The 57,671-nt window shown below is 46.3% G+C and carries 56 protein-coding genes (2 of these 56 only partly in view); 13 read left to right on the forward strand and 43 right to left on the reverse strand.

Annotation, left to right across the window (positions count from 1 at the left end; translation table 11 throughout):
* A protein-coding gene (gene xylA, locus MNQ98_RS25855) for a xylose isomerase (protein ID WP_241930771.1) crosses the window boundary here: on the reverse strand, window positions 1-197 show its 5' end (the start). Its footprint begins 1,120 nt before the window's first position; 197 of the gene's 1,317 nt are visible here — the first part of the coding sequence; it begins with the start codon at window positions 195-197; the stop codon falls past the left edge of the window.
* A gap of 240 nt (window positions 198-437) precedes the next feature.
* Between xylA and MNQ98_RS25860 the strand changes: the two genes are divergently transcribed.
* Together MNQ98_RS25860 and MNQ98_RS25865 are read left to right on the forward strand one after the other, a co-directional pair.
* Window positions 438-1,610: an ROK family protein gene (locus MNQ98_RS25860; RefSeq protein ID WP_241930772.1), complete on the forward strand. Its 1,173-nt coding sequence runs from the start codon at window positions 438-440 to the stop codon at window positions 1,608-1,610.
* Window positions 1,611-1,751: 141 nt separating this feature from the next.
* The gene (locus MNQ98_RS25865) at window positions 1,752-1,949 is read left to right on the forward strand and encodes a hypothetical protein (RefSeq protein ID WP_241930773.1); all 198 of its coding nucleotides are present in this window, start codon (window positions 1,752-1,754) and stop codon (window positions 1,947-1,949) included.
* Between the two features lie 186 nt (window positions 1,950-2,135).
* Here MNQ98_RS25865 and MNQ98_RS25870 read toward each other — a convergent pair whose 3' ends face one another.
* The 7 genes from MNQ98_RS25870 to MNQ98_RS25895 form a co-directional block, all read right to left on the reverse strand.
* Window positions 2,136-2,378: a glutaredoxin family protein gene (locus tag MNQ98_RS25870; RefSeq protein WP_241930774.1), complete on the reverse strand. Its 243-nt coding sequence runs from the start codon at window positions 2,376-2,378 to the stop codon at window positions 2,136-2,138.
* A gap of 56 nt (window positions 2,379-2,434) precedes the next feature.
* On the reverse strand, window positions 2,435-3,376 hold the full coding sequence (gene trxB, locus MNQ98_RS25875; protein WP_241930775.1) for a thioredoxin-disulfide reductase: 942 nt from the start codon (window positions 3,374-3,376) through the stop codon (window positions 2,435-2,437).
* 132 nt (window positions 3,377-3,508) lie between these two features.
* Complete coding sequence (locus MNQ98_RS29970) at window positions 3,509-3,700, reverse strand: hypothetical protein (protein ID WP_481856681.1); 192 nt, start codon at window positions 3,698-3,700, stop codon at window positions 3,509-3,511.
* Window positions 3,672-4,223 carry a hypothetical protein gene (locus tag MNQ98_RS25880; RefSeq protein ID WP_241930776.1) on the reverse strand — a complete coding sequence of 184 codons (552 nt, stop codon included), beginning with the start codon at window positions 4,221-4,223 and terminating at the stop codon, window positions 3,672-3,674. Before MNQ98_RS25880 ends, MNQ98_RS29970 begins: the two co-directional genes overlap by 29 nt.
* 138 nt (window positions 4,224-4,361) lie before the next feature.
* Window positions 4,362-6,386, reverse strand: coding sequence for a heavy metal translocating P-type ATPase (locus MNQ98_RS25885; RefSeq protein ID WP_241930777.1), 2,025 nt, complete (start codon window positions 6,384-6,386; stop codon window positions 4,362-4,364).
* A gap of 322 nt (window positions 6,387-6,708) precedes the next feature.
* Window positions 6,709-7,887, reverse strand: coding sequence for a thioredoxin domain-containing protein (locus MNQ98_RS25890; RefSeq protein WP_241930778.1), 1,179 nt, complete (start codon window positions 7,885-7,887; stop codon window positions 6,709-6,711).
* A 189-nt stretch (window positions 7,888-8,076) separates the two neighbouring features.
* On the reverse strand, window positions 8,077-9,369 hold the full coding sequence (locus MNQ98_RS25895; protein WP_241930779.1) for a homocysteine synthase: 1,293 nt from the start codon (window positions 9,367-9,369) through the stop codon (window positions 8,077-8,079).
* Window positions 9,370-9,738: 369 nt separating this feature from the next.
* Between MNQ98_RS25895 and MNQ98_RS25900 the strand changes: the two genes are divergently transcribed.
* Window positions 9,739-9,942, forward strand: a complete 204-nt coding sequence (locus tag MNQ98_RS25900; RefSeq protein WP_241934044.1) for a DUF3949 domain-containing protein — start codon at window positions 9,739-9,741, stop codon at window positions 9,940-9,942.
* A gap of 47 nt (window positions 9,943-9,989) precedes the next feature.
* Here the strand turns inward: MNQ98_RS25900 and MNQ98_RS25905 are convergent, their stop codons facing one another.
* The 7 genes from MNQ98_RS25905 to MNQ98_RS25935 form a co-directional block, all read right to left on the reverse strand.
* Window positions 9,990-10,847 (reverse strand): ATP-binding cassette domain-containing protein, encoded by an 858-nt coding sequence (locus MNQ98_RS25905; RefSeq protein WP_241930780.1) that lies wholly within the window; start codon window positions 10,845-10,847, stop codon window positions 9,990-9,992.
* Window positions 10,840-11,685: a hypothetical protein gene (locus MNQ98_RS25910; protein ID WP_241930781.1), complete on the reverse strand. Its 846-nt coding sequence runs from the start codon at window positions 11,683-11,685 to the stop codon at window positions 10,840-10,842. Before MNQ98_RS25910 ends, MNQ98_RS25905 begins: the two co-directional genes overlap by 8 nt.
* Window positions 11,666-12,340, reverse strand: a complete 675-nt coding sequence (locus MNQ98_RS25915) for an RNA polymerase sigma factor (protein ID WP_241930782.1) — start codon at window positions 12,338-12,340, stop codon at window positions 11,666-11,668. Before MNQ98_RS25915 ends, MNQ98_RS25910 begins: the two co-directional genes overlap by 20 nt.
* Window positions 12,341-12,403: 63 nt before the next feature.
* Window positions 12,404-14,611: an ABC-2 family transporter permease gene (locus tag MNQ98_RS25920; RefSeq protein ID WP_241930783.1), complete on the reverse strand. Its 2,208-nt coding sequence runs from the start codon at window positions 14,609-14,611 to the stop codon at window positions 12,404-12,406.
* A complete protein-coding gene (locus MNQ98_RS25925) occupies window positions 14,604-15,473 on the reverse strand; it encodes an ABC transporter ATP-binding protein (RefSeq protein ID WP_241930784.1) in 870 nt (289 codons plus the stop codon). Before MNQ98_RS25925 ends, MNQ98_RS25920 begins: the two co-directional genes overlap by 8 nt.
* Before the next feature lie 524 nt (window positions 15,474-15,997).
* The gene (locus tag MNQ98_RS25930; RefSeq protein WP_241930785.1) at window positions 15,998-16,906 is read right to left on the reverse strand and encodes an aldo/keto reductase; all 909 of its coding nucleotides are present in this window, start codon (window positions 16,904-16,906) and stop codon (window positions 15,998-16,000) included.
* Between the two features lie 39 nt (window positions 16,907-16,945).
* Complete coding sequence (locus tag MNQ98_RS25935) at window positions 16,946-17,740, reverse strand: sulfite exporter TauE/SafE family protein (protein WP_241930786.1); 795 nt, start codon at window positions 17,738-17,740, stop codon at window positions 16,946-16,948.
* A 122-nt stretch (window positions 17,741-17,862) separates the two neighbouring features.
* Between MNQ98_RS25935 and MNQ98_RS25940 the strand changes: the two genes are divergently transcribed.
* Together MNQ98_RS25940 and ymzB are read left to right on the forward strand one after the other, a co-directional pair.
* Window positions 17,863-18,042, forward strand: coding sequence for a hypothetical protein (locus tag MNQ98_RS25940; protein WP_208917726.1), 180 nt, complete (start codon window positions 17,863-17,865; stop codon window positions 18,040-18,042).
* A gap of 399 nt (window positions 18,043-18,441) precedes the next feature.
* Complete coding sequence (ymzB, locus tag MNQ98_RS25945) at window positions 18,442-18,780, forward strand: protein YmzB (protein ID WP_241930787.1); 339 nt, start codon at window positions 18,442-18,444, stop codon at window positions 18,778-18,780.
* Between the two features lie 176 nt (window positions 18,781-18,956).
* Here ymzB and MNQ98_RS25950 read toward each other — a convergent pair whose 3' ends face one another.
* Window positions 18,957-20,384: a glycosyl hydrolase family 18 protein gene (locus tag MNQ98_RS25950; protein WP_241930788.1), complete on the reverse strand. Its 1,428-nt coding sequence runs from the start codon at window positions 20,382-20,384 to the stop codon at window positions 18,957-18,959.
* Window positions 20,385-20,680: 296 nt separating this feature from the next.
* Window positions 20,681-21,439, reverse strand: coding sequence for a YqcI/YcgG family protein (locus MNQ98_RS25955; protein ID WP_241930789.1), 759 nt, complete (start codon window positions 21,437-21,439; stop codon window positions 20,681-20,683).
* Window positions 21,440-21,655: 216 nt separating this feature from the next.
* On the opposite strand from MNQ98_RS25955, the gene rnjA reads away from it, so the two are divergent.
* A complete protein-coding gene (gene rnjA, locus MNQ98_RS25960; protein WP_241930790.1) occupies window positions 21,656-23,371 on the forward strand; it encodes a ribonuclease J1 in 1,716 nt (571 codons plus the stop codon).
* 98 nt (window positions 23,372-23,469) lie between these two features.
* Here the strand turns inward: rnjA and MNQ98_RS25965 are convergent, their stop codons facing one another.
* Both MNQ98_RS25965 and MNQ98_RS25970 read right to left on the reverse strand, forming a co-directional pair.
* A complete protein-coding gene (locus MNQ98_RS25965) occupies window positions 23,470-24,687 on the reverse strand; it encodes an MFS transporter (RefSeq protein WP_241930791.1) in 1,218 nt (405 codons plus the stop codon).
* Between the two features lie 120 nt (window positions 24,688-24,807).
* Entirely contained in the window at window positions 24,808-25,890 is a 1,083-nt protein-coding gene (locus tag MNQ98_RS25970; protein WP_241930792.1) for an ATP-binding protein, read from the reverse strand.
* A 302-nt stretch (window positions 25,891-26,192) separates the two neighbouring features.
* On the opposite strand from MNQ98_RS25970, the gene MNQ98_RS25975 reads away from it, so the two are divergent.
* Both MNQ98_RS25975 and MNQ98_RS25980 read left to right on the forward strand, forming a co-directional pair.
* Window positions 26,193-26,816: a hypothetical protein gene (locus MNQ98_RS25975; RefSeq protein WP_208917721.1), complete on the forward strand. Its 624-nt coding sequence runs from the start codon at window positions 26,193-26,195 to the stop codon at window positions 26,814-26,816.
* A 375-nt stretch (window positions 26,817-27,191) separates the two neighbouring features.
* The gene (locus MNQ98_RS25980) at window positions 27,192-27,596 is read left to right on the forward strand and encodes a GNAT family N-acetyltransferase (protein WP_241930793.1); all 405 of its coding nucleotides are present in this window, start codon (window positions 27,192-27,194) and stop codon (window positions 27,594-27,596) included.
* Between the two features lie 111 nt (window positions 27,597-27,707).
* Here MNQ98_RS25980 and MNQ98_RS25985 read toward each other — a convergent pair whose 3' ends face one another.
* The 9 genes from MNQ98_RS25985 to MNQ98_RS26025 all read right to left on the reverse strand — a co-directional run bounded on the left by MNQ98_RS25985 (window position 27,708) and on the right by MNQ98_RS26025 (window position 37,602).
* Window positions 27,708-28,352: a YqaA family protein gene (locus tag MNQ98_RS25985; RefSeq protein WP_241930794.1), complete on the reverse strand. Its 645-nt coding sequence runs from the start codon at window positions 28,350-28,352 to the stop codon at window positions 27,708-27,710.
* Window positions 28,353-28,585: 233 nt separating this feature from the next.
* Window positions 28,586-29,392, reverse strand: a complete 807-nt coding sequence (gene pdxK, locus MNQ98_RS25990; RefSeq protein ID WP_241930795.1) for a pyridoxine/pyridoxal/pyridoxamine kinase — start codon at window positions 29,390-29,392, stop codon at window positions 28,586-28,588.
* A 102-nt stretch (window positions 29,393-29,494) separates the two neighbouring features.
* On the reverse strand, window positions 29,495-30,247 hold the full coding sequence (gene map, locus MNQ98_RS25995) for a type I methionyl aminopeptidase (protein ID WP_241930796.1): 753 nt from the start codon (window positions 30,245-30,247) through the stop codon (window positions 29,495-29,497).
* Between the two features lie 308 nt (window positions 30,248-30,555).
* A complete protein-coding gene (locus MNQ98_RS26000; protein WP_241934045.1) occupies window positions 30,556-31,338 on the reverse strand; it encodes a TerC family protein in 783 nt (260 codons plus the stop codon).
* A 285-nt stretch (window positions 31,339-31,623) separates the two neighbouring features.
* A complete protein-coding gene (locus tag MNQ98_RS26005) occupies window positions 31,624-31,851 on the reverse strand; it encodes a helix-turn-helix domain-containing protein (protein WP_241934046.1) in 228 nt (75 codons plus the stop codon).
* Window positions 31,852-32,007: 156 nt separating this feature from the next.
* Entirely contained in the window at window positions 32,008-33,306 is a 1,299-nt protein-coding gene (melA, locus tag MNQ98_RS26010; protein WP_241930797.1) for an alpha-glucosidase/alpha-galactosidase, read from the reverse strand.
* Between the two features lie 203 nt (window positions 33,307-33,509).
* Window positions 33,510-34,916 carry a (Fe-S)-binding protein gene (locus MNQ98_RS26015; protein WP_481856795.1) on the reverse strand — a complete coding sequence of 469 codons (1,407 nt, stop codon included), beginning with the start codon at window positions 34,914-34,916 and terminating at the stop codon, window positions 33,510-33,512.
* Between the two features lie 14 nt (window positions 34,917-34,930).
* Window positions 34,931-36,361 carry an FAD-binding oxidoreductase gene (locus MNQ98_RS26020; protein WP_241930799.1) on the reverse strand — a complete coding sequence of 477 codons (1,431 nt, stop codon included), beginning with the start codon at window positions 36,359-36,361 and terminating at the stop codon, window positions 34,931-34,933.
* 50 nt (window positions 36,362-36,411) lie between these two features.
* The gene (locus MNQ98_RS26025) at window positions 36,412-37,602 is read right to left on the reverse strand and encodes an anhydro-N-acetylmuramic acid kinase (RefSeq protein WP_241930800.1); all 1,191 of its coding nucleotides are present in this window, start codon (window positions 37,600-37,602) and stop codon (window positions 36,412-36,414) included.
* Window positions 37,603-37,824: 222 nt separating this feature from the next.
* Here MNQ98_RS26025 and MNQ98_RS26030 point away from each other — a divergent pair, with 222 nt between their 5' ends.
* Window positions 37,825-38,775, forward strand: a complete 951-nt coding sequence (locus tag MNQ98_RS26030; protein ID WP_241930801.1) for a BadF/BadG/BcrA/BcrD ATPase family protein — start codon at window positions 37,825-37,827, stop codon at window positions 38,773-38,775.
* A gap of 416 nt (window positions 38,776-39,191) precedes the next feature.
* On the opposite strand, the gene MNQ98_RS26035 is transcribed toward MNQ98_RS26030, so the two are convergent.
* From MNQ98_RS26035 to MNQ98_RS26070, 8 genes are all read right to left on the reverse strand, one after another.
* On the reverse strand, window positions 39,192-40,157 hold the full coding sequence (locus MNQ98_RS26035; protein ID WP_241930802.1) for an MraY family glycosyltransferase: 966 nt from the start codon (window positions 40,155-40,157) through the stop codon (window positions 39,192-39,194).
* Window positions 40,158-40,605: 448 nt separating this feature from the next.
* Window positions 40,606-41,907, reverse strand: a complete 1,302-nt coding sequence (locus MNQ98_RS26040) for a pyrimidine-nucleoside phosphorylase (protein WP_241930803.1) — start codon at window positions 41,905-41,907, stop codon at window positions 40,606-40,608.
* 73 nt (window positions 41,908-41,980) lie between these two features.
* Entirely contained in the window at window positions 41,981-42,688 is a 708-nt protein-coding gene (gene deoD, locus MNQ98_RS26045; RefSeq protein WP_208917710.1) for a purine-nucleoside phosphorylase, read from the reverse strand.
* Window positions 42,689-42,712: 24 nt separating this feature from the next.
* Entirely contained in the window at window positions 42,713-43,891 is a 1,179-nt protein-coding gene (gene deoB / locus MNQ98_RS26050) for a phosphopentomutase (RefSeq protein ID WP_241930804.1), read from the reverse strand.
* Between the two features lie 62 nt (window positions 43,892-43,953).
* Window positions 43,954-45,132 (reverse strand): NupC/NupG family nucleoside CNT transporter, encoded by a 1,179-nt coding sequence (locus MNQ98_RS26055; protein ID WP_241930805.1) that lies wholly within the window; start codon window positions 45,130-45,132, stop codon window positions 43,954-43,956.
* A 115-nt stretch (window positions 45,133-45,247) separates the two neighbouring features.
* Window positions 45,248-45,643, reverse strand: coding sequence for a cytidine deaminase (locus MNQ98_RS26060; protein ID WP_241930806.1), 396 nt, complete (start codon window positions 45,641-45,643; stop codon window positions 45,248-45,250).
* A 32-nt stretch (window positions 45,644-45,675) separates the two neighbouring features.
* Window positions 45,676-46,341, reverse strand: coding sequence for a deoxyribose-phosphate aldolase (deoC, locus tag MNQ98_RS26065; protein ID WP_208917706.1), 666 nt, complete (start codon window positions 46,339-46,341; stop codon window positions 45,676-45,678).
* A 312-nt stretch (window positions 46,342-46,653) separates the two neighbouring features.
* Complete coding sequence (locus tag MNQ98_RS26070; protein ID WP_241930807.1) at window positions 46,654-47,589, reverse strand: DNA-binding transcriptional repressor DeoR; 936 nt, start codon at window positions 47,587-47,589, stop codon at window positions 46,654-46,656.
* 281 nt (window positions 47,590-47,870) lie between these two features.
* Between MNQ98_RS26070 and MNQ98_RS29665 the strand changes: the two genes are divergently transcribed.
* The 3 genes from MNQ98_RS29665 to MNQ98_RS26080 all read left to right on the forward strand — a co-directional run bounded on the left by MNQ98_RS29665 (window position 47,871) and on the right by MNQ98_RS26080 (window position 49,904).
* Window positions 47,871-48,005, forward strand: coding sequence for a hypothetical protein (locus MNQ98_RS29665; protein ID WP_277883698.1), 135 nt, complete (start codon window positions 47,871-47,873; stop codon window positions 48,003-48,005).
* Between the two features lie 107 nt (window positions 48,006-48,112).
* Window positions 48,113-49,624 carry an NHL repeat-containing protein gene (locus tag MNQ98_RS26075; protein WP_241930808.1) on the forward strand — a complete coding sequence of 504 codons (1,512 nt, stop codon included), beginning with the start codon at window positions 48,113-48,115 and terminating at the stop codon, window positions 49,622-49,624.
* A 19-nt stretch (window positions 49,625-49,643) separates the two neighbouring features.
* The gene (locus tag MNQ98_RS26080) at window positions 49,644-49,904 is read left to right on the forward strand and encodes a helix-turn-helix transcriptional regulator (protein WP_241930809.1); all 261 of its coding nucleotides are present in this window, start codon (window positions 49,644-49,646) and stop codon (window positions 49,902-49,904) included.
* A gap of 998 nt (window positions 49,905-50,902) precedes the next feature.
* Here the strand turns inward: MNQ98_RS26080 and rnhA are convergent.
* The 5 genes from rnhA to MNQ98_RS26105 form a co-directional block, all read right to left on the reverse strand.
* Complete coding sequence (gene rnhA / locus MNQ98_RS26085) at window positions 50,903-51,559, reverse strand: ribonuclease H (protein WP_241930810.1); 657 nt, start codon at window positions 51,557-51,559, stop codon at window positions 50,903-50,905.
* A 30-nt stretch (window positions 51,560-51,589) separates the two neighbouring features.
* A complete protein-coding gene (locus MNQ98_RS26090) occupies window positions 51,590-51,835 on the reverse strand; it encodes a hypothetical protein (RefSeq protein WP_241930811.1) in 246 nt (81 codons plus the stop codon).
* 90 nt (window positions 51,836-51,925) lie between these two features.
* Window positions 51,926-52,456 carry a DUF2179 domain-containing protein gene (locus MNQ98_RS26095; protein ID WP_208917701.1) on the reverse strand — a complete coding sequence of 177 codons (531 nt, stop codon included), beginning with the start codon at window positions 52,454-52,456 and terminating at the stop codon, window positions 51,926-51,928.
* Window positions 52,457-52,670: 214 nt separating this feature from the next.
* Window positions 52,671-53,231 (reverse strand): NADPH-dependent FMN reductase, encoded by a 561-nt coding sequence (locus MNQ98_RS26100; protein ID WP_241930812.1) that lies wholly within the window; start codon window positions 53,229-53,231, stop codon window positions 52,671-52,673.
* Window positions 53,232-53,538: 307 nt separating this feature from the next.
* Entirely contained in the window at window positions 53,539-54,150 is a 612-nt protein-coding gene (locus tag MNQ98_RS26105; RefSeq protein ID WP_241930813.1) for a TetR/AcrR family transcriptional regulator, read from the reverse strand.
* Window positions 54,151-54,441: 291 nt separating this feature from the next.
* Here MNQ98_RS26105 and MNQ98_RS26110 point away from each other — a divergent pair, with 291 nt between their 5' ends.
* The gene (locus MNQ98_RS26110) at window positions 54,442-55,971 is read left to right on the forward strand and encodes a DHA2 family efflux MFS transporter permease subunit (protein WP_241930814.1); all 1,530 of its coding nucleotides are present in this window, start codon (window positions 54,442-54,444) and stop codon (window positions 55,969-55,971) included.
* A 131-nt stretch (window positions 55,972-56,102) separates the two neighbouring features.
* Here MNQ98_RS26110 and MNQ98_RS26115 read toward each other — a convergent pair whose 3' ends face one another.
* Together MNQ98_RS26115 and MNQ98_RS26120 are read right to left on the reverse strand one after the other, a co-directional pair.
* On the reverse strand, window positions 56,103-57,311 hold the full coding sequence (locus MNQ98_RS26115) for an MFS transporter (RefSeq protein WP_241930815.1): 1,209 nt from the start codon (window positions 57,309-57,311) through the stop codon (window positions 56,103-56,105).
* Between the two features lie 90 nt (window positions 57,312-57,401).
* Window positions 57,402-57,671, reverse strand: the final stretch of a protein-coding gene (locus MNQ98_RS26120) for a TetR/AcrR family transcriptional regulator (protein WP_241930816.1). 300 nt of this gene lie beyond the right edge of the window; the window shows 270 of its 570 coding nt (coding positions 301-570); its start codon lies beyond the right edge, outside the window — the gene reads right to left on this strand; its stop codon occupies window positions 57,402-57,404.

A 57,671-nucleotide genomic window follows, 5' to 3' on the forward strand; every position in this document is an offset into this window, starting at 1 on the left:
CGAACAGCCGTGTCCGCGCCGAACGGATCAGAACCACCCGCAGTTAATGTATGCCAATAAGCCATGGCGAAACGGAGATGCTCTTCCATTGTTTTGCCGGCCACAACTTCATTCGGATTATAAAATTTAAACGCATATGGATTCGTTGATTTGCTTCCTTCAAATTCAATCTTGTTAATGTTGTTAAAATAGGCCATGAGATAAATCCTCCCTATTCCTGATTAATAAGTGTCTACCGCTTACAATGCTATCCTAGCACACGGCTATAACTTTGTCTATTGGTTAAACTAAGTGGATTGGACAGGTTCCAATTACATCCCTCATCAACCGCTTCTTATCTGCAAAAGTCATTCTTGACGTGTTGACATTTTTCGTTTATTCCGCCTAGACTATGAGCATATCTTACGATTGATTTAACTTCTAAAGGATGGGTTACCATGACAAATATCACCGGTGATCAAGCGCTGGTTAAAAAAATAAATACGTCTATTATACTGAATACAATCATCCGCAATGCCCCCCTCTCCCGCGCCAAAGTTTCGGAACTAACCGGACTTAATAAAGCAACCGTATCCAATCTGGTGCTGGAGCTGTGCGATAATCATCTTGTACAGGAGATCGGACCCGGCGAATCAAGTGGCGGCCGAAAACCGCGAATGCTGCTGTTTAACGGAGAAGCCGGTTATGCTGTGGGCGTGGAAATTCATCTTAATCAGATGATGGCGGTGCTAACCGATCTTGAAGGTCGGATTCTTGCAGAAGAAGAGTGTATGCTGGAACAGCACGATGTCTCATCTGTGCTAGTAATGATGGTTCACATGGTCAATGGATTGATGAAGCTCGCCCCTAATTCCCATTACGGTATCGTTGGTGTCGGAGTAGGTGTGCCTGGTATGGTGGACGGTGACGGCATGCTTCTTTTTGCGCCTAACCTCGGGTGGGAAATGGTTCCGCTTCAGCAGCTCCTTGAGGATGAAATCGGCGTGCCGGTCACCATCGACAATGAAGCTAACGCCGGAGCCCAAGGAGAACTTCGCTTCGGAGCGGGACGCGATGCAAGGCATCTGCTCTATATCAGTGCCGGAAGCGGTATCGGTTCGGGCATCATCATCAATGGGGAATTGTATAAAGGAGCTCGGGGATATGCCGGGGAAACCGGACATATGACAATCGAAGCAGACGGGAAGGAATGCTCATGCGGAAACCGGGGCTGCTGGGAGCTGTACGCCTCGGAGAAAGCCTATGATCTGACAAAATCTACTCTGCCTTCACACCGGACTTCCGAATTGGTCAAGCTTGCTGAGCAAGGCCATGCGGAAACGATTGACCATTTTTCCGAAATGGGACGCTATCTTGGCGTGGGTATCACGAATCTGGTCAACGGGTTCAACCCGCAATCGGTTGTAATCGGCGGCCCTCTGTCAGATGCACGTGACTGGATTGGAGATACCATGCAGAAGGTTGTCTCCGAGCGAACGCTGCCCTACCACCGTGAAGAAATGGAGATTCACTTTGCGGAGCTTGGCAGCCGTTCTACGGTCATCGGAGCCGCTTACTCTGCTGTTTCGCAGTTTCTCGGACCTGTACGTGTGTCAATGCCTGTAAAATGACGTAATTTCGCCTCATTTTTTAAGAAGTGACTAAGGTAAAAAACGTCAGTTTACTATATAATGAATTTCATATATGTGATATATATCACCATGAAATGCAGAATGCATACAGGAAAGATACAGATAGGAGAGGAACGTTTCATGACTTATGTCGATACATCAGATATTTCGGCGCAGATGTTTGTAACCGTGCTGCTGTTTCTCTTGGTCATTGCGCCATTGTTCAGTCTGGCCATTCTGCGCCTCTTTCAAGGTAAGAAAAAAGCAGGTCTGCTACTGATCGTTTCCGGAGTCGCCGTCTATGCAATTTTTCAGCTGATCATGATGATCTTTTTCTGACGGGAAAGAAACTACGAAAATATGATAACGGAATCAAGAAACATCAACTTTCAGGAATAGGCCAGATTACGGTCCTCTCCTAGTGATACTCGGTCGCTGCGAGAAACATAAGCTTTATAACAAAAGGGCTCTTCCCACTCAATCGGGAAGAGCCCTTATTATGTTCTAGCGTATAGCTGCCGCCTATTATGCTTCGGTTTGCGGTGCCAGCGCTTTGTTAAATTGCAGCTTGTTCATACCCATAATGCGATGCTCGCCGATGATCGTTAATGGAACAGCACGTATCCCCATATCCCATACTTGCTGTGCAAACTCGTCGTTTGTTTCGATATTTCGTTCTTCATACGTAATCCCTTGCTCGGACAAGAAGCTCTTTACCTGCTTGCAGTGAGGGCAGTTGTTTGATGTATAGACAATAACGTTTTCCATGAATGATTTCACCTCTGATAGTATTTATATTTATAATGCAGCCTATATCAACCAGTTTACATCACGATCGCGCTGTGTTCCAAGCTCTCAATGTACTTTTCTGTGTCCATTGCCGCCATACAGCCGCTGCCTGCCGCTGTAATCGCTTGTCTATAGCGGGTATCCTGCACGTCACCGCAAGCAAAGACGCCTGGAATATTCGTCTCGGATGTTCCTGGTGTAGTGACGATATAACCGTTTGAATCGGTTGTAATTGCACCGTCCAGGAAGCTAGTGTTCGGATGATGGCCGATTGCCACAAATACGCCGCTGGCTTCAATAACTTCTTCTTTACCTGTTTCGTTATTCTGAACCTTAATGCCTCTCACGCCCTGCTCATCCGCAATAACTTCAAGCGGTGTGCGGTTAAGCGCCCAATCGATTTTTTCGTTAGCACGAGCGCGGTCCTGCATAATTTTGGAGGCGCGCAACTCATCACGGCGGTGAACCAGCGTTACTTTGGAAGCAAAGCGGGTCAGGAAGTTCGCTTCTTCCAGCGCGGAATCCCCTCCGCCGACCACAATGATCTCTTTGTTGCGGAAAAAGAAACCATCACATGTGGCGCATGTACTTACACCACGGCCTACGTTATCCTGTTCTCCTGGAATGCCCAAATATTTTGCAGTAGCACCAGTCGAAAGAACCAGTGTTTCGGTAACAACTTCACCCATGCCTTCAACGTTCAGCTTAAAAGGACGCTCTCCGAATTCCACGCTGTTGACCCAGCCCGTACGGAATTCCGCACCGAAGCGTTCTGCTTGCTTACGCATATTGTCCATCAACTCAGGGCCTTGAATGCCATCTATAAACCCGGGAAAGTTCTCTACCTCTGTTGTGGTTGTAAGCTGTCCACCTGGCTGTGGTCCTTCAATAACTAGTGGGCTGAGGTTGGCGCGAGCCAAATAAATAGCAGCCGTGAGGCCTGCAGGTCCTGTACCAATAATAACGGATTTATACATCTATGATCTCCTCCTAATATGTAATATCGCATCTTATTTATAATAATTATAAATTAATATTTATTATGATTATTTTCTTGTTGCCTGTCAATACGTATTGCCACATATGTAATTGAAAATTGTGCAAATATTTTAAGTATCGCAAAAAGGATTGTTCTCCAGATTCATTTGCTTGAGCTTTGTCATTCGCTGTAAAAATGATGGTTTCTTCAACAGAACATTGTTTTTCATATATAAAGATTGCAGATTACCCAAAGATTCCATCTCCTGCGGCAGCTCCGTAATGGCTGTGTAGCTAATATGCAAGTGCTCCAGATTGGCCAAATTTCCGATTTCCGGTGGAAGCTGTGTAAGGGAAGTCTCCTCTTTCGGAATAATGGTGAATTGATCTGTAATTATATTTTGGCAAACGGAAAAAGAGCCCTGGTATAGACTCAGCTAGAGCAGCTGCCTCCTCTTCATCCAGATTCATGCCGGCCATTTCCTCATGCGCCACAACATATAAATAATCATTCTCCCGCTCATCCCAAAAGCATAAATCCTCGGGAAGGTTCGGATGCTGCCAGGTAAACAGACTATCCGCTGTTTCTTTCAATATCTCCCCCGCTTCTGGGCAGCACTTGTATATATAGTAGGTTCCTTTACTGTAAGCTATGGCGTTATCAGGATACAGTTCCCCCATATGACGTTTCTCAATGAAAAAGGGCTTTAACGCATATAGTACCTTTTCTTCACTTTCCGACATCCCATATCGGTTTGCAAATACAAAAAAACGGGACCGTTCCACAGCATAATCAATCAAACGCCTGTAAGCCTCTCCCCTAACATCACAATATAACGGTAACATTGGCTTCCCCCTCTTCGACATAAACAATCGTCTTAGATGATACATAGCCATCCTTTCAGTTGCAAATATCTTAATTTATCGTTCCATATTTAAAAAAGAGGCAGCTTCACCTGTTTCAGTGAAGTGCCTCTTCATCCATTATTTCGTACGAAGCAGACGGAGTCCGTTCAGAATGACCAATATCGTACTGCCTTCATGGCCGACCACGCCCAGCGGAAGTGCAACACCGGCCAGAAAATTCGTTACGATCAGTGTCAGGATGACCGTAATCGCAAACATCATATTTTGCTTCACAATACGCTGTGCTTTGCGAGCTACCTTGACGGTTCCGGCAATCTCCTCGATATTGTCGTTCATCAATACCGCATCGGCCACTTCCAGCGCAGTTCCACTGCCGGTTACACCCATACCGATGCCGACCGTAGCTGTTGCCAGTGCCGGAGCATCATTCACTCCGTCGCCGACCATGACGACATGACCGTGCTTTTCACGCAAGTTCTTCACATGCTCCACTTTATCTTCCGGCAGCAGATCAGAGAATACCATGTCGACGCCTGTTTGCTTAGCGATTACTTGAGCGGTTGCCTTCCGGTCGCCCGTCAGCATGGCTACCTTAATGCCCAGCTGTTGCAGACGTTTCACAGCGGCAGCTGCCTGCGGACGCACCGCGTCCTGCAGAGCAATCATTCCGACTACAGTATCACCTTCCAGCACGACGGATACCGTCTTACCTTCCGACTCTAATTTTGAACGAATGGCAATCCAGTCGGGGGCATTTCCGGGGGCCTCAGTAACGGATACTACACCCATTCCAGCTCCCGAGACACCGTCAACCACTTCATGCTGTTCGCGATCCAACACATCACTTTTTCCGATTTTCCACAACTTGCCCTCGACCTCGGCCTGCATTCCCCAACCAGTTAAAGACTGGGCGTTCTCAGCAGGATGAAGTTCAATGCCTTCCTCTGCAGCTTTGCGAACAATAGCTACAGCTAGAGGATGCTTGGACATGCTCTCCACAGAGGCGCAGATTGCAAGCAACTCCTTTCGCATCAGTTCATCACCCGCAATAAAATCGGTGACCTCTGGAGAACCGAGGGTCAATGTTCCTGTCTTATCGAACGCAACTACTGCGGTACGTGCCATATTCTCGATATGGGCGCCACCCTTAAACAGCACCCCTTTGCGGGCACGGTTCGAAATGGCGGACAGCATAGCCGGCATAATAGACGACACCAGTGCACATGGGGAGGCTACAACGAGAAATACCATCGCTTTATAAAATGAAGTGTCCCAATCCCATCCGAGAATTGGTGTGGTCAGTCCGATCAATGCTACGGTAACGAATACTACCACGCGGGCATATATCGATTCGAAGCGTTTAATGAACCGCTCAGATTCAGGAACTTCGTTTTCAGCTTCCTCCACCAATTTAATGATTTTGGCAAAAAGGGTCGCCCCTGCTGCCTGAGTTACTTCTATATAAAGAACACCTTCTTCATTCAGCGTACCGGCAAATACATCATCACCCACCGCTTTATCCACGGGAACGGACTCTCCCGTAATCGATGACTGGTTGACTGAAGAGCCGCCCCGGTATACCTTGCCATCTGCCGGAATCAGTTCACCCGGCTTTACAAGGATCAGATCACCTATCTCCAATTTTGCGATGGACACCGACACCATCTCTCCGGCTTCAATACGGAGCGCTGTCTCCGGCTGAAGCTCCATAAGAGAGGAGATATCCTTCCGGCTCCGTTCCATGGTGTAACTCTCCAGCGCACCACTTAATGCAAAGATAAAAATCAGCATCGCGCCTTCGTTCCAGTAACCGATTGATGCTGCCCCCAGAGCGGCAGCAATCATCAGCAAATTCACGTCCAAGTCTCGCTCTTTAATAAGTGTTTCTATTCCTTCTCTCGCCTTGATCCAACCACCGATCGTATAAGACACCACATATAAAGTAACAGATAGCCATTCCGACCACTGACCTACAATCCATGCGGCAACCATCAGAATACCACTGCCGAGCGCTGCTATCACCTCCGGATTAGACAGCAAGCTGCGAAGATCCCACTTACCCGGATGACGCGGTTCCCGAGGGCCAGTACCCTTCTCTACTGGCGATACCGATCCGACCCGCCCATTGTGTACCCATTCCATATCTAATCACCTTCCTAATTGAGAATGAAATCCATTATTACTACCCTTAAAATGGCACATGCTGCCCCGGCTAGGCCGGAGCAGCATGCTAATTGAGAATGAGAATCATTTTTGTCCCAGTACAATTTATTTTCCCTAGAGCAACTTTATATTTTTATCATACCCATAACCTGCCTATTTGTAAATATACTTTCGCCTAATTTTTTGCATCACGTTGTTATCAAGCAAGACGCTTAATCGTTACCGACTTGTCCCACCTGTCCATATCAAAAAGTCCGGGGGTCTACAGGAACCACCCGGACTCGCTTTTACTCTTATTTTCTCAAGCTTCCTCCGCAGCAGGTAAACGGTTCATCATCCATTCCAATCGAACGCCCGCAAGACGAACAGCTGCCATAGAAGTTGGTGCACAGCATACCCCTGTCAGACCCAAGCGGTATACCGTTCTCAGGTCGGATACGTTTACTTCCCCACTCGCCCTAATTCCAATATGCGGTTTCACACGCCGGATTCGCTGAATCGTTTCTTCCAGATTGTTTTGCAGCAAGGCTGGACTGGCCCACTCCGTAATTGGTTCCTGCAGCCCGACTCCTCTCCAAGCTCCTTCTAAAGAACCCTTCCCATCCATTAAATGCAGTTTCGGGACACTTTCTGTATCCATAACGATGACGTCCGCCAAGCGGGCAATGTCCGCTGCATCCGATGATGATATATCCGGGTGAAGCAGCGCTCCAATCTTTATATCAACAGAGGGCTTTAGATGGCACAGTGTCTGGCTCCCGACCTCTTCAATGAAATCAAGCGCTTCCGTAAAATCCGCTGAATCTAGCGGCCAAAGTGCCAACAGCTCCAGTTGGCAATCCAGTCCCTCTTCCTGACAACGTACGACCGCACGATACACCGATTCCAGCTGGATATCCTGAAGTTCCAGCCTTTCTTGAGAACTGCATTCTGCTCCAGTATCCCACGCAAGGCTAACTGCACACGTGTAGCCGCGGGCTGCTTGGAGAACACTGACCCATTCCTCCGTCCATAACGAAATCAGACGGAGTCGGTAATGCTGTTTCTCACTTTCTCCCCGACTTTCCATCCAGTCACGGTATACTTCACTCAACGGTCCACCTGAATGAAGCGCAGCTTCCCCTCTCATAAGGCCGATTCCCTGAGCGCCTCGGTCTATGCCGGCAGAAGCCTGCACCAAGCTAGCCGCACGGGACAGCACTTTCAGCCTCCTCTTTTCATCGCTCCAGCCGAGCAGGCGCTGAAGAGAAGACTGATCTTTGCCGAAGGCTTCCTTTTTTCGTACCGCTTCCTCTATGTCCTCGGGAGCAGCCAGCAGCAGCAAGGCTTCTTCGTGGGTAATCCCACCAGTCATCGCCAAATCACTCAACAAATCCACGTCGTTGATATTTCCAGTCGGACGCTCCCGGTCACCTCTGCTGAACATGTCATAAAAGCGCTTCCCCAATTCAGTGCCATTTCCTCGTTTCCCCTCGGTCATGATTATCGTTCTACCCCTTTTCACTTGAATTGGTGGTTCTTTCGCCTTCCCTAAAGATTATTATGAAGGATCAGGAAATATACAAACGTGCTTCGTTTTGAGGTCTGTAAATAAAGAAGGCACCTTCCTCAGTCTGTCTGAGAAAAATGCCCCTGTATGTCGATGGTATAAAATAATTGTATAGTGCTTCTACTGCTGGCTTGCAGCCAAAGCCTGTTCCAGATCATACAAAATATCGTCAATAGACTCTGTTCCGACGGATATGCGAAGAAGCTCCGGATTTACACCTGCAGCAACCTGTTCTTCCTCTGTGAGCTGCTGGTGTGTTGTGCTGGCTGGATGAATAATGAGCGATTTGGAATCTCCAACGTTGGCGAGATGGGAGAACAGCTTCACGTTCTCGATCACTTTACGTCCTGCTTCGATTCCGCCTTTAATGCCAAATGTCAAAATAGCCCCCTGCCCTTTTGGCAGATACTTCTGTGCCAGCTCATAGGATGAGTGGCTTGATAGACCAGCATAGCTAACCCACTCCACTGCATCGTGGTTTTCCAGGTATTGTGCCACCTTAAGCGCATTCTGGCTATGGCGTTCCACGCGCAGATGCAGCGTCTCAAGACCTTGCAGCAGCAACCAGGAGTTAAACGGAGAAATGGAAGCTCCAATATCACGGAGTAGCTGTACGCGGGCTTTAATAATATAAGCTATCGGACCAACCGCTTCGGTGTACACCACACCATGATAGCTTGGGTCTGGCTCAGTCAGACCCGGAAACTTACCGCTTGCCGCCCAATCGAATTTACCGCCATCTACAATGACACCGCCAATTGAAGTTCCGTGACCGCCGATAAATTTCGTAGCGGAATGCACTACGATATCAGCACCATACTCAATCGGACGAAGCAGATACGGGCTTGGGAAGGTGTTGTCAACAATGAGCGGGATGCCGTTCTCATGTGCAATCGCAGCTACCGCTTCCACATCCAACACATTGCCCTGCGGGTTGCCAATCGTTTCGGCAAATAAGGCTTTCGTCTTATCGTTAATGTATTTACGGAAGTTTTCCGGATTTGTGGAATCAACAAAATGAACTTTAATGCCCAGTTTCGCAAGTGTGTTGGAGAACAGATTATGTGTACCACCGTACAGGCTAGAAGAAGAAACAATCTCATCGCCTGCGCCCGCAATATTCAGAATTGAGAACGTGATGGCTGCTTGCCCGGAAGCTGTAGCCAACGCGCCCGCTCCGCCTTCCAGTGCTGCAATACGCTGTTCGAAGACGTCCGTTGTCGGGTTCATAATTCGGGTGTAGATATTGCCGAATTCTTTCAGCGAGAACAGATTGGCTGCATGCTCACTATCTCGAAATCCGTAGGATGTCGTCTGATAAAGCGGGACCGCACGGGACATCGTTGTCGGATCGATCTCCTGTCCTGCGTGTACGGCTAACGTTTCAATAGAAAACTTGCGTTCCTCTGACATAGGTATTTCCTCCCTTTGCTTCCGATGGAAATTTTATGATGCGAATAATTTCTCCCATTCTCTCATACTTTCCATCGTTTGAAAAGAGGTAATTCCTATTAAGTACATCGGAATTATTTCACCTCTGGTGACGTATCCTCAGGCATGCCCGGAAAACCACTTGCAATCACCTCCTGCACCGCATATTTACTAAGCTGCATCGGCGCTCTGAAGTCAAAATTTTATCGTCATAATAAATAATGAAACACGCGCCCTCTTTACCCGTATTAAATGAGTAAGATGCGTAAAATAATCCCAAAAAGGGAGTGTGAAACGTTGGACATCACCATTTGGATAATTGCCGGCGTTCTGTTTTTGCTTTTCCTTGTTATGATTCCTGTCCAATACAATTACATCAAGGCCTTGAATGAAGATCCTAGAAGAAAAGAAAAAAACCAGAATGAGTACTACGAAGGCATGTCATTTCAGGAAGAACAGCTTCATTTCAACTCACAAGGAGGCCTGTTCTGGCCATCATCTTTCGTCGCTTCACTCATTTATAAATTCAGACATAAGAAGAAAAAGCCGAATTAAGCGCAAAAAAACATCTCCTGAACCAGAACTAGGAGATGTTTTTTAATTTACGATCTATGAGTGAGGGCATCCATATGAACGAAGAATGTATCCTCCAGTGTCGGTTCCTTTTCAGAGAATTCCGGACCCGGAGGAATGCTGCCCATCAACCTCACCCGAATACCATGCGGCAGCATTCTGAAATGAATAATGTCCTGTTCTGGAATCTGTTCGAATTCCGTCAGGCTGACCTCTCCTTCCCAAACCCGTAAGGGAGCGGCCAGCTTCCAGGTCCGTGGAGGCCCGTTGTAACGAATCCGTCCCCGGTGTATCCAGATAACCGTGTCTGTCGCATCTTCCCACTCATTCAGCTCATGGGCGGCTACAACCACCATTCTGCCTTTGGCATAGCGTGTCAAATAAGTAATCAGAAACTTCCGTTCTTCTGCATCCATACCGTTCAACGGCTCATCCAAAAATAAGAAAGACGGTGAGGCCAAGAGAGCCTGTACAACTGCAATTCTGCGCTGCACCCCTTGGGACAGGTTTTTAACCTTGGTGCGGCGATGTACTTCCAGACGAAAGTCTCCCATGAGACGATCTATGGCCTCAGGAGAATATACCCCTTTCATTTCAGCCAAATAAGTCAGCAGCTTTCCAACTTTCATATCACCATACAATTCAATATCCGACGGAACATACCCGATCTGGCTGCGAACAAGTGGCAGGTGATCTGATGCCTTACGCCCTTTGTACAAAATTGTTCCCTCATCCGGAGCTTGAAGTGTCGTTAATATTTCCATCAACGTCGTTTTTCCTGCGCCGTTCGCGCCGACGATCAAGTTCAGCCCGGAATTAAGTCTGGCATTGCCTATCTCTAACCGGTATGTGCCAGCTTGGCGTGTAAGGTCCTCAATACTAATCATGAGCTGTTCCCCCGGGGAGAATATTATCTCTGCGGCTGTGTCCATATGATGAAATTAGCAGAGCAGCTCCAATAAGGAGAACTATCACATCTACGGGTATTTTAATGAAATGTGACACTCCATAGCCATTAACCTGTCCCTGAAGCACAATCCACATGCCATACACCAATATAGCGGACAGTATGGAAGCTGCCATGCCCTTTCGGAACATCATATACATCGCAGCACCACCAGTTAAGAGCAGAACGCCCATCCATTCAAGTACAAAGGGCCCAAACAAAAAATGAGACGACTCCGCATTCATGGCCCTTATTCCAAGAACCAGCGTACTGATCAGCGCCATACCGACCACCATACCAGTAACCATGAGAAGTCTGCTGTATAGTACAAGCGCTGGTGGATAAGGGGTAATGGTCTCTACAGCCCTCATTCCCCGATCCCATGTCCGACTGCTGAACAACATTGATGCGATTAGCAGAAGCGGTGTGATAAGCGGAAATATTCCTCCCGGAATGCCGCCGAAATTATCCAGCGGATACTCAGGATCGACCAGCAGAATCAGCATACTAAATACAGCCGCACTTGCGAGAAGGATCGACTTCTGATTGAGACGAAGCTGACTGCGCAGCAACTGCTTCAATGAGGGGGGATCCACCTGAGGGTTAAAATCCAGCTTAGGAGGCGCGGCCTCCAGCTTAAGCTGGTCAAATTCCCCCTGAAGAGAGGCAATCAGCTGTGCAGTTTCATTCGGGAACGGCGGCGGATAAACGGCACGGGTAAGCGGTCCTCTAAGCTCCTCTTCAAGCCTTCTTAATTCATTATCGGAAGGATGATCCATGGGAATACACCTCGCTTTCTTTTTGTTTGACTTGCCTGCCATCTTCAGTCCCGGATCTCCCCCGAGTACCGTCCGGCGGTCCGCCTGGACGGGCGGTAATTGCCGGAGCATAGGAATCTTTTACTGTCATCAGCTTTTTAAGCTTTCTCAGTCCATTGTATAAGTGTGTCTTCACTGTGCTCAGGGGGAGATCCAGCAGCTCCGATATTTCCTGCAGCTTCATGTCGTGAAAGAATCGCAAGGATATAATGTTCTGCTGGACATCCGGCAGAGTTTCCAGAGAAGCCGCGATTTCCGCTGACGTCTCCTGCCTCTCGAGCAGTTCTTCAGCACCCGCTGAAGGATCCGAACGCTCAGGAAACTCTTCACCAGCCAGGCCTTCTGACCGGTAAGCAGAGCTTTTCCAATAATCCTTGCACTGGTTCAGGGCAACACGGTAGAGCCAGGATCTGACATGCTCCAGAGCCCCATGCTGTCTGAGATGACGGATCAGCCGGATAAACGTCTCCTGGACGATATCCTGCGCCTTCTGACGGTCCTGCAACTGATTGGATGTATAACTAAGCAATGGACCGTGATAGCGGGTTACTAACATCTCAAATGCATCCTGGTCACCGGCTGCCATTCTCTCAGACAACTGTTGATCGGAAATCATGCCTCACTCCCCCTTTCCGTGTTAATATGCTTTCTTTTTCCCATATCATTAGATTAGCTACTTCTATTTATCCTGGCGATGACTGTGCATGACCCGATTCCATTCCTGCTTCCATTCTTTATAAGAAATTGGCTGCTCTTTAAGGAAAAAATCGTCACGTCTACCCGGCTGGCTGATTCCCTGATTATAAAAATGCTGCAGAAGCTCTTTAACCTCAGCTTCCTTTCCTCTATTCAGCGCTTTCGAAACCTGCCTCAGCATCTTACGGCCGAGACCTTTCGGATCATAATCCGTATCTTTCATCGTTAACATCTGAATGGATCTTGCCCAACCATAATAGTCCATCAACTCTTCGTCACTTACACCTTTCGCTTCCCGGTAATATAAATACCAGAACAGACTGCTGATTCTTCCGCGAACATCTTCCTCTACGTCTTCCCCTGAATACATTACGAGTCCTTCTTGACCACCAAAGAGCATGGCGTTCATCCATTCCCCCGGTAGGCCACTTCCTGAATCGTAAAAAGAAGTTCGTGAAGAAAGGATTAATCCATTGTCTACCTTGCCGCTTTCTTCTTGCAGGCTCTCTACACTCGTTCCAAAATACATAATCTGTGTAACGGCAGGCTTTAGCTCAGGAATCCATTGTGTAAAGTAATCATACTTTTCTTTTAATTCCGCCAGCTGTATCTGCGCATTCTCCCGGTTATAAGGCGTTGTTACTAACGTAACCGGTAAACCTTCCTTCTTCAGTTCAATCCAGCTTTCACTCCCGAGCAGAGTAAGGCCCATCACACCCTTACCTTCAAATCGCTGATATCCTACCTCTCGTTCAATCTCCGGCATTCCGGTATACAGTGGAACCGAATATCCCTCAACGGTAAGTTTCATTTCTGCGGGTGGAAAATACATGCCAGAATACCTGTTACCGGTATGAATCCGATTTGCCGGATCTTCAGTCTTCACATACACATCTTGATGTCCAGGAAGCGGATACCAAGCCATATATCTCGGAAGATAAACTTCACTTCCTACACTGAAAACAGGATACCTTTCTCTGTTATAGTCCGATAGGAAATCCTTTATATTCCCGGCATAAAACACTTCGATCTGGAGCTTATCAGCTGCTTCATTCGGAATCTCGACATTCAAACGTTCCCCTTTACGTTGGTACGGTGTGTCAATTCCCTGAACAAGGACCTTACTCAATTGAAAGTTTCGGTGAAGTGTAAGCGGAAATGAAGACTTCCCCGACCATTCTTCCGTTGGGACCTCCAGCTTGGCTTGGAATTGTAGCAAATTATCTGGTCTTCGCTTTAGGGTTATGTCATATTTAGAGATGTTTAGCCTTACGTCTTTCGAAAATTCCGTCGCAGATAATCGGATCGTGGAATCATTCAATTTCTCATTAATACTTGCATAACGTTCCTGCCAAATGGAGCCGTAAGGAACAAAGGCCGCAACACTCAGTACCGCAGCGCCTACGGCTGTCAGCCAGCACCATTTGATGTTCATCGTAGGCCGGGTACGGTTCAGCAGTAGAAGACTGACCACCAGCAACAGAAGCGTGAAAGCCAAGACGAACAGCCAGGAACTGAAGAGTTCTTCCCTGAACAATTCATATCCCCACGTCTCATCCCCAAGCGGATTGTTTGTTACAAAAAACTGGTTAAGATGAAAGGTTTTGAGCGGTAAAAGCCTAAGTTGTTCTATAAGAAAAATATCCATAAAAAAGGTGCCGAACATCCAAGCACAAAATCCGATCAGGTACACCACCCGATTCGCTATACAAACACCAAGCAGCATCGCAAGCGCAAAAGTGACCAGGTAAGATATCTCTGATTGAACCACAATATTCATGGTATGCCGCATGACGAGGCTACTATCTACTCCACCCCCTATCGAAATCACATAAAAGATGAAGGATGCCGACATTGTAAATAGCGACATATAAATGATCCCTACAATATATTTGGCGGACAATAGCATCCCAAAGGAAACCGGAAAACTGCGGTTCCATTCATAGGAAGGCCGCCTGATATCACGGCGAACTGTCAGGATACCAAGCAGCATCGCCGGTCCAAGCGATATGGTATGAGCGAAGGAATAATTCTGGTATAGCATGTTGTATATTTTTGGATTGGCATAATCTCCTGCCCCCAGAGCGAATAACAGAAATATAACGGCATAGATAACTGGGAACAGCACAAACAGAAGGTTACCGAAGACCAGTCGGAGTTCAAGCGCAAACTGCTTCAGCCATTTATTCATTCCGATCCCTCCGCAGCAGTGCCAAGTAACCATCCTCCAGGGTAGGTTCAACCGGAATCGCGTCATTCATCGGTGGACTGTCTCCTGTCATTCTACACACCGTCCCTTCCGGAACGGTGCGGGTTGATACGATGAGGGCCGGGTCAACCCTAGCAAATTGTGCAGGGCTCAATACCGCCTCCCATACGTATCCATCTCCGCATGCCTGAAGCTCAGCTAGATCCCCTGTCATCAGCAAACAGCCTTGATTCATCACGGCAACTCGGCGGCAGTTGCTCTCAATGTCGGCCACTATGTGTGTCGACAGCAGTACCGTCCGGTTTATACTGAACCGGGTTAGCAGATTACGGAACCGGACCCGCTCTTGCGGGTCCAGCCCCGCCGTAGGCTCATCCACGATGAGCACATCCGGGGAACCGAGCAGAGCCTGAGCAATGCCGATACGCTGCTTCATGCCTCCCGAGTAAGTGCGAACTTTTTTGTCCGCTTTTTCTTGCATATTGACCATTTCCAAAAGCTTTGAAATTTCCTTACGGCGGACCGCTTTATCTGTGATTCCTTTCATTACACCGACATAGTCTAGATAATCGCGCCCAGTCATCTGCGGATAAATGTGAAAAAACTGTGGGAGGTATCCAACCATTCTGCGGATTTCTTCCGGTCTCCCAAGCGAAATCCCATTTACCGTCACCTGTCCTGAAGTAGGCGCCAGCAATGTGGCCAATATACGCATCAGCGTCGTTTTACCTGCACCGTTCGGCCCGAGTAGACCCGTCATGCCTTTATCAAATGTAAGTGAAACGTCCAGAAGCGCCCATGCGCCCTTTCGGTAGGTTTTGGATAAATGCTCAATCGTAATCATGTACTATGCCCTTTCATAACTTCAAAAATAAAATAAGTCCGCGCGGTTCTTATTATGGAAACGAATCGAACAAAAAAAAGTTTGCATTTATATCTTTTACCAGAGATAAATTTTCAATCTATCTAGAACTAAAGATTCTTAGCCTGAGCATCACTACGAATGCGGATTATTCTTACGATCGCTGTTGCCCCCAGATTTCTTTTATATATTTATACAATCGTTGAAATCCGGGGGCAGTGTATGCTTCCGATGCGAGCTTTCCTGTGGAAAGCTTTCGGGCGACCACTCCGTTTCTCCAGAATAATTCCGCCTTCTCCGCCCGAAGTTCTACCATTTCTTTAGTTCAATCTATCTAGTTCCAAACATGCCCGGCGACCTGTAATCGGCGCCGGGCATGAATTGCTGCAGCATATTAAACATTAACAGCGTTCATCATTCATCTGCTTGATTATATACCAAATTGAGCACGATGTAGCCTAGAATACACACCTTCCTGAAGGAGCAATTCGTCGTGCTTGCCTTGCTCAGCGGTGCTGTTCATACCGATTCGCACGGCTGATAATCTGAATACTCTGAATCTCCTGAGGCGTCAGTCGCTCCGTTTCCCCTGCCGCAGCATTATGCCGCAGCTGCTCCACTGAGCTTGCTCCCGGGATAGCGCATGCCACTGCAGGATGCGAAAGAGCGTAACGGATCGCTGTATGAGACAGATCGTGAGAGGAAGTAAACTCCTTATTCACCTGTCTCGTTACATCGAGCAGCTCTTCTTTAGTATAGTCGAGGTAGCCTTCCTCCGCTTTCGCTTCGCTTCGATTACTCAAGATCCCTCTGGCTAGCGGTCCTCGGGCAATGACGGAAATTCCATGCTCTGCAAGCAATGGAAAGGCCTCCTCCTCCGGCCGCCGGTCCAAAATACTGTACTGCATCATGACGCTAACAATATTCGAACGCTTCACATATTCCCGGATGACATTTGGGCGAATCGATGATATTCCATAGTGACGGATCCACCCTTCTGTTTTCAATTCCTCAAAAGCTTCAATCGTCTCGTCGATCGGATCGTCCAATGTCCCACCATGCAGCTGATACAAATCGATATAGTCTGTGCCAATCCGGCGCATACTATCTTTCACTGCTGACTTGATATATTCCTTCGATGGATCCCAAGCCCAGCCCTCCTGGCCAGGTACACGGCGATTACCGACCTTGGTAGCGATGACTATATCTTCCCGGCGCCCCTTAATGGCTTTCCCGACCAGTTCCTCATTCATCCCGGCGTCATACAGATCGGCGGTATCCAGCAGATTGATCCCCTGCTCCAGTGCCTCGTGAATGAGACGAACAGCTTGTTTTTCCTCGCTACCTAAAGACATGCAGCCCAGCCCGATTTCACCTACATATAAATCCGATGAACCCACGCGGTTTTTCCTCATCCTTATCTCCTCCTTGTTCATTTATCCATTACCTAACAGCTATATCAAAATATCCATCCATATTTTCACGGCCGTTACTGCGATCAGAACGACCAGTGCGTAGCGAAGCATCCTGACGTTCAATCTCCGACTCAGATAGGCACCGAGCGGAGCGCCAAGCAGACTGCCAATTACCGCAAATACCGCCGGCCAGAGCGGTATGCCCCCTGCCGCTATTTTACCGATTACACCGCCAACTGCTGACAGAAACACAATAGCAAGTGAAGAAGCAATCGTAATTCTTGTAGGGATTTTGAGCAGGGTCAACATAATCGGAATCAGAATAAAGGCTCCACCGGCACCCACAATACCGGATACAGTACCTACCAGGAAGGCTGAGATCACAGCGAGCAGCGTGTTATAGGTTACTTGTGAAACGGGCGTGTTTTCTGATGAAGCTCTAGCGGGAACCACCATCATGATAACGGCTATAACTGCAAGGAATCCATAGACCACATTAATCGTTTCGCTGTTCAGATATAAAGAAGATATACTGCCGATCAAACTACCGATTAATGTGCTCAGGCCCATCTGAATGACAAGCTTTTTGTGGACCAGCGTGGCTCCTCCCTTGGCGCTTAAACGATTAGAAATCATGCCTGATAGGGAAGCGAAAAAAACCTGCAGCATGCTGATTGAAGCAACCTCTTTAGGGGTGAAGCTAGTAAATCCAAGCCACTCCGGCACATATAGCAGCAATGGAAAGTTAATAATAGCACCGCCTATTCCGAGCAACCCGGAGAAAAACGACCCTACCAGGCCGATTAAAACCATAATGACATGCTGTATAACCATGCTGACCGATCTCCATTCGAAATTTTTTAAATATGTAGGCAACATTAATACTGTACGAACGATAAATTATGAATTATAATAAAACCAAGTAAATACATCGGAAAACCGGAGGTGCATATCAATTGTTCAGCAAATTAAAATCCCTGTTTCAAGACAGATGTCCAGATTGCGAACAAAAACTGGTTTCGCATTATGACAACATGTCGCTGACCAAGCACTGTCCAGATCACCACTATACCGAAGAAACCTATCAGCATCTTGGAGTGACGATTGTATATAAAACGGACTATCAGGACAATTGAAATCCGTTGATTGTTAAATGAACGCTTTTTTTATGTTATCACATTTTTCAGGCCAGCAAGCCCTATTTCTCTTGTGCCTGGGATACTTAAAGTTTTCATACCACATATACAAAAACGAGGGTGTTCCAAGAGGTCATGTGACCTGAGGAACACCCTCGTTGTACTATTTGTCGATCGCCGTCATTCGACGCCACACTACACCCTGGGAGCTTCGTGAAAATGGTGTAAGATTCACTACCTATATCGCTCTTCGTTCATTTCCCCACCATCGTGCTGCCTAATTTATTAACAATCCGAAAGCGTGAGTAGTTCGGATTCGCAGAACTTTTGAAATAAGCAGGGCGGTTTTGGGTAATGACTACAAGTACAACTATTTTGCAATAGAGGAAGGTGTAGGTCATGAAACATCCGCTGGAAGACGTATCAGAATGGCTAAAGTCACATTCAAATCAAAATATACTTATCCAAAAACGCGAGCAGGATGATCTGGATCAGGTTCGCCTGATGCTTGAATTTATCGGCTATAGAGATGGCGATAATTGTTCAATTGATGACTACATTGCTTGTAAAGCACTTCTGCTTCACGGAAGCGGAGTTGTCATAACAGACGGGCATGAGTCCCCCCTCCCTGACAGCACCTTTACCCTTGCTGTGGACGGTCTATCCTCAGTAAACGTTGAAGATCATCAGGTAACGCTGCAAACCGGACGGGGTGCATATATCATAATGCCTCAATGATGAATAATATCCATATGCAATAGCAGCCGGTAAGCCAACAGGGGCCTCCCTGCCGGTTTATCGGCTGTTTTTGTTATTTAAACATGAAATGCCTACCAGAACACAAAATATCCGACATCGCTATGGATGTCGGATTCGGACATATGAATTGCACATCTTCTGAATTTCGCAAAAAATTATAATTTCGGTAAAACCGGAATGCTCTGGCTGCAGTTGCCATTAAGAGGCAGATTGCTGCATACATATTGGCCGGCACTGTTCTCTGTTGCTGCTCCTGACGGGGCAGGTTGATGAACACGCTGTTTCCACAGCTGCCACAGCATGAATCCGTCATTAGCTCTTCCCTTGTTCTTAATATATTGGACCAGTGTTTCTACATTATAATACTGGGTTGCGATATTGTTCTGTCCTGTCAGCATTTCTGCATCATATACTGTACCCGGTTCTGCATTCAGCTTCAGGACGTTACCGCCGGAGCCTTCCGGAGCGATTTGCATCCCCATATTGATCGGCCCGTTATAAATGGCACGGTAGGATTCATATCCTTCCCGCGGATCAAAATATTGACCGCCGTCGTAAGACATCAGGTTGATAAAATCGATCTTGCTGCCATGATCCTTTACGACCCTGTACATGGTTCCTCCAAATGGTGAACCCCACTGTACTTTTCCTTCTTCAAATGGTGTTCCTTTCACATAATAAGCTCCTGTTGACCAACCCGCGATAGAAATTTGCAGATTGGAATTTCGAGTATTAATCTCTTGATCTAGACTTGTAATGATGCCTGCGATTTCTCCGTCCTTACTGCAGCTGAACTGGCTGTCTACTTGCTTGTTGCAGTTGCTACTGCTGGACTCCCAATCGATATCTACTCCAGACGCCCCGAGATCCTGTGCCAGATCCACGATATTTTTGGCGTTGAAATGGGACCACTGTGTACCTTGGCTATATGACCATCCACCCACAGACAGAAATACCTTCATTCCACGAGCTTTCAGAGCAGCAATATTATTGCGGAGATCCTGTGACTGCTGGGCTGTAAACTTCTTCTGTCCATTAGGCGTCGTAGCACCTTCGTAAAATTCCAATCCAGCAATCTCCTGGTCAAATGCATAAGAGCCTTGGGCATACGTCGTATCCGGTCTCACAAAAGCAAGATTTAAATGCGTTATATAATCTGGTATGTTCGCTGTACTCAGATCATAAATGCTTGTATTCCATGAGCTGGCATAAACTACATACATTCGGTCACCTGTAACCGGATTTACCGGTGGATCTATCGGTGGATCTACTGGTGGGTCTATCGGTGGGTCTATCGGTGGGTCCACTGGAGGTGTTCCGGTATCACAAGCTCCCAGGTCCTGCCACGCTCCCCACGATCCTCCAGAGCCGGGCGCTTCGCCCTGTGTCCACCATCTCGCTTTCCATGCATGCTCGTTGTCGGAGACTATATTTCCTTCGGTATAGATACCCGTGCTGCTCCAGGCTGGATCAGTACAGGCTGACGCTGCTGCTGACTGGGATGCAGGGAACACACTCAGCAGCAGCATTACAGCCAACCCTAAAAGAAGCGCTTTCATTTTTATCGTCTGTTTGTTCGTCATTTCATCTCTCCTTCACATATTAAAATAAAAAGACTCCCAAGCCCTCTTTTAAACTTTCTTCCTCCACACCTCCTCGCAAAAGTGTTAAACTTAAATAAGTTCAGTTTCAGTGTAACTCGGTAAAATTTGGAACAACAAGGATAAGATTTGCTAATTCGGGGGCAAAATTGTACAGACACCCGATCACCTTAGCCCTTCTTCAAATATCTAGCCAGCCAAAAAAGGCGCCACTCCAAATGCTGAAGGGCACCTTCCAATGATTATTTAGTAACTAGCTGACGATTGATTCTATAGAATTACGTCTTGCTCTCATAATTAGGATACATACGCATGAATGGACATGATGATAGCGAATTGCCACTGTCACGTAAAAAATATTGTCTCCACTCATAATTGTCTTCTGCCCCATACATCTTCAGATCTGGATGTGGAGGTACAGGGTCATAAGCGTAAAGCCTTCTTCGGATCATCTGTTTTGTCTTCTCCGCCTGAAGCGGTGCCGAATTAAACTTCTCAAGGACCCATCGCGGCGTAAAGGCAAGGACCATGTAAGGAAAGCTGCGACTCCGTCTAAGCTTGTGAGCGGGTGTTCCGCAGTATACAAAATAAGGTTCACCGTCATAGCAATATTCCCAAAGATGATCCGACGGATCATCCGGTAAATGAGCAGGCCATGGTTTACGATCCATCGCCGTAGTACGGCTTAAAAGAGACCAAAATAATCGTTCGTAGTACTCTACACCGTCTTTCCGGTACGGCTCAGCGTTACTGTGAATAAATACGACCAGTGAAGTATAGTGACCTAACACTCTAGATTGCTCACCATAGTTCTGCAGTAGAGCGGCTAGCTGCTCCTCCGCGGCGAAATCTTCAGCTTGTTGAACAAATCCGTACCTCAGATGATTAAAAGCATATCCTTGAACAGCCGGAATACAGGGGAACTTGGATTCGCGGTCCGTCATTTTCACCGTCCATTTATTTATGGCATCCAGCTGCCATGTGTTATGGTTTTCCGGTGCCAGAAGAACATCTTCAATCTTCAATGGCTTTATCATGGGCAGCCCTCCTCTTCCTACAGATTATAAAAAAAGAGGAAAGTGGGTGACTGTCCTTCGTCTGTTTGTGCTAAATTAACCTTTTTTCCGCGTTGTATTTTAGAAATACGTTTCAATAAGCTTGTACTTTCTGATATCTTAGTTAGAGGTACTTATCACTAACACATATATTCGGGCATTGCCCTTAATTACCATAGAGAGGAATACTTCTACATTATGTCTAAACCCCTTCTAACAGAAAAGATCCAGACGGTTCCTTCCAAAAAGCCTAAGCCATCGTCGCCTCCTGTACGCATATTTTCGCTCGGAGGTCTTGGTGAAATCGGCAAGAATATGTACGGTGTTGAGTTTAAAAATGAGATTATTATTATTGATGCCGGTCTTAAATTTCCGGACGCTGAAATGAGCGGTGTAGATTATATTATTCCCGATATCCGCTACCTGATTGAGAATAAAAGCAAGATCAAAGGACTGTTTCTCACGCATGGCCATGAAGACCATATTGGGGCAATCCCTTATGTACTACGCCAAATTCAGATGCCGATATACGGTGGCCCGCTAACGATAGGTCTTGTACGTGCCAAGCTGGAAGAGCACCGGTTGCTGGATCAAAGCGACTTGCGTATTTTCCATGAAAGCGAGACCATCTCTTTCAAGCATCTTTCCGTCCATTTCTTCCGGACAACGCACAGTATTCCCGATGCTTTTGGCATCGTGGTCGAGACACCTTATGGGCCGGTCGTACATACCGGAGACTTTAAGTTCGACTTTACACCGGAAGATAAGCCCGCCGATATTCACAAAATTATGAGCATCGGTCAGAGAGGTGTACTGGCTCTACTTGCGGACAGTACAAACAGTGAGCGTGAAGGATTCACGCCTTCTGAACGGACTGTAGGCGATTCCATACTTAAGCAGTTTCAAGAATGCCCTGGCCGGATATTATTCGCAACCTTTGCCTCCAATGTTCACCGGCTGCAGCAAGTTGTGGATGCTGCGATCCGCACGAACCGTAAAATCGCTATTGTTGGACGCAGTATGGAAAAGGTATTTGTCATCGGACAGGAGCTCGGCTACATTCGTGTTCCGGACGGTATGATAATTGACGTCAAAGCCGTTAATCGGTACCGTGATGAGCAGGTTTTGATCATCTGTACCGGCAGTCAGGGAGAGCCGAATGCTGCGCTTACCCGAATTGCCTCGGGAGCACACCGTTCCATTCAAATTCATCCTGACGATACCGTCATCTTCTCATCTTCACCGATTCCGGGCAACACGCAGAACGTCAACCGCAGCATCGATCTGCTGATGCGTGCTGGTGCAGATGTACGTTATGGCTCCATACTGGACATCCACACGTCGGGGCACGGATGCCGGGAAGATCTGAAGCTGATGCTCAGCAGCTTGCGTCCAAAGTATTTTGTACCTATTCATGGTGAATACCGGATGATGCTGAACCACCGTCAACTGGCCATACAGGTCGGCGTACCGGAGAATCATGTGTATCTTCTTAATATCGGAAACACGCTGTCCCTGTACCGGAACGGAGCCCGCAAAGGTCGAAATATCCCTTCCGGGGATGTGTATATCAACAATGGCGAACTTCGCACCCATGAAAAAGAACTGCTAGAGGAGCGTGTTCAGCTCGCGCATGACGGTGTTGTCATTGTTGCAATTACGATAAACAGTGAAACACGCAAGTTGCTTGCCGGACCTGAATTGATCACCCGCGGTTTTGTATACATGCAGGACTCCAAGCCGTTACTGCGCCGTGCCGAGGCTATGCTCCGTAAGCATCTCAATAAGGCAGGTGAGCAGCGGGAATATGACCGCGCAGCCTGGGAACAGATCACCACAACAACACTGAACCGCTATTTCAAAAGAGAATTGGGACGAAGTCCGTTCATTATGCCTTCCATCATGGAGGTATAACAAAATACCATCACACAAAGAGGGGGTGCCTCAAGGTCTAATCCATGACCTTGAGGTACCCCTCTTGTTAGGTTACTCTCCTAAGCTCCGGTTATTCGCTAATCAGCTAACTCCCGCCCCTTCGTTTCCTTACCTAACAGCATCACACCGAATGCCCCGATCAAAATCACGATAAAAAACATAATGAAGATCGATTCGATGCTTGTCCCCCTCCCCTTCAACACGCCAACCAACAGTGGCGCGATCACACCGCCGATACGTCCAAAGGACGTTGCAAGCCCGACTCCGGTGGAGCGCACGCGCGTCGGATACAATTCTGGACTATAGGCGTACAATCCGCCCCAGGCGCCCAAATTAAAGAAGGAAAGGCAAATGCCAGCAGCCATTAGGGTGCCAACGGAATCAGCATAGCCGAACCATATAGCACTCAGAGCCGTACAAATTAAGTAAGTAACAAGTACAAACTTTCGACCGTACTTTTCAATGAAGTAAGCGGCTGTGAAATATCCCGGCAGCTGTGCGAGTGTCATAATCAGCACATACTGGAAGCTTTTGACCAGGCTAAAACCTTTGTCTAGCATAACCGTCGGCAGCCATAGAAACATTCCATAGTAAGAGAATACAACCGTAAACCAGAGAATCCATAACATAATCGTCGTTTTACGGTGCTCCTGAGACCAGACGGATTGTACACGCTGAATAAATGTCAGCTTGCGTGCGCTCTTCTGCTGAAGATACCTTGGAGGATCTTCAATCGCTCTCCGCAAGTATAGCGCGTAAAACGCAGGTAACGCTCCAATGACAAATGCCATTTTCCACCCATAATCCGGAATGATAAAGTAAGCGATCAACGCTGACAAAATCCATCCCGCAGCCCAAAAACTTTCGAGCAATACAACCGCTCTGCCGCGGTCTTCCACCGGCATGCTTTCAGACACAAGAGTCGAAGCTACTGGCAGTTCGCCTCCCAGCCCGAAACCTGCAATAAATCGAAAAATACAGAGCATAACAAAACCTGTGGCGAGTGCGGATAAACCGCTTGCTGCTGAGAAAATAAGCAGTGTCCACAGTAAAATATTTTTCCGGCCGTACTTATCCGCCAAAAAACCCGCAAGTGCAGCACCAAACACCATTCCGATGGAAGTGGTGCTTGTAAGCACACCAATCTGCTGTGAGCTAAGCGACCATTCTGTAGCCAGTGCAGCCACAATAAATGAGATCATGCCGACGTCCATAGCATCAAACATCCAGCTGAGGCCGGCGCTAAACAGCAATTTACGCCGTTTGGGATCGTTCATCAAGTGAGTATGACTCATGAACAGTCCTCCTTCTTCCTGTATCTTTCTATAATTTAGGTTTAAGGATACATCTGGTCAAGAGTTTTATTAAACCTAAAGCATCATTACACGTCAGTTACGTGTTACTTGAAATTTCTGTCAGTCATTCGCCGTATGTGCGAGGGGCAGTGTAACCTTTATCGTTGTTCCCTCATTGGGCTTACTGAATACGACAACTTGGCCGCAGTGATCCTCGATCATTTTTTTACTGATCATAAAGCCAAGACCGGTTCCTTTTTCTTTTGTCGTATAAAACGGTTCACCCAGCCGGGATAAAATAGATTCCGGAATGCCACAGCCCTCGTCTACAAAAAAAATGACAAGCTGATCCACACTGTCGCATTCGATATGAATTGTAAGTTTTCCCCCACCTGGCATGGATTCTACTGCATTCTTAATAAAATTTATGAACACCTGTTTCATTTGATTTTCATCACATTTCACATAAGCTGCTTCCGTGCCGAATCTCGTGATAATCTCCACATTGTTGAGGATGGCCTGTGTATTAAGAAGAGTGATAACCTGTTCAAGCAGAAGCCGAATATCTTTTTGCCCATATTTGATACCCTGGGGCTTAGCTAATAGCAACAGTTCCCCGAGGATCAGCTCGATACGTTCGATTTCGGAAGATATAATGTCAAAATACTCCTCTTTACTTCCTGAGCCTGAACGCATAAGCTGAACAAAGCCCTTGATAGATGTCATTGGATTTCGGATTTCATGAGCTATACCAGCTGCCAGCTGTCCTGCCATCGACAGCTTGTCAGATTGAATCATCACTTCCTCTGCGTAATGGTAAGCTCTCTTCTGCGCCGTCAGATCGATTAAATGCACTACAAATCCGAGGATTCTTCCTGCGTCATCTTTTACCGCAGACAATGTGGAAGACACCCATAGCATATGACCCAATTTATGAAGCATCCTTAGCTCGACCTGATTGGTATGCTGATCTCCCTTTAACAGCTCAGCGAGGCGGGAATGAACCAACGAAGCATCATCCGGATGGATCCAGTCATGAATTGAGCGATTCATAAGCTCATCAGCTTCGCATCCCACCAGTAAACATGCGAAAGGATTAACATTTATGATGTATCCTTCGGAATTAAGAAATGCCGTTCCGATCGGTGCCCTCTCTATAGCCTGAATCATGAGATCGCTGCATAGGCTTTTGCCATTAATCATCGTCTGAAGTTCCCCCAATCTCTCGTTGTACAATTATTGTACATACAATTCTAGATTGGGATTCCGTTCTCCTTCAACGTACTGCAGTAGCCGAGATTTTTATAAGAAAACCGTCGTTAATTAGCTCTCTTCACCTTTATGTCTGCTCTTCTGAGAGCTCTTTTTAAATAAGTGGTATAATAACTGATTTGAAAGAAAATGGTTTTTTTTAACTTGAATAGCACGCTCTTTTCGTTTATTGTGAAAGGAGCAAGCATATATATGAGTACAGGTATGGACCGTTAACAAAGGAGTTTGCGAGTATGTATACGGAACAAAATATTTGGATTGTGCTTACAGGCACAGGCACCTGGTTCAGCAGGATGATCCGATGCTTTACGAATGCCCCGCTGAATCACGCTTCTATCGCGTTTGATTCCGATCTGCATGAAGTTTACAGCTTCGGTCGTAAACAAGCGAACAATCCGTTCGATGGAGGTTTGGTCCGCGAGAATCTTAGAGCACCTTTCTTCCGCACATCAGAATGCGCTGTTTACCGCTGCCGTGTCAGCTGTGAAGATTACCAGCATATGTACAACCTGGTCAAAGAAATGATGCACGATCAGGATCGGTATAAGTACAACCTGCTTGGACTGCTGGGTATCCTATTTAGAATTCATATCGATCGCGATGATGCCTACTTCTGTTCCCACTTCGTAGCGACTGTCTTTGAGCAAGCCGGACTGCATCTGGTTAATAAACCTCCGCACCTCGTCACGCCAGAGGATTTCTCCAATTCACCACAATTGAATGAAATATATCGGGGCCCTCTTGATGGTTATTTGAATAATTTGGTGAACTCATCGTTATCCTCTACTTCAACCTTCCAACCTGTGACGGACACCAAAGATAGAGGAAAAATTTTCAGATTCGGAAAGACTGGTTAGTCGGGCTTCGTAGCAACGATAATTTACCTTCTTTGAGACAGGAGATGCCAACCCAGGCTCTCTCCTGTCTTTTGTATGTTTATAAACAATGAGTCTAGCACAGGGAGTCCTTAATCATGAATATAAAACAGCGGTTATTATATTTCTAAGCAATTTCGACCAGCTTATCATTTATTATCATTCTTCCGGCACAGTCGAGAAAGCCGAATACATTGAAAACGGCAAAGTTACCACACAGATGAGAAGGGATTCTGAAATTTAAGTGGAATAACTTATAGTATTCCTTGGAATGCTTGGAGGTCATATTTTTGTTACTTTACTTTTGATATATATCATCTATCTAATAAGTTAATATCAATTAGGAGCTGATATATTATGATATACAAGAACTCACTCGACGGTATTTCTTCTGATATGTTAAAGGGCTTTTTTGTCGATTGGCCTTATCCACCAAATCCACAAACTCACTTAATACTATTAAAGAAAAACAGTAAAGTGATTATTGCGATTGATGATAATACGAATCAAGTAGTTGGATTTATTACAGCGATAAGTGATGGAATTCTGTCTGCCTACATTCCATTTCTTGAAGTTTTACCAGAATACAAAAATAAAGGTATCGGCAAGGAACTAGTAAATCGGATGCTAAAAGAACTTGATGACATATATATGATTGATTTATGTTGTGACGATGACTTAGTTCCTTATTATGACAAGTTCGGTATGACGAAGACAAATGGTATGATTTTGAGGAACTATAAAATGCAATCTGGAAGTTAAAAAAATAAATATAAGCCAAATAAGCCAAAAACGCTTGGAAATTTGTCCAAGCGTTTTTGTATGCTAAATTATCACTAATTCAGCTTAAAAATCAACTGTATTTTATGTTAATTATGCTGATGGAGTTTGTTGATCCGGGATTTTAGCTTCAAGGACGGGTTTCTCAGTCTCCGTCTCAGACTGAAGAGCCTCATTACGTTTGCGTTTACGTCTCCGGTTCCAGTACACGCCGAGCAGCAGTAATGGAACAGCTATGATGAATATATAAAGGGACACGTTCTTCACCATGCCTTCAGCTGCATTGCCGTACAAGTAGAACAGCGTTCCTACGACATAAAATTTTGTTGCTCTGCCTATTGCAGCGTAAGCCATAAGTCGCCATAGTGGAAAATTCAGACAGCCTGACAGAATTGTAAACACTTTGAATGGTATCGGCGTAAACGAACCGACCAGAATAGCGGCTTCGCCGTTTTTTTGAAACCGTTCAGTAGCAGCATCGATCCATTCTTTTTTTAATATTTTGTATAGTACTGATTTGCCTAGCAGTTTACCAATCAGATAACCGATAGGCGTACCGAGCAGACAACCGATAAAGCCGTAAGTTGCCAGCCATAGGGCCGTTGACGGGTGAAGCATACTTAAAGAAACTTGTAGAAAGAAAGCGGGAATCGGAAATATTACAGCATCAAAAAATGAATGAATAAACAATCCCCATGGACCAAACTTCATCAAAAAATCCAGTACGTCCTGAAACATATCTCAACCCCTAAACATTTTCTGATTTCTCTAGAAGACCCTTAATTTGAAGTATATCACATAATGATGGATGAGGGCGCCTAACATCTCAATTACAAATGAATCAGCAGCTGTCCTTCGTTATACAAGTATATATACACAAAACTGCACATAAAAACAAAAGCCTTTCATAAAGAAAGGCTTTTGTATCGTTATCATAGTCCAATGATAGACCGTCAGCTTCTACCGTTGACTTATAAGGTGCTCCGGTGTGCGGAATGACGTGTTGGACCAACAAATTTGTTCAATTGGAAGCCGTTTGAAATGGCTTGAGTAATAAATACCTTAGCTTGCTGAACTGAATCCCGAACGGTAAGCCCTTTGGCAAGACCGGCTGTTACCGACGCGGAGGAGGTGCAGCCCGCACCATGTGTGAATTGAGTAACGATTGCATCCGCTTCAAACCACTCAAAATTTTTGCCGTCATACAGAAGATCCATTGCTTTGCCTTCCTGAATCTTTCCTCTGTCTTTAATCAGGACGTTCTTGGCTCCCTTGCTGTGGATCACTGCTGCAGCTTCCTGCATTTGTTCCAGAGTCTTGATCGGACCGGATTTCGCGAGTTGCGAAGCTTCGAACAGGTTCGGTGTTACCAGATCCGCCCGCGGCAGCAGGAACTCAATCATCGCTTCCGTGTTCTCTGGTTGGAGTACTTCATCGGTGCCCTTGCATACCATCACGGGATCGATAACGACCCGTTTCAGATTATAACGGTCAATATATTGTGAGACAAGCTCAATAATCTCAACGGAACCGAGCATGCCCGTCTTCATAGCGTCAATTCCGATTCCTTCAATCACCGTCTTGAGTTGTGTTTCCACAATATCCAGAGCTACTGGGAATACCTGATGATTCCACGTTTCCGGCTCCATGCACACGATAGTCGTCAGTGCCGTCATGCCGTAAACATCGAATTCCTGAAATGTTTTCAAATCTGCCTGGATGCCAGCACCACCGCTTGTATCCGAACCGGCAACCGTCAAAGCTTTTTTAATCGTCATGTTCTTTGTCCCTTCATACGTGAAATATAAGTCAAGTATAAGTCAAAACTCATACTTTTTATATTTTAAAAAATTTAACGATTATAAGCTACTCAAAAGTGATCAAGAATCCTGTTCCGTAAGAATCAACGGGCCATCCTTGGTAATGGCTAGCGTATGCTCATACTGCGCTGACCATTTTCCGTCAACCGTCCGGGCAGTCCAACCATCCGGATCGATCTTGCAGCCATAGGAACCGATATTGAGCATCGGCTCAATCGTAATGACCATTCCCTCTTTCAAGCGGGGACCGCGGTGAGGAGGTCCATAGTGAGGAACCTGAGGTTCTTCATGCATGTCTTGACCGATGGCGTGGCCAACAAAATTCCGTACCACAGACAAGTTCTCCGATTCAGCATACGACTGGATTGCATGTGAGATATCTCCAATCCGATTCCCGATAACAGCCTGCTCAATGCCAAGATAAAGTGCCTTTTTGGTTACATCCAGCAGATGCTGCGCCTCTTCGGAGACGTTTCCGACAGCGTAAGACCAGGCGGAATCCGCCAGCCAGCCGTCCAGTTTAACGACCATATCAATGGTAACGATATCTCCATCCTTCAAAGGCACATCGCTTGGAAACCCATGACAAATGACATCGTTCACCGACGCACACGTAGCGAAGGGATAACCATGATAACCCTTTTGCTCAGGATGTGCTCCATGTTGTTTAAGAAATTTCTCGACAAACTGGTCGATTTCCATTGTTGTAACACCGGGCTTAATCATTCCGGCGATTTGCCGGTGGCATTCTGCAAGCAGTTGTCCGGCTTTGTTCATTTTTGCAATTTGTTCTTCCGTCTTGATGATGATCATGACTGCACCCCTATCACTTTTGTTCTCGTATAAAGCTCAAAAAAGCCTTAACGGCCAACGAGCATCGAACAGGCACTTGCCTACTCCGAATACTTCGGTCAATAAGGCTGTTCACTTATAAAAAATATATTGCCTGATACTAATATATTACTCCTCTATTGTAGTAACCACAATAAGCATACGTTTATTAAAAAATATTTCCCTGTACTCTTACAGGTTATGCATGCATCTTTACAACCACAGCAGCTGCTGCTGCCCGCCGCCGGTCTCTGCACTCGCGGAGGAAACTTCAACACCAGCGATAAGTCTTATTCCACCTGCTTTTGCTCTGTCTTCGTAAGCTCGCTTTTGTCCTTAGACAAGAACCAGCCGAGGACAGCGATCAAGATCAGAACACCCCAGAAAATGAGCTTCCATCCTGTACTTTTCGGAAATCCCTTGTCAATCATTGCGATGTCAGGATGTGCCAGCGTATATACGGCTAGCTTTATCCCCACCCAACCGACAATCATGAATGCTGCTGTTTCCAAACCAGGTCTTCGGACGAGAAGCTTGCCAAAGTATGATGCAGCAAAACGCATAATAACAAGTCCGATGATCCCGCCAGTTAAAATAACAAGGAAATGTCCGCCATCCATTCCGCCGATTTGCGGCAAATTCGTTTCCGGCAAAGTCAGCGCAAGTGCAACGGCTGCCAAGATAGCGTCAACCGCAAAAGCGATATCCGCCAGCTCTACTTTAAGTACGGTGACCCAGAATTTCTCGTCTTTTTTTGCAGCCTCTTTCATGTGAACCTTCTTCTTCACAAAGAACTGCTTCACGATATGATTGATACTGATATACAGAAGGTAAGCTGCCCCCAATGCCTGAACGTACCAAACATCCGCCAAATACGAGATAATAAAGAGGGAAGCAAAACGAAACACAAATGCACCAGCTAATCCGTAAAATAAAGCCTTCTTTCTCCGCTCTTCCGGAAGATGTTTAACCATGATCGACATAACCAATGCATTATCCGCTGCAAGAATTCCCTCCAAACCAATTAACACCAAAAGAACCCATCCGTACTCCAGTAACAGCCCTGTATTCAACAGCATCCTTCCCTTCTATGTGATAGTCCGCTCTTTTCAGATCAAAGGAAACAAAAAATACCCTTACCCCGAAAAGTCGGCGATAAAGGTATTTACCCGTAAATGTACAGCAGGAATAGATACCTTTACCGATTACGGCAAAGGTCTCGCTAACAACTTTCGTTGCCAACAAAGCCGGAGACATGCGTTGTCACGTAATGACGACTTTGTTGTGGAGCTACTCCCCTTTACTAATTACGAGCATTATAGCATGTCGCCCAGAATCATGCCAAGAGAAAAAATTATTTAAATTTTATGGTTTTTTACCGGAATGATTTCGTATAGTTCTTCCACACGGCAGTCCGTCGTATCTGCGATCGATAGAGCAACCTTCAGCGGCATCACCCTTTTATTATCGATATAGTCGGACAATCGTTCAGGTTTGTACAACAGTTTGTGGGAAAGGTCTACCGTCGTCATTCCAGCCTTTTTCAGCACTTCGTTCAACAGACAACGGCCAAGCTCAACTTTCATCAAATCCCTCTCTTCCTAAAATCAGTTAAACATATTATAAACGCCTGCTTCTTATCTTAGTCAGACATAACTTCCTAACATAAAAAGACGCTCCCTGTTCCCACAAACCATAGCGGGAAAAGAGCGTCTTTTCGCGGTATTCGTGTTATGTTCCGTTTACTTAAATGAAGGCAGCCAACTGCCGTGCGCTTCGATCAGTTCGTCACAAAGCCCCACAATATCGTCGAGAGACAATTCGGCTGCTGTATGCGGATCAAGCATAGCAGCGTGATAGATATGCTCTTTCTTGCCGGTGATGGCCGCCTCGACGGTGAGTAGCTGAGTATTGATATTGGTTCGGTTCAGCGCAGCGAGCTGCGGAGGCAGATCTCCCACGTACGTAGGCGTAACACCCGACGAGTCTACGAGACAAGGCACTTCTACACATGCTTCCTTCGGCAGGTTTGTAATCAAGCCAGTGTTCATGACATTGCCGCCGATTTTGTACGGAACGTTCGTCTCCATCGCCTCCATAATGTAGGAAGCATACTCCTTGGAACGCGAATGCTCGATACTCTGGCTTTCAAACAGTTTCCCGCGCATTTCCTTCCAGCCGTTAATCTGGTTAATACACCGGCGTGGATACTCATCCAGTGGAATATTGTACTTCTCGATCAACTCCGGATAGCTGCGCTTAATAAAATAAGGGTGATATTCTGCGTTATGTTCGGAGGATTCAGTCACATAGTAACCGAAGCGAAACATCAGCTCATAACGGACCATATCCCAATGCTGTTCTTTCTGTTTCTCAGCTGCACGCCGTTTAATTTCCGGATACAGGTCGATTCCATCCTTTTTGACTTCCAGCAGCCATGCCATATGGTTAATCCCGGCGATTTTGGACTCTACACCGGTCTGATCCATGCCGAGCGATTGGAACAATCCGTCCACACAGACCTGAACGCTATGGCATAATCCAACCGTCTTAACGCCTCCTGCTGTATTCATCACATTCGTTAGAACCGCCATCGGATTCGTATAGTTAAGGAACCATGCATCCGGGCATACCTCCTGAATATCTCTTGCAAAATCAAGCATCACCGGAATCGTACGCAGGTTACGGAATATCCCGCCTATGCCAACCGTATCTGCAATGGTCTGACGCAGACCGTATTTCTTCGGAATTTCAAAGTCCGTAATCGTACAAGGATCATAACCGCCTACCTGAATTGCATTAATTACATATTTGGCATCTCTCAGCGCTTCCCTGCGGTCCGAATATGCCTTAATGACACAGGTGCTGCCAAGTGTGCTCCTCATACTGTTAAGCAGCCGTTCTGAATCCTGAAGCCGCTCCGGATCAATATCGAACAATGCAAGCTCGAAGCCTTGCAATGCGGGTGTTGCCATCACGTCACCTAGCACATTTTTGACAAATACGGTGCTGCCCGCACCAATAAACGTTATTTTAGACATGAATGATTCCTCCTAAGGTTCTGGCCTCACGCTTGATCTAACTATAACCGCCCTTCAGCCTAAAAAACATGGAGAAACCCAAGCAATACATGTCATAATCCCATTTCCGTATCCGCTTTCAGATGAGTTTTCGGATATAAAGAAAACCCCCGGCACATAGATGCAGGGAGCAATCGAATCGATAGTATCATTGCACTTTCATTTTAATCATCTTGGTCCTTATCGTGAAGGTGGACACGCTCAGTCAAAAAGTCCACGAGGTGAACAGCTTCGACATGGTCCTGAACTCCAGCCCGTTCAATCCCCCACTTCATTTGAAGCAGACAGCCCGGATTGGACGTAATTACTACCTCCGCACGGGAGTCTTTTACATGATCCATTTTATGATCTAGCAGATCCATCGACATTTGAGGCTGTGTCATATTGTAGATGCCTGCCGAGCCGCAGCAGACCTCAGATCCCTGAAGCTCGCACAGACTCACGCCTTGCATCTGGTGAATCAGTTCTCTCGGCTGTCCCTGAACACGCATGACATTCCGCAGATGACAGGAATCCTGATAAGTCACTTTCACCGGCGCCGTCTCATCCGATTTATCCTCTAACGGGATAAGTGGGCGACCAATATCCTGTAACAGCTCGGAAATATCCTTCACCTGTCCGGCGAACTGACGCGCATCGGCTTGCTGCCCGGCATCGGCTGCATCCTTCATCAAGTGGTCGTATTCCTTTAGCAGCGCTCCACAGCCGCCGGCATTACTTACGATATAGTCGACCCCTGCCTCCTTAAATGCGATCAGGTTTTGTCCGGCCAAATCACGCGCATCCTCCATCTCACTGGCATGTGCGTGCAATGCCCCGCAGCACACCTGACTGTCCGGGATCGCTACCTCAAAGCCAGCCTGACGCAGCAATCGAACCGTATTCACATTCGTTTCGGCAAACATCACATCCATAATACAGCCGCGGAACATGCCGACCCTTGAGACCTTCTCACCTACTGCAGAGATGATCAGCAAATCCGATCCAGACGAGGTCTTCTCTGTACGTAGCGGGAACCCCGCCTTTTTCCAAAGATCCGTCAGGCCGTCTCCGGTTACCGTAGGAACCACCTTCTCCAGTTGACGGAGATGCTCAGGAAACATCTTCATTGCGCCAGAACTACGGGCGAATTTCTGCAGACCTGACTTTTGATAAAATTTAAGACTCTTGCCCATAAACTTCAGCCGGCCTTTATGTGGAAAAATCCCCTGTAAAAAAGTCTTTCGGACAAGCTTCACAGGTACCGAAAATTTCTTCTCCTTCACAATAGCTTCCCGCGTCTGTTCAATAAGCTGCCCGTATTTCACATCGGACGGACATGCTGGCTCACAGGCACGACAGCCGAGACACAGATCCATCTGGCTCTGGAAGCTTTCATCAGGTTCCATAATCCCGTCCACGACCGCTTTCATGAGTGCAATCCGGCCCCGCGGCGATGCCGCCTCGAGTCCAGTCTCGAGAAAAGTCGGGCAGGCCATCTGGCAAAAGCCACAACGCATGCAGTTGGTCAGCTGCTCTTCATCCAGCGTCAGCTTCATGCGCTGGGCGAGCGCACCATGTGATTGTTCCATTCCAGTCATTCCCTTCATACTCCAGTTAACTTAGGCTGCTCCTGCATCACAATCCGTTTTCTCGTCTCCGCAAACATTTTGCCGGGATTCATAATACCAGCCGGATCAATGGCATCCTTAATCCGTTTCATCATATCCAATCCGGCAGCGCCAACCTTCCACTCCAAGTACGGAGCTTTTACAATACCTACACCGTGTTCTCCCGTAATCGTACCGCCCAGCTCAATCGCTGCTTCAAATATCTCAGCAAAGGCTTGCTCTACTCTGTGAATTTCCTCGGGATTTCTCGCATCCGTCATAGCCGTCGGGTGAAGGTTTCCGTCCCCTGCATGGCCGAACGTACAAATCTGCACATCATATTTCTGAGCTATACGCTGAACTTCGAGCACCATATCGGCAATCTTGGAACGCGGAACGGTCGCATCCTCTAGGATCGTTGTCGGACGCAGACGGGACAAGGCGGCGAGCGCGCTGCGCCGGGCTTCCATAACTTTGGCCCCTTCTTCCTGCGAAGCCGCAATCTTCATCTGGGTAGCCCCTGATTCCAGGCAAATTTCTTCGATTCGTTTCAAATCACGTTCCACGTCTTCCTCACTGCCGTCCTGCTCAATCGCCAGCATCGCCTTTGCGTGCACTGGAAGACCAATCTTCGCAAAATCCTCCACGACCTGAAGCGTCGGCTGATCCATAAATTCCAATGTGCACGGAAAAATATGATTGGCAATAATGTTCGATACTGTACGTGCCGCTGCATAAATGTCATCGTACATGGCGACCATTGCACGCCGATACGGCGGCTTCGGAATCAGCTTTACCGTTGCTTCTGTCAAAATAGCCAGTGTGCCTCCCGATCCGACCAGTAGACGGGTCAAATCGTATCCAGCCGCGTCTTTCACCAGCTTGCCACCCGTGCGCATAATACTTCCATCCGGCAGAACCGCTTCGAGTCCAAGTACATAATCCTTAGTTGTACCGTATTTAAGTCCCCGTAGTCCGCCTGCTCCAAGTGCAATGTTTCCACCCATCGTACAAATGATCATGCTGCTTGGATCCGGTGGATAAAATAGTCCAGCACGCTCCACTGTTTGATGAAATTGCTTCGTATTCAGCCCTGTCTGAAAGGTTGCGGTCAGGTTATCCGCATCAATCTCAAGCAGCTTGTTCATCCGGGTCATCACAATAATGAGCCCGCCTTGAAGCGGTACGGTTCCCCCGCACAGATTGCTTCCGGCCCCTCGTCCGACAATCGGAATTCCGTTCGCAGCACATATTTTTACTATATCGGAAACCTCTTGGGTGCTCCCTGGAAAAACAACACCATCCGGCATAGACTGATAAAGCGGTGTAGCATCGTAGCTGTAAGAAACAAGGCTTTCCGCGTCGTCTTTCAGCCATTTCTCTCCCACGACCGCAGCCAATTGTTCCCGTAAATGTGGCTTAAGCACAGTTCTTCATCCTCTCTTTCGTGGTACTTTCCTGATCCCTTCGGAATCCTCTATGGCAATGCCAATTTCCCCATGACTGTAGGACGTTCCGCACCTGTTGCCGCAGGCAAATTATTCGGAATGCCATGCATGAAATCGTTACCCAGCAGTGCAAAAATGACGGCTTCTTTCGCATCATCATGAAAGCCAAGCTGTGCCGAGGTCAACACCTTCTGCTCCGGCAGCAGCGCGGAAAGCATCCGCAACAGCTCTGAATTATGAGCCCCGCCGCCACTAACAATCACCTCATGAATTTTACAAACCGGAAACACATATTTCTGGTAACTGTCTGCTATCGAATGAGCGGTAAATGCTGTCGCCGTTGCAATGATGTCCTCATCCGAAAGGCTCCGCTCCTTGGCCTTAACCAAGAACCAAGAAGCATAGTCCTTACCGAACAATTCCCTACCTGTGGACTTGGGAGGCGTCATATGAAAATAAGGGTGTGACATCATTTCCGCAAGAAGACCATCGTCGACTCTCCCCTGTGCTGCCCACCGTCCTTCTTCATCGTAAGACAGACGGCCCCCAGACAAGACATAAACGACTTCATCCATAACCATATTGCCCGGTCCCGTGTCGAACGCGAGCACTTCTGTGGGACCTGCACCACCCGGAATTGCCGAGCAATTCCCGATTCCGCCGATATTTTGAAGCAGACGCCCTTTGTGCTCATCCCGAAACAGAATAAAATCACCGTATGGAACAAGAGGTGCGCCTTGTCCACCGACGGCCATGTCCGCAGGCCTGAAATCGCCCACAACCATTGTTCCGGTGTGCTTGGCTATAACCGATATATCACCGATTTGCAGTGTAGAAGGAACAGAATAATGATCTCCACTCTCTCCGACTGGAATATGCCACACCGTTTGACCGTGCGAGCTAATCAAATGAACGTCATCCATTTGAAGCTTGGCTTCAGAGACGGCTTGAAGAACTGCTTCACCGAACAGACTTCCCAAATAAGCATTCATGCTGCATATCGAAGCGCTGCTGGAATGCTCCACACTGCACAGTGCCTTCAGTTTCTCTCTGGTTAAAGCATCGTACGGTGTACTTGCGTAATGAATAAGTTCCACCTGTGACTGCAATCCGCTTCCGGTAATCCGGACAACGGCCGCATCTATGCCATCTAGTGAAGTTCCCGACATAAGTCCGACTACGATTACCGGAAGATCCTTTTCCCAACCGGATATGACCATGGCTTGCCCCTCCTTCAACTTTCAAATGACGTAAAAATAACGGCCAACGTTATATCAAAAATCAAAATTCGACAAATAAATGATATCGCTTTCAAAAAGTTAGATTGTGTTTATTATAAAATGTATGAAATAATATTTCAATTCATTATTACATTTTTAAAATTTTATTTTACATCACTATGATTTTCTCCTATACTGAAATGGAAAGCGAAGTGATTAGCGATGGATATTTTTTTAGGTGTTGACGGAGGCGGTACTAAAACGGAAGCGGCCGCCATAGACAGCCATGGTAAAGTATTATCCCGATACTCGGGAAGCTCCACCAATCCGTATGTCGTCACTTTTGATGGTGCCATGCAGGAGCTTTCGAATGTTCTTAACCGTGTGGTAGAGCCTTTATCCTTATCCTTGTCTGATGCAGCAATCAAAGGTATATGTCTGGGTATGTCGGGTGTAAGTACGTCGGAAGAAAAGGATAACGTCATTTCCTTTCTCCGATCTTATCAGCAGCAGCATAACTACTCATTTCCCATATCGATCACAACCGAGGCAGAAATATCATTAATGGCTTCACTGGAACGGGAGTATGGCATTTTGGTCATTTCAGGAACCGGATCCAATACATATGGAATTACCCAAAAAGGTAAGCGCTACCGCGTCGGTGGCTGGGGCCATATTCTCGGCGACGAAGGCAGCGGCTACCAGATCGGTCTTCTTGCCCTGAAGACGGTAATCAAGAGTCTTGAAGGTATGCTGCCGGCTACGTTGATGTCCCAGCGTATTACGGATGCTTATAACTTCGGACATATTTCAGAACTGAAATCCTATGTCTATCAGTCTTCTATTGGAAGAAATGACATTGCTGCTTTTGCCCGCTATTGCGTGGAGGCTGCGAAGGACGGAGATGATCTGGCCCAAGGCATTTTGAGGGATCAAGCGGTGGAACTTGCGGAAACCACGACGGCCTTGATCGGGCGGGACTCAGAGCTTACAGAGACCGAGGTCGTCTGTACTGGCTCTATATTCAACCATTCCGCTATTTTCCGTGATGCCTTTCGTGAAACTCTGTTAAGGCGCTTCCCCGGCTTGTCTTTCATGGAAGGAAAAAATGATCTTACACCGGCAGATGGTGCAGCTTTATTAGCCAGAAAGCTATACTCAGAAAAAGTTTGAGGAACTGTGGGCTTTCGTCCTCCGCTGCTCAGACATGTAAGTCACAATCTCCGTAATCAAAAACAGGCCGCAGGACTAGCCGATGAAGGCTGCCACTGCGGTCTTTTGTTTATTTATCACGGATACTGATATGCCTGAAACCGCATGTGGTCAACCGTCGTCATGCAATGCCACACCGCACGTTGACGAGGCCTCCGCCAAGCTCTAACCTCCCCTGTTGTCTGATCAACTTTTGTGATTTAAATATAAGGTGAATTTTGTACACGCTCCATCGATTCACCTTTCAAAATCGCACCGGTTACTAACAACTTTGTCACTTCGATCTAACAATTTCGAGATAAACGCAAAAAAAGCTTTGCCGCTTCCTTAGGAAGGACAAAGCTTTTATTCCATCTTAGTAAATACGATATAACCAACTACACTCCAGCTCCGTTAATGGCAAGAATAATCGCCGTCAGACCAAAACACAGATTCAGTAAGCACAGAAAAATGAGTGTCTGCTTCTGGTTCAGTCCTGTCGCAAGCAGCCGGTAATGTGCCTGAGACGCGTCCGCTTGGTAGATCGGTTTGGACTCACGCAATCTACGGATGACCACAATAATGTTGTCGAATATGGGTACACCCAGAGCGAAGATCGGAACGAACAGTGAGGCAAGCGTAGCACCCTTAAAAGCTCCGTCCAAAGCGATAATGCCGAGAATAAAGCCAAGGAACGTCGCCCCCGCATCACCCATAAACACTCTGGCCGGTGGTTTGTTATATCGCAAATACGCTAGAGCCGCACCCACCAGTATGACGGCAAGCAGTGCCGAATCCCCTCTTCCCAGCGTCAAGGCGACCACGAACAAGGTTCCTCCCGAGATAGCCGAGAGCCCGCCAGCCAAACCGTCGATGCCATCCGAAAAATTGATAACGGTGGTAACGCCGAAAATCCACAGAATTGTAAGCACAAGCTGCAGCCATTCCGGCAAATTGATGTACTGGCCGTTGAACGGATTGTTAAATCCCTCAAATGCAATACCGGAACTATACACGATAATTGCTGCGCACACCTGAACAATCAACTTCGGCAGTGAAGCCAGCTCCTTGCCATTGGTTTTATACCAATCATCCACAAGGCCGATCCCTAATATTAGTATACTGCCGAGAAAAATCCCGACGGCTTCTTTCGTAATTGAGCCTATGAACACAAAATATGTAATAAAAAATCCAAGGAAAATCGCTATACCTGCGGTAAGCGGAATAGGTTCACGGTGAATTTTACGTTCACTGTCGGGCCTTGGCTTATCAACAAAGTCGATTTTGACGGCAAGCTTGCGAAACGGCGGAATTAGTATAAGCACTAGTAGTATAGAAACGACAAACGCTGATATATAGAGCATGACTTCCTCCTATGAATTGTTGAAATATGGAGAACATTGCAACCACAGTATATGACTTTCTGCGAAATCTAGCAATATAGCACCAGGTACTAGAGTGAAAATAATATGAAGATAGCTTCAAAGAAAACAAAAAGAAAGAGGGCAATATCTGCCCCCATCCGAACTTGCTTATGATTTGCTCTTGTTCACCGCAAGTCCGATGATCATAACGATAAGTGCCAGCAAAGCAATCAACTGATCGATTGTCATAGCCGCCCGCCTCCCTAATCAGGATGGCTCTTACGAGCGGCTTCTCTCTCCCATCAAACTGCCTTACTTACCTTTCCCCATTAGCAATATATGAGCGGTGCACAGACGATATGATCTATAAGCCTACAAAAAAACTGTCCCCCCGAAAATACACTGGAGGGACAGTCACATTTTCACATTTATGTTAAGAAGGTTACGACTATTCAGTTACGATGTCATGTACCAACACAGGAGCTTCTGCGTGATCCGAGATACGGATGTTTGCATACAGCTTTTCTTTTACATCGTCCACGTTTTCACGGTTGGCGTGAATCGTCACCAAGGAATCACCTTTTTTCACAGTGTCACCAATCTTCTTGTTCAGCATCAGGCCAACAGCCAGATCGATTTCAGATTCCTTCGTTGCCCGGCCTGCTCCGAGCAGCATAGCAGCTGTTCCGATTTCATCGGCAACGAGCTCAGCGACCATACCGTCTTCAAGTGCAGGAAGATCGATTTTGTACTTCGCTTGTGGCAGCTTTTCAGGGTTATCCACAACGGAGGCGTCTCCACCCTGGTTTGCGATGAACTCCTTGAATTTCTCAAGAGCCTTACCGTTACGCATAACTTCCTTCAGCTTCTCTTCGGCTTCTTCCAGTGATTCTGCTTTGTTCGCCAGGAATACCATTTGTCTTCCCAGTGCAAGACACAACTCTTCCAGATCCTTCGGTCCTTCGCCTCGAAGTGTATCGATAGCTTCCTGCACCTCCAGAGAGTTACCGATAGCTACTCCAAGCGGCTGGCTCATATCAGAAATGACCGCCATCGTCTTACGACCAACATTGTTACCGATGCTAACCATCGCATGTGCCAGTTCCCTCGCATCTTCCACCGTTTTCATAAATGCACCTGCACCAGTCTTTACGTCAAGTACAATAGCATCGGATCCAGCTGCAATCTTCTTACTCATGATAGAGCTTGCAATCAACGGAATGGAATCAACGGTCGCGGTAACATCGCGCAGTGCGTACAACTTTTTGTCAGCAGGAGTCAGGTTACCCGTCTGACCGATAACAGCAATTTTATGTTTATTAACGAGATTAACAAACTCATCTTTGCTAATCTCCACATGGAAGCCTTTAATGGATTCCAGTTTATCAATCGTTCCGCCGGTGTGGCCTAGACCACGTCCAGACATTTTTGCTACAGGAATATCAAGAGCAGCTACGAGAGGTGCCAGCACGAGTGTCGTCGTATCGCCTACGCCGCCAGTAGAGTGTTTATCGACCTTGATGCCTTCAATCGCAGACAGGTCGATCGTCTCACCAGAGTTCACCATAGCCATCGTCAAATCTGCACGCTCACGGTCTGTCATATCTTTGAAAAAGATAGCCATACCCATCGCGCTGACCTGATAATCAGGAATTTCTCCCTTGGTGTATCCGTCGATAAAGAAATTGATTTCTTCTGTTGTCAGTTCCTTGCCGTCGCGCTTCTTCGCAATCAAATCAACCATTCTCATCGTACATTCTCCTCACTGTTCGCGTTGATATTCTCTATAAAATAAGTAGAAAATTTCAGTAATCTTTGGCATATTAAAGCGAAATTGCTGTATCCAAAGCCACTTCCATCATGTCATTAAAGGTCGTTTGACGCTCTTCCGATGTCGTTTCTTCCCCGGTCAGGAGATGATCGCTTACCGTCAGAATCGTCAGGGCATTTACACCTTTTCTCGCCGCAATTGTATACAAAGCCGTCGTCTCCATCTCTACACCTAGAACCCCGTGATCCATCAGTTTTTGAACAGCTGATTTGTCTTCACGATAAAACACGTCGGAAGTGAATACGTTGCCCACATGCATATTAAGACCCTTTTCAACGCCACGCTCGTAAGCTGCTTTCAACAGCGGGAAGCTCGCAATCGGTGAGAAATCGTAACCTTGGAAATGATGGCGGTTCATTCCTGAATCCGTACAAGCAGCCTGTGCCAAAATGACATCACGAACACGTACATTTTGCTGCATTGCGCCGCAGGTACCGACACGGAACAGATTTTTCACACCATATTCGGAGATAAGCTCATTGACATAGATACCGATCGAAGGCACACCCATGCCTGACCCTTGTACGGATACACGCTTTCCTTTGTACGTTCCTGTGAAGCCAAGCATACCGCGTACTTCGTTGTAACAGGTAACGTCCTCCAAGTAAGTCTCAGCAATGAATTTCGCCCGCAGCGGATCTCCAGGCAGCAGTATGGATTCAGCAATATCTCCCGGTTTCGCTCCAATATGTGTACTCATGTTCCATTCCTCCACATTCTGATATTATTTGAGATCATTTAAAAAGCTCGTACCATACTCAGGTTTTGTTACACCAAAGTTGTCGGCTACAGTAGCTCCGATATCCGCAAACGTCTTACGGAGTGGCAGTTCCTTCCCTTCAGCAAAGCGTGGGGAATATATGAGCAGTGGCACATATTCACGAGTATGGTCCGTTCCTTTATAAGTAGGATCATTACCATGATCCGCTGTGATAATCAACAGATCATCATCCGTCATTTTGTCGAACACCTCAGGCAGACGTACATCATACTCTTCCAGAGCCTGACCGTAGCCTTTCGGATCGCGGCGATGTCCGTAGACAGCATCGAAGTCAACAAGATTCACGAAGCTGAGACCATTAAAAGGTTTATCCATGGTAGCCACCAGTTTGTCCATGCCGTCCATGTTAGAGACGGTTCTGATGCCCTCGGTAATTCCTTCTCCATCATAAATATCGGAGATTTTCCCAAGTGCAATTACATCAAATCCAGCGTCTTTCAGCTCATTCATCGTTGTACGCCCAAATGGCTTAAGCGCATAATCATGACGGTTGGCCGTCCGCTTGAACTGGCCAACTTCCCCTACGAATGGGCGGGCGATAATACGTCCTAACATATAAGGGTCCTCCAGCGTAATTTCACGGCAGAACTCACAAATCTCATACAATTCCTTCAAAGGTACAACCTCTTCATGTGCTGCAATCTGCAGTACAGAATCTGCAGAGGTATACACAATGAGTGCACCTGTCTTTACATGCTCCTCGCCGAGCTCTTCAATAATTTCCGTACCGCTGGCCGGTTTATTGCCGATCACCTTCCGCCCTGTCTTTTCTTCGATGCGGGTAATCAGCTCATCCGGGAAGCCGTCCGGGAACACCCGGAACGGCGTATCAATGTACAGACCCATGATCTCCCAGTGTCCAGTCATGGTGTCTTTACCGTTGGAAGTTTCCTGCATTTTGGTAAAGTAAGCACGCGGTTTCTCAGCTACAGGCACACCTTCAATTTCACGGATATTGGACAGACCAAGCGCTGACATATTCGGCATGTTCAGACCACCGCACTCGCGAGCGATATGTCCCAGCGTATCGGAACCTACATCATCAAAAGCAGCCGCGTCCGGCGCTTCGCCAATACCTACCGAGTCCAATACGATCAAGTGAATCCGTTTAAATTGCTCCATGTCCATATTCCCCCATTTCAGATTACGATCAAGTTTCTTCTATAATCAATATCATTCGCTTTTTACAGAAACAATCCTGCAATGGTTGCGGACAACACGCTTACCAAGGTTGCGCCATACAACAGCTTTAATCCAAAACGGGCAACCACATTCCCTTGTTTCTCATTCAATCCCTTTACCGCACCGGCAATAATACCGATTGAGGAGAAGTTCGCGAAGGATACGAGGAACACGGAGACGATACCGATAGTACGCTCTGACATATCTTTAAAGTTGGCCAGATCCAGCATTGCCACAAACTCGTTAGATACGAGCTTCGTAGCCATGATGCTGCCGGCATCAACGGCTTCTTTCCAAGGTACACCCATAACAAAAGCAAACGGAGCAAACACAAATCCCAACATTTCCTGGAAAGATATGCCAAAGATAGCGTCGAATACGCCGTTAATCATGGCGATCAAAGCTACAAAACCAAGAAGCATCGCAGCAACCGTAATGGCTACCTTGAATCCGTCCATAATGTATTCACCGAGCATCTCGAAGAAGGACTGCTTCTCATCTTCTTGTACCTCAAGAATATCCTCTTCTTTAGGCACGGTGTAAGGATTCACGATGGAAGCAATAATGAATCCACCGAACAGGTTGAGTACAAGCGCGGTTACAACATATCTCGGTTCAATCATCGTCATATATGCTCCAACAATGGACATCGAAACTGTAGACATCGCGGAGGCACACAAGGTGTACATCCGGTGCTTCGGAATAAGGGCTATCTGTTTCTTAACGGAAATGAATACCTCCGATTGTCCCAAAATCGCAGATGCCACAGCGTTATAGGATTCGAGCTTACCCATACCGTTAACTTTACTCAATACGATACCAATATATTTCACAATGATCGGCAGCACCTTGATGTATTGCAATATACCGATCAATGCCGAAATGAATACGATCGGAAGCAGCACGTTAAGGAAGAATGGACCCGCTCCTTCATTGGCTATACCGCCGAACACGAAATTAATACCTTCTCCTGCATAACCGAGCAGAGCTTCAAAAGTATTGGCAATACCTTTGACCAGGTATTCACCGATGCTGGTATTCAGCAGCGCAAATCCTAAAATTAACTGCAGCACAATCATGACAGCCAGTGGACGGTAACGGATGTTACGCTTGTCATTACTAATCAGAAACGCCATTCCGAATACGACAAGCAGCCCCAATATCGCGATTAAATATTTCATGAGATGTTCCCCCGTTGATGAGCATTTTGAAATTCTAAGTTGTTGAAAATTATAGTGATTATTTTCATTAAGCGCTTACATTATTGGGATACAGTGATTGTGCCTAGCCCATGGATTATTTTTTATCCATATCTTCCGCTTGGAATGCTCCTGGCAACAGCTGGGACATACTCCACTCTTCCGTGTTCCCGTGAAGATTAGTTAAATAAATTTTAGTGTCACTATCGCAAAACTCGGCAAGCACCTGACGACAGGCGCCGCACGGGGATACCGGTCCTTCAGTATCGGCTACGACGGCAATCGCATCAATCTTGCGATTTCCTTCGGATACCGCTTTAAATATAGCGGTGCGCTCCGCGCAGTTGGTGAGACCGTAGGATGCATTCTCAACATTGCATCCACGGTACACCTTCCCGCCTGTTTGGATCGCAGCACCGACCTGAAACCCGGAATAAGGAACATATGCCTGCTTCCTAGCTTCGATCGCTTCCTGAATCAACTCTTCTTTCATGAGTTAGTCCTCCTTCATCGGCAGGGATATGTTTAATAAGATGATGTATCTTGTCCGCCTTCCATGATCTTCACACCTGAACTTGCACCGATTCGGCTAGCTCCGGCTTCAATCATGCTGTTCATATCTTCGAGGCTGCGTACACCGCCGGAAGCTTTCACACCGACTTTATCGCCAACCGTCTTGCGCATAAGCGCTACATCAACTGCTGTTGCTCCGCCTGTGGAAAAACCAGTAGACGTTTTAACATAATCAGCACCTGCTTTAACAGCCAGCTCACAAGCGCGAACCTTTTCTTCATCCGTCAAAAGGCATGCCTCAATGATGACCTTGACCAAAGCTTTACCATTAGCAGCATCAACAACAGCCTTGATATCATTCAATACCAGCTCATCATTGTTTTCTTTCAGCGCGCCAACATTAATTACAGTGTCCACTTCATCTGCACCGTTTGCGATAGCATCTTTTGCTTCAAAAGCTTTAACAGCCGGAGTATTAGCTCCAAGAGGGAATCCAATTACGGTACAAACTTTAACATTCGTGCCTGCAAGCTGTTCTGCTGAATAGGCAACCCATGCCGGATTTACACAAACGGAAGCAAAATTATATTTCTTCGCCTCTTCGGTCAGTTTCGTAATATCCTCTTTCACAGCATCCGCTTTCAGAAGCGTATGATCTATCATTCCTGCTATACTCATCTGTTTGACACTCCTTATTTATCATTAATAAAAGCGTTCTCAAACACCTTAAAATCTCTGAACGGCTCCATCATATCATAGCTATGAACATATGTAAAACAACAATTGAAATTATGTTCATGGGGTTTTGTGGCAATGATATATATCATTTTTTACTTGTTTACTTGTTATCATTCATGAATTTATTGGGAACCAAAAATCCTCCTTATATTAAGGTCTATACCCTGCTCCTTTGCTCCATTTCAGATACAATCAACACAAAAAAGCACCTCTATCTAGGATAGAGGTGCTCTGTTATTAATACCGTCCTTATTAACCTAATAACGCCTGTGCCGTAAATTGATCAATTACCAAAATGTTAGCATATCTTCCAATGAGGGCTGCCTTTATCGCATCAATCTTCTGCTGGCCTCCCGCAACAAGAATGGATTTGTCTTTGTGCCGGAGATCCTCCAGCTCGATACCAATGGTCCGGTTGTTAATCACCTCACTGCATATGTTTCCTTGAGCATCAAAAAACCGGGAACAGATATCTCCAGCGCCCGTGCTTTGCAGCAGCTTTTGCTCTTTCTCGCTAAGATAGCCCAACCGGAACAGAAGCGCATCCTCTTGTACCGTTCCCACTGTAAAGACGGCAATGTTCGCCTGTTTGCCCAATTGGATGATTCGCTGGATATGCCGATCTTCCTCCACCATCTGTTTCACCTCAATGCTGTCAAAGATGACCGGCAGCGGCAAATACCTAGCAATCGTATGATAGGCATCTGCAAACAGATTGACGGTTTCCGCCGCATACGTATTTACATGGGAGTGGCTTACGCCTCCCTTAAGCTGTACAACCTCAACACCTCTTACCTGCTTTTGCTGAAGCTCCAAGGCTACGGAATACATGGTTGTTCCCCACGTTACTCCGATGATATCGGCATCCTGCACCGTTTCATGCAAGTATTCGGCTGTTTTTTTACTGATATGCTTCTGTATTTCCCGGTATTCATTCAGCGGACTATAACAGACCAGCACCTGATCCAGCTTGTAACGCTGCTTCACTTGCTCACCGAGCGCATCCAAATCTTCAAGTGGATCAACGATGCTGATCCGGACATAACCCTGTTCCTTGGCATGCTGAAGCAATCGGGAGACCGTTGGACGGGACACGCCAAGCCTTGTGGCAATATCCTGTTGGCTGAAATCCGAGAGATAGTAAAGTCTTGAAGCTTCTATGCTTAGTCGTTGCTTATCTTGATCCATACCATCCAACCTACTTTATATATTTAATCATTAACGGGATTGGTATATGTTCCGCTCACCGTCATTACCTCAATCAAATCCATAAGGACTCGCCGTAGACGCTTGCCTAAGCACAAAACCCCTAGGCTCTGCCCTGTGCTGATTATACACTATAGGCTCCGTAAACCATACCGGCTTATAGAAAGAATAGGATAATCATTTCAAATGATTGTTTACGGCATCCGAAGCAGGTCCATACAATGGGGCCAGAACCTACCAAAGATTTAGGAGGCTAGATGGACATGAACATTGAAGACCTTGGAACCATGGTGCACTCCAGTTTCGGACAAGGGGCGGCTATTCGCCAGGATAATGGAGTAAGCTCAGTCTGCTTTATCAGTAACGGAACGCCGGGAAATTTTACGAATTTGATTTAGTTACTGGTGAACTCTTATTTTCGCAAGAGCTGCCGCCGCTGGATTGCGTATGGGGAATCTGCCGTACGCCCCAAGGCGAGATTTACTTCAGCGGCACTTCGGACGGCGTGTTATATCGTTACCGCCAAACGGGTCAACTGGAGAATCTGGGCGTCAATCCGTCCAACGTATGGGTCATCAACCTGGTGCCGGACGAAGAGTACATCTGGGGTGGAACCTATCCTGATTGCAAGCTGTTCTCGTATGACCGCCATACGGCACAATTTCACGATCACGGGACCATCATTGAGGGGCAGGATTATCTTCGGGGCATTGCCAGGCATGGAGACCATCTGCTGCTAAGCACTGGGGCTACCAAACAGCTGCTGCGTTATCACTTGCAGACGCAAGACAAGGAAACACTCGCGTTGGAGCAGCTTTCGAATACGAGCGGATTTTTGGATCGCCTCTGGATCGTGGACCGTTATCTGTTCGTTGCCTCGGATTTTATCCATATGTATGTTTATGATTTAGAGACGTATAAGCTGGTCGACCGGTTTGATTTCGACAACTTAATGCTGGTGACGCATCCGGAAGATCCGCAGCTGCTGCTGTATAAAGATGGGCACGCACTGCGTGGATGGCACATTGGGAAACTGGGATCCGTCACGATCATCGAAAGCGGGCTTCCGGCGGGGCGATGCAAAGCGTTGGAGTGGGTGAAGCATGATGGCGAAGACCATATTGCACTCGTTACAGTCAATGCGGAGCAGGCAATGATCCGTTTGTCCGATTTGAAGGTTACCGGCAGCACATTGAACATCGAGCCTCAGCCTTTGCTGCTGACAAGTCTCGAATTCAGCCCTGACGGGAGTCTCTATGTGGGCGGCTACCATAGAGGAATGAGCAAGTACAATCCCTCAATGGGTGAGATCGAGTGGACAATCGGATTGTTTCCGCAAACCGAAGGCATGACGTTTCATGAGGGACACGTGTATTTTGGGACGTATACGCATGCCCATCTGTACAGATATGATCCCTCAGAGCCCCTGTTTTTTGACTGGTCCGCTGAAGGAAACCCCCGGTGGATCGGCCAGATTGAACATAAGCAGGACCGTCCGTTCACAATGACCGCAAGCGATGGCTATGTTTTTTCGGGCACCGTGCCGGATTACGGGACGTATGGCGGCGCGCTTGCGGTATGGAATACGAGAACCGAAACGCTTGAAACGTTCCCGCAGGTCATAGAAAATCAGTCCATTCTGGGACTGACTTATTGGAACGGTTATGTCTTTGGGGGTTCTTCCGTATGGGGTGGACTAGGCAATCCGCCCGTTGATGGACCTGCCAAAATATTTGTTTGGGATGTGGAAAACCGAAAAAAGACAGCCGAATTCGTCCCCGATATTCCAAACAGGGATCGCGAACCGCTAATGATCGGGGAATTATCGCTCGGTCCGGACGGCCTAATCTGGGGAGCCGATGACGGCACCATTTTCGCCTTTGATCCTGAGACGCATCAAGTTGTCAAAAGCAAAATGGTCTACCCAACAGCTTATTTATATAGTAAGTGGCGTCCGATATATATCCGCTGGGGTAGCAACGGGCTGTTATATACGACGTTGGGGCGGCGACTATGATGAAGACATTTCGCAGCCGATGCTTGCGAAAATAGCAGGCATCCCCCCTTCTCAATTGAGCCAGATGTTTAAAGAGGAGCTCGGCATCACCTTTAGCGACTATTTGATACTGTACCGGATGGATAAGGCGAAGGAACTTCTGCAGAATACGGACCTGAAAATTTTTGAAATCGCTGAGCGCCTCCGCTACCAGAATTCCCAGAATTTCATCCGAACCTTCAAAAAAGCTCACGGCATGACGCCGGGAGACTACAGGGCAAGGGGCAAAATCAATTGTTGAAGGATTATGGCTGCACATAAAAACCATAATAGCGGAGAACCTTTATGGTCCTCCGCTGTTTGCATACTTCTAATTAAATGCTTTCCGTTAGGCCCTGCTCTATCTTTGAATCGTTGTACTCACCTATTACGAATAGATCCAAGTCCGTCCGAAATCGAATGTCCACCCTGCCGAAATTACCATATGGGGATAACATTTTGGTTGCACATACCCGGAAGGCATGTTATCCTAATATCTTTCCTGCAAATTTCTAATATGTTCATAACCTTGTGTATAATAAAAATGATGCCATTAGGTTTATCCACAGCATCAGCGTCAAATCTAAATAAACTCCTTGGGTTATCCCAAATTGGAGCTTTATTTGCTGTTTATTCGGAAGTTATCCCACATGTTTTCCACATTGTGTTCCACATTGTGTTCACAAACTCTGTATAACTATGTCCAAAAACAGATTATTTATCACAGCAGACTCCCGAAGATGTTCATAACTTTGTGTATACGCTTAATTTGAAAATACTTATTCACATATCCACCTCGTGTAATTCCGCAGGTAGCTAGCAACTTAGCCGGAAACCAATCTCTTGATTCCCGACACCCAAGCTAAATTTTCGGACACTTGCCAAACTTATTGTCTAAATAATCAGCTCTCCCGTCGCACCGGGGGTACTTAACTCGACCCACGCAATGTACAATCCTATTAATGCAGAGATGACCAGCAATACAGCGGAAAAAAAGGCTAATTGCTTTAAGTTAGCCCCTGATGGCCTCCTTTGGGTAATTGCTTTTACTTTTACCTTTTTCAGAGCGGATCATCCTCCTTCCGAGCAGGCCGTATTATATATATTATGAGTATCAGATCCTAAAGTTTCTAAAAATAGATTCCCTCCCATTTCATCCACATGTGTATAAAAAAACACCCCGGGTTAATTCCGGAGCGTTCGGGTATATTTATTCAACTATTTACACACAAGCAGGGGATAAACTGTGCATGAACGCTTTTACTTGCGTCCATAATCGGCTTTGATCTCTCCCCAGCTCTTCGTCTGCCATTTCAACACTTTATTTGGATAAGAATTATTCCTCAGCCAATGTTCCGCGCGGTCTACCAGATCCCATATTTCCTTGGTTGACGCATCCCGCGGCAGTGTGGAGACAGCCTTTTTCTGTCTGACCCATTTCATAGCGTTCACTGAATCACTATAGACGGTCTTCGTACTGCCGATCTTCTTCAAATAGGCTAGAGCATGAACGATGGCGAGGAACTCACCTAGATTATTTGTCCCTTTCTGAACGGGACCGCAGGAAAATATAACATCTCCGGTTTGGGTGTCCACACCTTTATACTCCACCGGCCCGGGATTTCCGCGAGTACCCACATCAACGGAAATACTGTCATAATCGATTTCGCCAGGCTCCTCTTGAGCGGTCGTACGGTTTTTCTTCGGTTTAGCTCCTGAACCCGATCCCCCTTGAGATTGCTGACCCCAGAAGCTTTTCCAGCCTTGTGCATATGCCTTTTCGGCTTCTGCCTTCGATTCAAAAGCTTTAAATTTTGCACCGTTGTACTGGTTCACCTGCAGCTGGCAGTCACTCCAACTTGTATATACTCCAGGCTGATTTCCCACCCATACAACATAGTATTTTTGCTTTGCCATAAAGCCCCTCCATCTTAAAGACTAACCTCTCTAGCGTACTATAGCAGTAGTCTTGGGGAAGTGCAAAGCGACATCCATATAAATAAAAAAAGCGCCATCGTCTCCGATCCGCTTTTTGTGTTTGATCTTCTGTAATTGTTCCTGTTTCGTCGGCTTTACTCTCACATGTTGTGACAGAGCACCATAATCCTTATTCGTCATACGTATACTTGCAGCACACCAGCTACCGACACGATCCGCTTTGCGGATGGCCTTTTGAGTTTTAGTACGAGCCATCGTTCCCACACTCCTTTATAATAGTACACTCTTTATTCTACGATATAGAGCCGCCGATTGGAACTGTATCGGTTTATAATTCGTTCATGCTCATGATCTGCGTCCTTCCGTAAGCCTAACCCAGAAGCCGCCTTTAAAACTTTTAGGCTCATGGGAAATGATAAAAGCATGCGGTGACAGCTTTTTCAGTGTTTCCATTAATCGTCTTTCATTATTTCTTTTTACCAGTACCTGTAATACAAGCCGCTTTCCATCTTTACCGTCAGCGGTCCACGATGTGACGCCATATCCTTTTTCACGCAGCTTGGATGGCAGCTCCATCTCCAGTGAATCTACAAAAACCTGAACGACAAGGTAGCCTAGCGCCAAATATTCTTCTATAAGGCTTCCTATGTACACACCTAAGCCAAATCCAAGGCAGTAGGCGGCCATATTAAAAGGGTTGTCCACATTTTGCAAAACGAGATTCAAACCCATCAGATAGACAAAAACCTCAATCATGGACAGAAAAGAAGCCAAGCCTCTTCTTCCTTTAATCATCAAGATCAACCGAAGCGTGAAGATGGATACATATACGACGTTAATTCCGATGATGGAACCGATAAGAGCAATTGAAATCATCGTATACGAACTTCAGCCTGATAAATCACAGGCCCTATTTCCTTTAACAAAATCGATAAACTGTTTCGGTTCACACGATCAGCTCCTTTTGTATTCACAAAGATGTTACTTATCCTTTATATTACCCGTTTGCACATGTTCTCAACGTTTTATTCTCATTACAAACAGAAAGGACCCTGCAAAGGGTCCCCATGGTACATAAATGTCGCTATATTTACTTAACCGCGCTAGCTGCCTTCTGCTGTTTCATCCACTTCACAAAGTTGTTAACAACTACATCCAGGAACAGCTCGGTTGCTTCATGATTTAAATTTCCTTCTTCGTCAATCTTCTCGTGAACCAGACCAACATACACTTCGTTTCCTGGCAGCAGCGGAGAGGAAACACCTGGCGAGAACAGAATATCACGCAAATGCTGCTGCGCGCGAACGGTACCCAAACCTCCCATGGAAGCTCCCATAATCCAGGAAGGTTTACCTACGAGCACACGCTCACCGCGTGACAGCCAATCAATCGCATTTTTAAGTACACCCGGAATAGAGTAGTTATATTCAGGTGTGACCCACAATACAGCATCCGCTTCAGCCACTTTATGAGCAAGCTCCTTCACCGCTGCTGGAGGGTCAACCTCGATATCCTGATCATAAAAAGGAATTTCCTTCAGGTTCAAAATTTCAACATTCAACTGCTCCTGATATTTATTCTGTACATATTGTGCCAATCTCAGGTTGTAGGAGTTGTTACGGGTGCTCCCAACTAAAGCTACGATTTTCATCTGCAAATTCCTCCAAGTTATAGAATAATATCAATCACTTAGACTCATCATTTAGTATATAACTAATTAGACTAAGTATCAAAAGTCTGACTCTTATACTTTCTTCAGAACATAAACCATACTGTGACTCTTTGCGGTTAAAGGACCTTCCTGCCAATCCCCGTAAGCATGCACAACATCAAAGCCTGTCTCTGCGAATAGCCGCTCCATTTCCTTCGGAAACGTAAAGCGGAGCGAAATATCCGTCGTATGCTCCTTCTCAATGTAATCCTGTTCGTTCTTCGTTCGGCGAATCGTTGTACCGCTCTTAGGACTTTCTGTAAATAGTAGTGGGATTACCAAAGACCAGTTTGGAATTGATGAGCGAAAGTTCCTCCGGAGACTCCTTCATGCCTGAGTCCAGCCAGTGCTGGATCACGCCGAGCTGTGCCGAAATGGCATAGGCTGAAAGATATCCAATGGGAACAATGAGTTGGGCCTCATCCAGATGTGTTAAAATCCCCTGAGACATATTGTCGCGCATCACTGCTTTAAGCTTTACATGAAAAGCTGGATTCCCCTTAGGGCCTAAAATAACCCTCATAAAGTCCGCGTTTTCCTTTACATACGCAAATAGCTCTGTAACAAAGGGCATCGGTTCATTCATGTAATCAAAAGTGGGAAGATCCTCTTTAGTTAATCGCTGTTTTTGACTTCGGATACTCCGAATGCCTTCAATGACCTCCTCTTCGCTTTGCTCCAACAGATCATACTTGTCCCGGTAATGTAAGTAAAACGTCCCTCTGTTTATATCGGCTCTCGTCGTTAAGTCGCTTACTGTAATTTCATCAAATGTAATTTCTTTCATTAAGGCGGTTAGCGCATCCCGTAAAGCTTTTTTGGTACGAACAATTCTTCTGTCAACAGCCTTCTCTTTCATTTCAGCGTCACCACCATATGTAAAAATTTAAATATTAGACAACTTAACGTCTTCTTGTTCAGAAAATAACATTTTCCTCCGTATTGTTTATTGCAATGAAATTTAACTGTATTATAATATACTTCATGACTTTTAATGAACAAGATGTTTATTAACATAAGCGTATTCTTGCATCATTTAGGACAAATAATGTAGATAACTTGGATTGTTGTGATTGAAGGAGGGATAAACCCGGCGCCTTCCAACTTAAGTGCATTATTTCAGAGTAATTGAATTATTGGAGGAGAAATTATGGAAAATGTTAACGGGCGATCTAGTCACTCAACCTCGCCTTTCGGAATTATAGCCATTCTTTTAACAGGTGCCTTTGTCGCACTCTTAAGCAATACCTTACTTAACATTGCACTCCCTTCGATCATGAAGGAATTTCACATTGACAGCCCATCAACAGTACAGTGGCTCACAACGGGTTACATGCTCGTGAACGGGATTATGATTCCGTCAACCGCATTTCTGATTCAACGGTTCTCGGTCAGACATTTGTTCTTAGTGGCCATGAGTTTGTTTGCACTGGGTACGATCATGGGCGGATTTGCACCTTCCTTTGCCGTACTGCTGACTGGCCGTATGGTTCAGGCTTCTGGCTCCGCAATCATGATGCCGCTTCTGATGAATGTAATGCTGACCAGCTTTCCTGTTGAAAAACGCGGTGGCGCAATGGGAATGTTCGGTCTCGTCATGATCTTCGCCCCTGCCATTGGCCCTACACTCTCTGGATGGATTATCGAGCATTATAAATGGAACTTGTTGTTCCATATTATTTGGCCAATCGCAATCGTAGTGTTGCTGTTCGCTTTCTTCAAACTGAAAGATAAGAAAGAAAAGATCGCTATCAACCTCGATGTCCTTTCGATTGTTCTATCCAGTGTCGGTTTCGGTGGTATTTTGTACGGTTTTAGTTCTGCCGGTGATACCCAGAAGGGCGGCTGGAGCAACTCCGAGGTATATATCACGCTTATTGTCGGTATTATCGCGCTGTTCTTCTTTATTATCCGTCAATTCAAACTAAAGCAGCCAATGCTTGACTTCCGGGTGTATAAATACCCGATGTTCGCTTTGTCGTCCGTGATTTCTGTTGCTGTAAATATGGCCATGTTCTCTGCCATGCTGCTCATGCCGATTTACCTACAATCCATTCGGGGTATTTCACCTATGGACTCCGGATTGCTCATGCTTCCAGGTGCGATCGTTATGGGTATTATGTCCCCGATTACAGGTAAACTGTTCGATAAATTCGGAGCCAAGGCGCTGGCTTTAACCGGCTTGACCATTACAGTTGTCACTACTTATTTTTTCAGTCAGTTGACACTTGAAACGTCATACAACACGCTGATCCTCATGTATACCTTTCGGATGTTCGGGATGTCCATGGTCATGATGCCGATCATGACCAACGGGTTGAATCAGCTGCCTCTGAGATTTACTCCTCACGGTACAGCTATGAACAGTACCCTGAGCCAAGTATCCGGTGCCATCGGTACAGCACTGCTCGTCACTGTTATGTCAACCCGCACGAAAACGCATATTGAAACGATGATGGAATCAGCCATGTCGAAGCTGACCTCCAAGCCTTCAGCAGCAGAACTCGAAACATTAACACAGCAAATTACAGCTCAGGGTACTATAGAAGGAATCAACGATTCATTCCTCGTATCCGCAGGGATCATCGTGATTGCGTTCCTGCTGGCCATATTCATCAAACGTGCGAAGCCTGCTGAAGAACTAAACACAGACAAGGCTCCAGCGGTTCAAAAAGCATAAAATGCAACAACAGTATCTATAAGTACCAGCTTAAACTAAAGGCTCCTGATTGTTCAGGAGCCTTTTTAATATCGTTTTATATAGGCGATCTTCCCCGACTTTCACCGACAGAAACCGCGTATTGTACATAATCATTCGTTTGCTGTGGAATAAACTGCCTCGGAAGCTGCCGGTTTCTCTTTCCACTTCACCGAAAACGTCCAGGCAATGAGAAGCATGAGCGCTGCGAATGTATACGGAAAATTAATATTCCAATCAAATAACATGCCTCCAGCAAGAGGCCCGATAATGTTACCAAAGCTCGTATAGGTCGAGTTCATTCCGGCAACAAACCCTTGATCCTCCCCTGCCATTCTGGACAGCAACGTCGTTAAGGCCGGACGCAGCAAATCAAAGGCGAGGAACATCACAAAGGTTGTACCTAAAATCAGCCAATAGCTTCTGACAAAGATGGAGATAATCAGGAATACAGCGGAGACCAATAGAAACATCTGGATCAGCTTTCTTTCCCCAAACATCTGAACAAGCTTACCAAATAAGAAGATTTGAGCAATGGTTCCCAGGATCGCACTCACGGTAAGAATCGTGGCAATATCTTTGGGCGTAAAACCGAACTTTGAATCTACGAACAGACCGAATACAGTATCAAATGCGGACAGTCCAAAGGATAGAACAAAAATAATAATAAACGGGATAAAGTAAACAGAATGCGTAGATTTTTTTAACTCTTCAAAAATGTTGATTTTCGCTTTTTTCCCTTTGTTAATCTTCATCTGCTCCGAAGATAACGGCTCCTTTAACATAAAGAGAGAAAAAATCGCCGCACTTAAAGCAACGGCAGCTGCTAGAAAAAATGGAACCCGGATTCCCCACTCGGCAACATATCCACCGATTCCCGGACCGATAATAAAGCCTGTACTGATTGATGCAGAAACATAACCGAGCGCTTTAGGTCTTTCTTCCATCGTTGTAATATCAGCCACAAACGCGGTAACCGCCGGCATAATTAACGCGGCACTAATCCCTCCCAGTATTCTGGATAGGCCAAGTACCCATACATCGCTGCCCACTGCAAAAATCAACTCAGAAGCGGAAAACAAAAACAATCCGATAACAATCGGTTTTTTTCTGCCAAATCGATCTACCCAAATCCCCGCGATAGGAGATGTAACAAGCTGGGCAATGGCAAACAGTGAGATGAGATACCCCATGATTTCACCGGAGAAATGAAGCTCTTTCATGAGGGTGGGCATAATCGGAATGACAAGACTCATGCCTAGAAAAGCGATAAATAAATTCGTTAATAATAAAATTAATGGTCCTTTTTGCTTGATATTCATATTTTTAACCTCATTCTTAGATTAACTAGAGTACAAAAGACAAGATGCTCTGCCAGAAGGAGGCTGTCTTCGTATTATTCCGAACAACATTTATCCACAGGAGAGCCCTCTCCAATAAATGTCCCAAGAGATCCGCAAAACCTTATCAAAGGCTTCCGGAGTTTCATAAAAAAGCTGTACCACGACCCCATCCATAAACATAACAAACGACACTGCCGCATCTTCCGGGGAGACTCGAATAACATCCTTGTGCTCGATAAAAATTCTTTCCAACAGCAGCTCCAGATGCGAATAATAATTTCGGCAGCTGGGCTGAAACACCTGACATAGATGGGCAGGCGGCATAAATGCCATCAGAAG

It is taken from the genome of Paenibacillus sp. N3/727, from assembly GCF_022637315.1.
In the GTDB taxonomy this organism is placed as follows: domain Bacteria; phylum Bacillota; class Bacilli; order Paenibacillales; family Paenibacillaceae; genus Paenibacillus_AQ; species Paenibacillus_AQ uliginis.

What these genes read in the sequence shown, in the direction of transcription:
- ymzB (WP_241930787.1), top strand. Translation starts at nt 18,442, where the DNA reads ATGAAACATCCGCTGGAAGACGTATCAGAATGGCTAAAGTCACATTCA.
- melA (WP_241930797.1), bottom strand. Translation starts at nt 33,306, where the DNA reads ATGTCTAAAATAACGTTTATTGGTGCGGGCAGCACCGTATTTGTCAAA.
- MNQ98_RS26055 (WP_241930805.1), bottom strand. Translation starts at nt 45,132, where the DNA reads ATGAAATATTTAATCGCGATATTGGGGCTGCTTGTCGTATTCGGAATG.
- MNQ98_RS25950 (WP_241930788.1), bottom strand. Translation starts at nt 20,384, where the DNA reads ATGACGAACAAACAGACGATAAAAATGAAAGCGCTTCTTTTAGGGTTG.
- deoD (WP_208917710.1), bottom strand. Translation starts at nt 42,688, where the DNA reads ATGAGTACACATATTGGAGCGAAACCGGGAGATATTGCTGAATCCATA.
- MNQ98_RS25970 (WP_241930792.1), bottom strand. Translation starts at nt 25,890, where the DNA reads ATGATTAATGGCAAAAGCCTATGCAGCGATCTCATGATTCAGGCTATA.
- MNQ98_RS25885 (WP_241930777.1), bottom strand. Translation starts at nt 6,386, where the DNA reads ATGGAATGGGTACACAATGGGCGGGTCGGATCGGTATCGCCAGTAGAG.
- rnhA (WP_241930810.1), bottom strand. Translation starts at nt 51,559, where the DNA reads ATGGCAAAGCAAAAATACTATGTTGTATGGGTGGGAAATCAGCCTGGA.
- MNQ98_RS25975 (WP_208917721.1), top strand. Translation starts at nt 26,193, where the DNA reads ATGTATACGGAACAAAATATTTGGATTGTGCTTACAGGCACAGGCACC.
- MNQ98_RS25900 (WP_241934044.1), top strand. Translation starts at nt 9,739, where the DNA reads ATGATTCCTGTCCAATACAATTACATCAAGGCCTTGAATGAAGATCCT.
- MNQ98_RS25985 (WP_241930794.1), bottom strand. Translation starts at nt 28,352, where the DNA reads ATGTTTCAGGACGTACTGGATTTTTTGATGAAGTTTGGTCCATGGGGA.
- MNQ98_RS26035 (WP_241930802.1), bottom strand. Translation starts at nt 40,157, where the DNA reads ATGCTCTATATATCAGCGTTTGTCGTTTCTATACTACTAGTGCTTATA.
- deoC (WP_208917706.1), bottom strand. Translation starts at nt 46,341, where the DNA reads ATGAGTATAGCAGGAATGATAGATCATACGCTTCTGAAAGCGGATGCT.
- MNQ98_RS25935 (WP_241930786.1), bottom strand. Translation starts at nt 17,740, where the DNA reads ATGGTTATACAGCATGTCATTATGGTTTTAATCGGCCTGGTAGGGTCG.
- MNQ98_RS25955 (WP_241930789.1), bottom strand. Translation starts at nt 21,439, where the DNA reads ATGATAAAGCCATTGAAGATTGAAGATGTTCTTCTGGCACCGGAAAAC.
- MNQ98_RS25980 (WP_241930793.1), top strand. Translation starts at nt 27,192, where the DNA reads ATGATATACAAGAACTCACTCGACGGTATTTCTTCTGATATGTTAAAG.
- MNQ98_RS26040 (WP_241930803.1), bottom strand. Translation starts at nt 41,907, where the DNA reads ATGAGAATGGTTGATTTGATTGCGAAGAAGCGCGACGGCAAGGAACTG.
- MNQ98_RS26025 (WP_241930800.1), bottom strand. Translation starts at nt 37,602, where the DNA reads ATGGTCATATCCGGTTGGGAAAAGGATCTTCCGGTAATCGTAGTCGGA.
- MNQ98_RS25925 (WP_241930784.1), bottom strand. Translation starts at nt 15,473, where the DNA reads ATGATTACGATTGAGCATTTATCCAAAACCTACCGAAAGGGCGCATGG.
- MNQ98_RS29665 (WP_277883698.1), top strand. Translation starts at nt 47,871, where the DNA reads ATGAACATTGAAGACCTTGGAACCATGGTGCACTCCAGTTTCGGACAA.
- MNQ98_RS25930 (WP_241930785.1), bottom strand. Translation starts at nt 16,906, where the DNA reads ATGAGGAAAAACCGCGTGGGTTCATCGGATTTATATGTAGGTGAAATC.
- MNQ98_RS26110 (WP_241930814.1), top strand. Translation starts at nt 54,442, where the DNA reads ATGGAAAATGTTAACGGGCGATCTAGTCACTCAACCTCGCCTTTCGGA.
- MNQ98_RS25870 (WP_241930774.1), bottom strand. Translation starts at nt 2,378, where the DNA reads ATGGAAAACGTTATTGTCTATACATCAAACAACTGCCCTCACTGCAAG.
- MNQ98_RS26005 (WP_241934046.1), bottom strand. Translation starts at nt 31,851, where the DNA reads ATGAAAGTTGAGCTTGGCCGTTGTCTGTTGAACGAAGTGCTGAAAAAG.
- MNQ98_RS25915 (WP_241930782.1), bottom strand. Translation starts at nt 12,340, where the DNA reads ATGATTTCCGATCAACAGTTGTCTGAGAGAATGGCAGCCGGTGACCAG.
- MNQ98_RS26100 (WP_241930812.1), bottom strand. Translation starts at nt 53,231, where the DNA reads ATGAAAATCGTAGCTTTAGTTGGGAGCACCCGTAACAACTCCTACAAC.
- MNQ98_RS25860 (WP_241930772.1), top strand. Translation starts at nt 438, where the DNA reads ATGACAAATATCACCGGTGATCAAGCGCTGGTTAAAAAAATAAATACG.
- MNQ98_RS25905 (WP_241930780.1), bottom strand. Translation starts at nt 10,847, where the DNA reads ATGATTAGTATTGAGGACCTTACACGCCAAGCTGGCACATACCGGTTA.
- MNQ98_RS26095 (WP_208917701.1), bottom strand. Translation starts at nt 52,456, where the DNA reads ATGATTTCAATTGCTCTTATCGGTTCCATCATCGGAATTAACGTCGTA.
- map (WP_241930796.1), bottom strand. Translation starts at nt 30,247, where the DNA reads ATGATCATCATCAAGACGGAAGAACAAATTGCAAAAATGAACAAAGCC.
- MNQ98_RS26080 (WP_241930809.1), top strand. Translation starts at nt 49,644, where the DNA reads ATGCTTGCGAAAATAGCAGGCATCCCCCCTTCTCAATTGAGCCAGATG.
- MNQ98_RS25890 (WP_241930778.1), bottom strand. Translation starts at nt 7,887, where the DNA reads ATGACCGAGGGGAAACGAGGAAATGGCACTGAATTGGGGAAGCGCTTT.
- MNQ98_RS25920 (WP_241930783.1), bottom strand. Translation starts at nt 14,611, where the DNA reads ATGAATAAATGGCTGAAGCAGTTTGCGCTTGAACTCCGACTGGTCTTC.
- MNQ98_RS25895 (WP_241930779.1), bottom strand. Translation starts at nt 9,369, where the DNA reads ATGTCAGAGGAACGCAAGTTTTCTATTGAAACGTTAGCCGTACACGCA.
- MNQ98_RS25865 (WP_241930773.1), top strand. Translation starts at nt 1,752, where the DNA reads ATGACTTATGTCGATACATCAGATATTTCGGCGCAGATGTTTGTAACC.
- deoB (WP_241930804.1), bottom strand. Translation starts at nt 43,891, where the DNA reads ATGGAGCAATTTAAACGGATTCACTTGATCGTATTGGACTCGGTAGGT.
- MNQ98_RS25910 (WP_241930781.1), bottom strand. Translation starts at nt 11,685, where the DNA reads ATGGATCATCCTTCCGATAATGAATTAAGAAGGCTTGAAGAGGAGCTT.
- MNQ98_RS26015 (WP_481856795.1), bottom strand. Translation starts at nt 34,916, where the DNA reads ATGGAACAATCACATGGTGCGCTCGCCCAGCGCATGAAGCTGACGCTG.
- MNQ98_RS26115 (WP_241930815.1), bottom strand. Translation starts at nt 57,311, where the DNA reads ATGAATATCAAGCAAAAAGGACCATTAATTTTATTATTAACGAATTTA.
- MNQ98_RS26060 (WP_241930806.1), bottom strand. Translation starts at nt 45,643, where the DNA reads ATGAAAGAAGAGTTGATTCAGGAAGCGATCGAAGCTAGGAAGCAGGCA.
- rnjA (WP_241930790.1), top strand. Translation starts at nt 21,656, where the DNA reads ATGTCTAAACCCCTTCTAACAGAAAAGATCCAGACGGTTCCTTCCAAA.
- MNQ98_RS25965 (WP_241930791.1), bottom strand. Translation starts at nt 24,687, where the DNA reads ATGAGTCATACTCACTTGATGAACGATCCCAAACGGCGTAAATTGCTG.
- trxB (WP_241930775.1), bottom strand. Translation starts at nt 3,376, where the DNA reads ATGTATAAATCCGTTATTATTGGTACAGGACCTGCAGGCCTCACGGCT.
- MNQ98_RS26030 (WP_241930801.1), top strand. Translation starts at nt 37,825, where the DNA reads ATGGATATTTTTTTAGGTGTTGACGGAGGCGGTACTAAAACGGAAGCG.
- pdxK (WP_241930795.1), bottom strand. Translation starts at nt 29,392, where the DNA reads ATGACGATTAAAAAAGCTTTGACGGTTGCCGGTTCGGATACAAGCGGT.
- MNQ98_RS26090 (WP_241930811.1), bottom strand. Translation starts at nt 51,835, where the DNA reads ATGGCTCGTACTAAAACTCAAAAGGCCATCCGCAAAGCGGATCGTGTC.
- MNQ98_RS26105 (WP_241930813.1), bottom strand. Translation starts at nt 54,150, where the DNA reads ATGAAAGAGAAGGCTGTTGACAGAAGAATTGTTCGTACCAAAAAAGCT.
- MNQ98_RS25880 (WP_241930776.1), bottom strand. Translation starts at nt 4,223, where the DNA reads ATGTTACCGTTATATTGTGATGTTAGGGGAGAGGCTTACAGGCGTTTG.
- MNQ98_RS26070 (WP_241930807.1), bottom strand. Translation starts at nt 47,589, where the DNA reads ATGGATCAAGATAAGCAACGACTAAGCATAGAAGCTTCAAGACTTTAC.